52 protein-coding genes (1 of these 52 cut by a window edge) are annotated in these 55540 nt (G+C 72.0%); 27 read left to right on the top strand and 25 right to left on the bottom strand.

Features of this window, described 5'->3' with window-relative positions:
• The 3 genes from atpD to ACWC9R_RS22270 form a co-directional block, all read left to right on the top strand.
• Positions 1-517, top strand: partial view of a F0F1 ATP synthase subunit beta gene (gene atpD, locus ACWC9R_RS22280; RefSeq protein WP_450733914.1) — the 3' portion only. It extends 926 nt beyond the left edge of the window; 517 of the gene's 1443 nt are visible here — the last part of the coding sequence; its start codon lies off the left edge, out of view; the stop codon is at positions 515-517.
• A 108-nt stretch (positions 518-625) separates the two neighbouring features.
• Complete coding sequence (locus ACWC9R_RS22275; RefSeq protein WP_018087383.1) at positions 626-1009, top strand: F0F1 ATP synthase subunit epsilon; 384 nt, start codon at positions 626-628, stop codon at positions 1007-1009.
• A gap of 148 nt (positions 1010-1157) precedes the next feature.
• Positions 1158-1601 (top strand): DUF2550 domain-containing protein, encoded by a 444-nt coding sequence (locus ACWC9R_RS22270; RefSeq protein ID WP_362611566.1) that lies wholly within the window; start codon positions 1158-1160, stop codon positions 1599-1601.
• Positions 1602-1604: 3 nt separating this feature from the next.
• Here ACWC9R_RS22270 and ACWC9R_RS22265 read toward each other — a convergent pair whose 3' ends face one another.
• Positions 1605-2306 carry a response regulator gene (locus tag ACWC9R_RS22265; RefSeq protein ID WP_450733912.1) on the bottom strand — a complete coding sequence of 234 codons (702 nt, stop codon included), beginning with the start codon at positions 2304-2306 and terminating at the stop codon, positions 1605-1607.
• Between the two features lie 344 nt (positions 2307-2650).
• Here ACWC9R_RS22265 and ACWC9R_RS22260 point away from each other — a divergent pair, with 344 nt between their 5' ends.
• Positions 2651-3247 (top strand): hypothetical protein, encoded by a 597-nt coding sequence (locus ACWC9R_RS22260; RefSeq protein WP_450733910.1) that lies wholly within the window; start codon positions 2651-2653, stop codon positions 3245-3247.
• An 18-nt stretch (positions 3248-3265) separates the two neighbouring features.
• On the opposite strand, the gene ACWC9R_RS22255 is transcribed toward ACWC9R_RS22260, so the two are convergent.
• From ACWC9R_RS22255 to ACWC9R_RS22245, 3 genes are read right to left on the bottom strand one after another with little or no spacing between them, the layout of a single operon-like run.
• The gene (locus ACWC9R_RS22255) at positions 3266-3838 is read right to left on the bottom strand and encodes a cob(I)yrinic acid a,c-diamide adenosyltransferase (protein WP_450733908.1); all 573 of its coding nucleotides are present in this window, start codon (positions 3836-3838) and stop codon (positions 3266-3268) included.
• Between the two features lie 10 nt (positions 3839-3848).
• Positions 3849-4604 (bottom strand): ABC transporter permease, encoded by a 756-nt coding sequence (locus ACWC9R_RS22250; protein ID WP_450733906.1) that lies wholly within the window; start codon positions 4602-4604, stop codon positions 3849-3851.
• Between the two features lie 9 nt (positions 4605-4613).
• Positions 4614-5396, bottom strand: coding sequence for an ABC transporter ATP-binding protein (locus ACWC9R_RS22245; protein WP_450733904.1), 783 nt, complete (start codon positions 5394-5396; stop codon positions 4614-4616).
• A gap of 80 nt (positions 5397-5476) precedes the next feature.
• On the opposite strand from ACWC9R_RS22245, the gene ACWC9R_RS22240 reads away from it, so the two are divergent.
• The 4 genes from ACWC9R_RS22240 (at position 5477) to ACWC9R_RS22225 (ending at position 10605) form a co-directional block, all read left to right on the top strand.
• The gene (locus ACWC9R_RS22240) at positions 5477-6118 is read left to right on the top strand and encodes a TetR/AcrR family transcriptional regulator (RefSeq protein WP_450733902.1); all 642 of its coding nucleotides are present in this window, start codon (positions 5477-5479) and stop codon (positions 6116-6118) included.
• A gap of 212 nt (positions 6119-6330) precedes the next feature.
• Positions 6331-7179: a 3-hydroxyacyl-CoA dehydrogenase family protein gene (locus ACWC9R_RS22235; protein WP_450733901.1), complete on the top strand. Its 849-nt coding sequence runs from the start codon at positions 6331-6333 to the stop codon at positions 7177-7179.
• A gap of 147 nt (positions 7180-7326) precedes the next feature.
• The gene (locus ACWC9R_RS22230) at positions 7327-7650 is read left to right on the top strand and encodes an STAS domain-containing protein (RefSeq protein ID WP_362611584.1); all 324 of its coding nucleotides are present in this window, start codon (positions 7327-7329) and stop codon (positions 7648-7650) included.
• A 375-nt stretch (positions 7651-8025) separates the two neighbouring features.
• Positions 8026-10605: an ATP-binding protein gene (locus ACWC9R_RS22225; RefSeq protein ID WP_450733900.1), complete on the top strand. Its 2580-nt coding sequence runs from the start codon at positions 8026-8028 to the stop codon at positions 10603-10605.
• Positions 10606-10699: 94 nt separating this feature from the next.
• Here ACWC9R_RS22225 and nucS read toward each other — a convergent pair whose 3' ends face one another.
• The gene (gene nucS / locus ACWC9R_RS22220) at positions 10700-11362 is read right to left on the bottom strand and encodes an endonuclease NucS (RefSeq protein ID WP_362611589.1); all 663 of its coding nucleotides are present in this window, start codon (positions 11360-11362) and stop codon (positions 10700-10702) included.
• A gap of 249 nt (positions 11363-11611) precedes the next feature.
• On the opposite strand from nucS, the gene ACWC9R_RS22215 reads away from it, so the two are divergent.
• Positions 11612-12004: an SCO5389 family protein gene (locus ACWC9R_RS22215; protein WP_030065560.1), complete on the top strand. Its 393-nt coding sequence runs from the start codon at positions 11612-11614 to the stop codon at positions 12002-12004.
• Positions 12005-12167: 163 nt separating this feature from the next.
• On the opposite strand, the gene ACWC9R_RS22210 is transcribed toward ACWC9R_RS22215, so the two are convergent.
• Positions 12168-13211 carry an LLM class flavin-dependent oxidoreductase gene (locus tag ACWC9R_RS22210; RefSeq protein ID WP_450733898.1) on the bottom strand — a complete coding sequence of 348 codons (1044 nt, stop codon included), beginning with the start codon at positions 13209-13211 and terminating at the stop codon, positions 12168-12170.
• Between the two features lie 186 nt (positions 13212-13397).
• Here ACWC9R_RS22210 and ACWC9R_RS22205 point away from each other — a divergent pair, with 186 nt between their 5' ends.
• Entirely contained in the window at positions 13398-13715 is a 318-nt protein-coding gene (locus ACWC9R_RS22205) for an ATP/GTP-binding protein (RefSeq protein WP_362611593.1), read from the top strand.
• A 14-nt stretch (positions 13716-13729) separates the two neighbouring features.
• Here ACWC9R_RS22205 and ACWC9R_RS22200 read toward each other — a convergent pair whose 3' ends face one another.
• The 7 genes from ACWC9R_RS22200 to mce form a co-directional block, all read right to left on the bottom strand.
• The gene (locus ACWC9R_RS22200; RefSeq protein WP_450733939.1) at positions 13730-14653 is read right to left on the bottom strand and encodes an ABC transporter permease; all 924 of its coding nucleotides are present in this window, start codon (positions 14651-14653) and stop codon (positions 13730-13732) included.
• 488 nt (positions 14654-15141) lie between these two features.
• Entirely contained in the window at positions 15142-16389 is a 1248-nt protein-coding gene (locus tag ACWC9R_RS22195) for an ABC transporter ATP-binding protein (protein WP_450733896.1), read from the bottom strand.
• Between the two features lie 247 nt (positions 16390-16636).
• On the bottom strand, positions 16637-17410 hold the full coding sequence (locus tag ACWC9R_RS22190; RefSeq protein WP_450733894.1) for an ABC transporter permease subunit: 774 nt from the start codon (positions 17408-17410) through the stop codon (positions 16637-16639).
• A gap of 3 nt (positions 17411-17413) precedes the next feature.
• Complete coding sequence (locus ACWC9R_RS22185; protein WP_450733892.1) at positions 17414-18439, bottom strand: ABC transporter ATP-binding protein; 1026 nt, start codon at positions 18437-18439, stop codon at positions 17414-17416.
• A 267-nt stretch (positions 18440-18706) separates the two neighbouring features.
• Positions 18707-19645, bottom strand: coding sequence for a cellulose-binding protein (locus tag ACWC9R_RS22180; protein WP_450733891.1), 939 nt, complete (start codon positions 19643-19645; stop codon positions 18707-18709).
• Between the two features lie 113 nt (positions 19646-19758).
• Entirely contained in the window at positions 19759-24021 is a 4263-nt protein-coding gene (scy, locus tag ACWC9R_RS22175; RefSeq protein WP_450733890.1) for a polarized growth protein Scy, read from the bottom strand.
• Positions 24022-24227: 206 nt separating this feature from the next.
• Positions 24228-24668, bottom strand: coding sequence for a methylmalonyl-CoA epimerase (gene mce, locus ACWC9R_RS22170; RefSeq protein WP_450733888.1), 441 nt, complete (start codon positions 24666-24668; stop codon positions 24228-24230).
• A 173-nt stretch (positions 24669-24841) separates the two neighbouring features.
• Here mce and ACWC9R_RS22165 point away from each other — a divergent pair, with 173 nt between their 5' ends.
• Both ACWC9R_RS22165 and meaB read left to right on the top strand, forming a co-directional pair.
• Positions 24842-26017 carry an acetyl-CoA C-acetyltransferase gene (locus ACWC9R_RS22165; RefSeq protein WP_362611060.1) on the top strand — a complete coding sequence of 392 codons (1176 nt, stop codon included), beginning with the start codon at positions 24842-24844 and terminating at the stop codon, positions 26015-26017.
• A 72-nt stretch (positions 26018-26089) separates the two neighbouring features.
• Positions 26090-27049, top strand: a complete 960-nt coding sequence (gene meaB, locus ACWC9R_RS22160) for a methylmalonyl Co-A mutase-associated GTPase MeaB (protein ID WP_450733886.1) — start codon at positions 26090-26092, stop codon at positions 27047-27049.
• Positions 27050-27738: 689 nt separating this feature from the next.
• Here the strand turns inward: meaB and ACWC9R_RS22155 are convergent.
• A complete protein-coding gene (locus ACWC9R_RS22155; RefSeq protein WP_450733884.1) occupies positions 27739-28434 on the bottom strand; it encodes a PepSY domain-containing protein in 696 nt (231 codons plus the stop codon).
• Between the two features lie 110 nt (positions 28435-28544).
• On the opposite strand from ACWC9R_RS22155, the gene ACWC9R_RS22150 reads away from it, so the two are divergent.
• Positions 28545-29261 (top strand): response regulator transcription factor, encoded by a 717-nt coding sequence (locus ACWC9R_RS22150; protein WP_450733937.1) that lies wholly within the window; start codon positions 28545-28547, stop codon positions 29259-29261.
• 4 nt (positions 29262-29265) lie between these two features.
• Positions 29266-30672, top strand: a complete 1407-nt coding sequence (locus ACWC9R_RS22145) for a sensor histidine kinase (RefSeq protein WP_450733936.1) — start codon at positions 29266-29268, stop codon at positions 30670-30672.
• Positions 30673-30730: 58 nt separating this feature from the next.
• Here the strand turns inward: ACWC9R_RS22145 and ACWC9R_RS22140 are convergent, their stop codons facing one another.
• The 4 genes from ACWC9R_RS22140 to ACWC9R_RS22125 form a co-directional block, all read right to left on the bottom strand.
• A complete protein-coding gene (locus tag ACWC9R_RS22140) occupies positions 30731-31207 on the bottom strand; it encodes a MarR family winged helix-turn-helix transcriptional regulator (RefSeq protein WP_450733883.1) in 477 nt (158 codons plus the stop codon).
• A gap of 119 nt (positions 31208-31326) precedes the next feature.
• Positions 31327-32100, bottom strand: coding sequence for an AIM24 family protein (locus ACWC9R_RS22135; RefSeq protein ID WP_450733881.1), 774 nt, complete (start codon positions 32098-32100; stop codon positions 31327-31329).
• Complete coding sequence (locus ACWC9R_RS22130; protein WP_362611030.1) at positions 32097-32747, bottom strand: AIM24 family protein; 651 nt, start codon at positions 32745-32747, stop codon at positions 32097-32099. Before ACWC9R_RS22130 ends, ACWC9R_RS22135 begins: the two co-directional genes overlap by 4 nt.
• Complete coding sequence (locus tag ACWC9R_RS22125; RefSeq protein WP_393363583.1) at positions 32747-33385, bottom strand: AIM24 family protein; 639 nt, start codon at positions 33383-33385, stop codon at positions 32747-32749. The genes ACWC9R_RS22130 and ACWC9R_RS22125 overlap by 1 nt, the downstream gene beginning before the upstream one ends.
• 253 nt (positions 33386-33638) lie before the next feature.
• Here ACWC9R_RS22125 and ACWC9R_RS22120 point away from each other — a divergent pair, with 253 nt between their 5' ends.
• On the top strand, positions 33639-33989 hold the full coding sequence (locus ACWC9R_RS22120) for a DUF3817 domain-containing protein (RefSeq protein ID WP_450733880.1): 351 nt from the start codon (positions 33639-33641) through the stop codon (positions 33987-33989).
• On the top strand, positions 33986-34297 hold the full coding sequence (locus tag ACWC9R_RS22115; RefSeq protein WP_450733878.1) for an MTH1187 family thiamine-binding protein: 312 nt from the start codon (positions 33986-33988) through the stop codon (positions 34295-34297). Before ACWC9R_RS22120 ends, ACWC9R_RS22115 begins: the two co-directional genes overlap by 4 nt.
• A gap of 29 nt (positions 34298-34326) precedes the next feature.
• Here the strand turns inward: ACWC9R_RS22115 and ACWC9R_RS22110 are convergent, their stop codons facing one another.
• Positions 34327-35313 (bottom strand): DUF5937 family protein, encoded by a 987-nt coding sequence (locus ACWC9R_RS22110; RefSeq protein WP_450733877.1) that lies wholly within the window; start codon positions 35311-35313, stop codon positions 34327-34329.
• An 81-nt stretch (positions 35314-35394) separates the two neighbouring features.
• Here ACWC9R_RS22110 and ACWC9R_RS22105 point away from each other — a divergent pair, with 81 nt between their 5' ends.
• From ACWC9R_RS22105 to ACWC9R_RS22090, 4 genes are all read left to right on the top strand, one after another.
• The gene (locus tag ACWC9R_RS22105) at positions 35395-36741 is read left to right on the top strand and encodes an MFS transporter (RefSeq protein WP_450733876.1); all 1347 of its coding nucleotides are present in this window, start codon (positions 35395-35397) and stop codon (positions 36739-36741) included.
• A gap of 43 nt (positions 36742-36784) precedes the next feature.
• The gene (locus ACWC9R_RS22100; RefSeq protein ID WP_450733874.1) at positions 36785-37294 is read left to right on the top strand and encodes a MarR family winged helix-turn-helix transcriptional regulator; all 510 of its coding nucleotides are present in this window, start codon (positions 36785-36787) and stop codon (positions 37292-37294) included.
• A gap of 60 nt (positions 37295-37354) precedes the next feature.
• Complete coding sequence (locus tag ACWC9R_RS22095) at positions 37355-37687, top strand: DUF3817 domain-containing protein (RefSeq protein ID WP_450733872.1); 333 nt, start codon at positions 37355-37357, stop codon at positions 37685-37687.
• 168 nt (positions 37688-37855) lie between these two features.
• The gene (locus tag ACWC9R_RS22090; protein ID WP_450733871.1) at positions 37856-39556 is read left to right on the top strand and encodes an acyl-CoA mutase large subunit family protein; all 1701 of its coding nucleotides are present in this window, start codon (positions 37856-37858) and stop codon (positions 39554-39556) included.
• Between the two features lie 110 nt (positions 39557-39666).
• Here ACWC9R_RS22090 and ACWC9R_RS22085 read toward each other — a convergent pair whose 3' ends face one another.
• Together ACWC9R_RS22085 and ACWC9R_RS22080 are read right to left on the bottom strand one after the other, a co-directional pair.
• Complete coding sequence (locus tag ACWC9R_RS22085) at positions 39667-41064, bottom strand: sensor histidine kinase (protein ID WP_450733870.1); 1398 nt, start codon at positions 41062-41064, stop codon at positions 39667-39669.
• Complete coding sequence (locus ACWC9R_RS22080; protein ID WP_450733868.1) at positions 41061-41777, bottom strand: response regulator transcription factor; 717 nt, start codon at positions 41775-41777, stop codon at positions 41061-41063. Before ACWC9R_RS22080 ends, ACWC9R_RS22085 begins: the two co-directional genes overlap by 4 nt.
• Positions 41778-41840: 63 nt before the next feature.
• Between ACWC9R_RS22080 and ACWC9R_RS22075 the strand changes: the two genes are divergently transcribed.
• Both ACWC9R_RS22075 and ACWC9R_RS22070 read left to right on the top strand, forming a co-directional pair.
• On the top strand, positions 41841-43001 hold the full coding sequence (locus ACWC9R_RS22075) for a UDP-N-acetylglucosamine--N-acetylmuramyl-(pentapeptide) pyrophosphoryl-undecaprenol N-acetylglucosamine transferase (protein WP_450733867.1): 1161 nt from the start codon (positions 41841-41843) through the stop codon (positions 42999-43001).
• The gene (locus ACWC9R_RS22070; RefSeq protein ID WP_450733865.1) at positions 42998-44002 is read left to right on the top strand and encodes a GDP-mannose 4,6-dehydratase; all 1005 of its coding nucleotides are present in this window, start codon (positions 42998-43000) and stop codon (positions 44000-44002) included. Before ACWC9R_RS22075 ends, ACWC9R_RS22070 begins: the two co-directional genes overlap by 4 nt.
• Before the next feature lie 51 nt (positions 44003-44053).
• Here ACWC9R_RS22070 and ACWC9R_RS22065 read toward each other — a convergent pair whose 3' ends face one another.
• Positions 44054-44698: a TetR/AcrR family transcriptional regulator gene (locus ACWC9R_RS22065; RefSeq protein WP_450733864.1), complete on the bottom strand. Its 645-nt coding sequence runs from the start codon at positions 44696-44698 to the stop codon at positions 44054-44056.
• Between the two features lie 419 nt (positions 44699-45117).
• On the opposite strand from ACWC9R_RS22065, the gene ACWC9R_RS22060 reads away from it, so the two are divergent.
• The 4 genes from ACWC9R_RS22060 (at position 45118) to ACWC9R_RS22045 (ending at position 49232) form a co-directional block, all read left to right on the top strand.
• On the top strand, positions 45118-46086 hold the full coding sequence (locus ACWC9R_RS22060) for a tetratricopeptide repeat protein (protein ID WP_450733862.1): 969 nt from the start codon (positions 45118-45120) through the stop codon (positions 46084-46086).
• Positions 46087-46699: 613 nt separating this feature from the next.
• Positions 46700-47317 (top strand): DUF6230 family protein, encoded by a 618-nt coding sequence (locus ACWC9R_RS22055; protein WP_006603038.1) that lies wholly within the window; start codon positions 46700-46702, stop codon positions 47315-47317.
• A 129-nt stretch (positions 47318-47446) separates the two neighbouring features.
• On the top strand, positions 47447-48010 hold the full coding sequence (locus ACWC9R_RS22050; protein ID WP_450733860.1) for a DUF6114 domain-containing protein: 564 nt from the start codon (positions 47447-47449) through the stop codon (positions 48008-48010).
• Positions 48000-49232: a hypothetical protein gene (locus tag ACWC9R_RS22045; protein ID WP_450733858.1), complete on the top strand. Its 1233-nt coding sequence runs from the start codon at positions 48000-48002 to the stop codon at positions 49230-49232. Before ACWC9R_RS22050 ends, ACWC9R_RS22045 begins: the two co-directional genes overlap by 11 nt.
• Before the next feature lie 98 nt (positions 49233-49330).
• Here the strand turns inward: ACWC9R_RS22045 and pyk are convergent, their stop codons facing one another.
• The 3 genes from pyk to pta form a co-directional block, all read right to left on the bottom strand.
• Positions 49331-50758 carry a pyruvate kinase gene (gene pyk, locus ACWC9R_RS22040; RefSeq protein ID WP_450733856.1) on the bottom strand — a complete coding sequence of 476 codons (1428 nt, stop codon included), beginning with the start codon at positions 50756-50758 and terminating at the stop codon, positions 49331-49333.
• 61 nt (positions 50759-50819) lie between these two features.
• Positions 50820-52031, bottom strand: a complete 1212-nt coding sequence (locus ACWC9R_RS22035) for an acetate kinase (protein WP_450733854.1) — start codon at positions 52029-52031, stop codon at positions 50820-50822.
• Positions 52032-52073: 42 nt separating this feature from the next.
• Positions 52074-54170 (bottom strand): phosphate acetyltransferase, encoded by a 2097-nt coding sequence (pta, locus tag ACWC9R_RS22030; RefSeq protein ID WP_450733852.1) that lies wholly within the window; start codon positions 54168-54170, stop codon positions 52074-52076.
• A gap of 231 nt (positions 54171-54401) precedes the next feature.
• On the opposite strand from pta, the gene ACWC9R_RS22025 reads away from it, so the two are divergent.
• Positions 54402-55427, top strand: a complete 1026-nt coding sequence (locus tag ACWC9R_RS22025; RefSeq protein ID WP_450733850.1) for an ATP-dependent 6-phosphofructokinase — start codon at positions 54402-54404, stop codon at positions 55425-55427.
• Positions 55428-55540: the final 113 nt, after the last annotated feature.

The raw sequence follows: 55540 nt of genomic DNA, 5'->3' as shown, positions 1-55540 counted from the left end.
CTCGATGCAGGCGATCTACGTCCCCGCGGACGACCTGACCGACCCGGCGCCGGCCACCACCTTCGCCCACCTGGACGCGACCACCGTTCTGTCGCGCCCGATCTCGGAGAAGGGCATCTACCCGGCGGTCGACCCGCTGGACTCGACGTCCCGCATCCTGGACCCCCGCTACATCACGCAGGAGCACTACGACTGCGCCTCGCGCGTCAAGACGATCCTGCAGAAGTACAAGGACCTCCAGGACATCATCGCGATTCTGGGTATCGACGAGCTCGGCGAGGAGGACAAGCTCACCGTCCACCGCGCCCGTCGTATCGAGCGGTTCCTGTCGCAGAACACCCACGTGGCGAAGCAGTTCACCGGTGTCGACGGCTCGGACGTCTCGCTCGACGAGTCGATCACCGCGTTCAACGCGATCGCGGACGGCGACTACGACCACTTCCCCGAGCAGGCGTTCTTCATGTGCGGTGGCATCGAGGACCTGAAGGCCAATGCCAAGGAGCTGGGCGTCTCCTGACCCCGGCACCGGTCCCGGGGGCGGCCCTGGCCGCCCCCGGCCCGTACGACCACTAGTATTTGACCCAACATCTGCCGAGCCAGGCAGGTGGAGACCCGAGGAGCCATCGTGGCTGAGCTGCACGTCGAGTTGGTCGCCGCGGACCGTCAGGTCTGGTCCGGCGAGGCCAGCCTGGTCGTCGCGCGCACCTCGTCGGGCGACATCGGCGTCATGCCCGGACACCAGCCGCTGCTCGGCGTGCTGCAGTCGGGCCCGGTGACGATTCGTACGACCGGCGAGAGCGGGGACGGCACCGTCGTCGCCGCGGTGCACGGCGGCTTCATCTCCTTCGCCGACAACAAGCTGTCTCTGCTCGCGGAGATCGCCGAGCTGTCGGACGAGATCGATGTCCAGCGCGCGGAGCGGGCCCTGGAGCGAGCGAAGTCGGACGCTGACGCGGCCGCCGAGCGTCGCGCCGATGTCCGGCTGCGTGCGGTGACGGGCGTTCACTGAGCCCCGCCACCGGCGAGATCGAACCTCAGCCGCGGGCTGCCCGGACGTGTCCGGAGCGGCCCGCGGCTGAGGCAATGCAGGTGCGTTTCCGTCCCTCGCGCTCGACCGGCGTGGGGGGACCCCCATCGAGGCGAGGAGGTCGGTCGAGATGTTCCTCGCTCTGCTTGTGAGCGGCATCGTCGTGCTGCTGGTGCTGCTGGGGTTGTTCGTCTTCGGGCTGCGGCGGCGGCTCATCCAGCGGTCCGGCGGCACCTTCGACTGCAGTCTGCGCTGGAACGTCGCGGAGAGCGAAGCCGGCGGCAAGGGCTGGATCTACGGCGTGTCCCGCTACAACGGAGACCGGATCGAGTGGTTCCGGGTGTTCTCGTACGGGCCCCGGCCCCGCCACATCCTGGAGCGCTCCGCCATCGAGGTCCTGGAGCGCCGCACTCCCCAGGGGGAGGAGGAGCTGGCACTGCTCTCCGACTCCCTCGTACTGGCCTGCCGGCACCGTGGCACCCGCCTGGAACTGGCGATGAGCGAGGACGCGCTGACCGGCTTCCTCGCCTGGCTGGAGGCGGCACCGCCCGGCCAGCGCGTCAATGTCGCGTGAAACCTAGGGCCTGTCCGCGGGCCCGTCCACGCCCAACTCCTGTGCCAGTACGGCCGCCTGCACCCGGCTGCGCAGATCCAGCTTGGCCAGCAGCCGGCTGACATGGGTCTTCACGGTGGCCTCCGCCATCGCCAGCCGTAGCGCGATGTCGGCGTTCGACAGCCCCCGCCCCAGACATCCCAGCACCTCCCGCTCGCGCGGGGTCAGCGGGTCCAGGACCGCCCGGTCCGGTCCAGGACCGTCCCGCCCCGGGCGTTCCGCGGTCCGCGGGCTGGCGAACTCCGCGATCAGCCGCCGGGTCACCGCCGGTGCGATCAGCCCCTCACCGGACGCCACCGTGCGCACCGCGGTGAGCAGGTCGGCCGCGTCGCTGTCCTTGAGCAGAAAGCCGGCGGCGCCCGCCCGCAGCGCCCCGAAGACGTACTCGTCCAGGTCGAAGGTGGTCAGCACCAGCACGTCCGCCAGCCGCTCGGAGACCACCTGGCGGGTGGCGGAGACCCCGTCGAGGCGGGGCATCTGGATGTCCATCAGGACGAGGGCGGGGCGCAGCTCGCGGGCGAGACGGACCGCCTCCGCGCCGTCCTCCGCCTCGCCGACGACCTCGATGTCCGGGGCGGAGCGCAGGATGAGCACCAGACCGGCCCGTACGGAGGACTGGTCCTCGGCGACGAGAACCCGGATCGGCTGAGCGGCGTCGGCTGTCATGGTCCTGCTTCCTCCCCGGCGGCGGGTCACGCCGCCGTGCGGATCGCGGCGGGCTCCGTGCCCCTCCGGACGTCCCCGGGCCCCGTAACGGCCCGCGCGGACGGCGTATTTCGGCCAGACCTTGCCACGCCGTCGGCGGACCGCGGCGGGACGAGGGGGCCGACGGTCATCCCACCATCCAACACGGCGCCGGGGCCCGCCGCCTCCCCGTCCGGGCCCTCCCCGTACAGCGCGCGCTACATCGAAAGATGCAGTCCCGGATCGTCACGGGTGACGAGGTACCGGCCGGGGGCCGCTGGAAGGCTGGAGTGGTCGGTTCGAGGGTGTCTGAAAGGGGGAGAGCCGTGCTCGTCGCGTTGATCGTCGCCTGCGAAGTCGGCTTCTGGGTACTGCTGGCGGTCGGTCTGTCGCTGCGTTACCTGGCGCGGATGCCGCGCGCCGGAGCGGCGGTGCTGCTGATGGAGCCGCTGCTGGAACTGATCCTGCTGATCGTCACGGCGGTCGACCTGAAGAACGGGGCGCCGGCGGACGGGAAACACGGCCTGGCCGCCGTCTACATCGGCTTCACGGTCGGCTACGGCCACTACACGATCCGGTGGGTCGACGGGCATGCCGCGCACCGCCTCGGGGGCGGGCCGCCGCCGGTCAAGCCGCCGCGCCAGGGGCTCGCCCGCGCCCGGCACGAGGGGAAGCTGTGGGTGCGCACGGTGGTGATGGCCGCGGTCGCCGCGGGACTGCTGCAACTCGCGGTCTGGTACGTCGGTGACGGTGGCGACACCCGGTCGCTGTACGAGTGGCAGCTGACCGCCCTGCGGATCGTCGGCCTCCACGGACTGATCGCGCTGAGCTATCTCGTCTGGCAGAAGAAGGACAAGGAGGCCCCGGGCCGGACCGCCGTCAACGGGGAGGCGGCCCGGCCGACGGAGAAGACCCTCGGCTAGCGCCGGCCCGGCCCCCGGTCAGCGCTCCCCGCCCGGTACCCACAGCACGTCCCCGACTTCCTTGTTGGCCGTACGGGCGAGGATGAACAGGAGGTCGGAGAGGCGGTTGAGGTAGGTGGCGGTGAGCGGGTTCATGGTCTCGCCGTGCTCCTCGAAGGCCGCCCAGGTGGCGCGCTCGGCGCGGCGGACGACGGTGCACGCCTGGTGCAGCAGCGCGGCGCCGGCCGTGCCGCCGGGCAGGATGAAGCTGCGCAGCTTCTCCAGCTCCGCCAGGAAGCGGTCGCAGTCCGCCTCCAGCTTGTCGACATAGCCCTGCTCGACGCGCAGCGGCGGGAACTCCGGGTTCTCCACCACCGGTGTCGACAGGTCGGCGCCGACGTCGAACAGGTCGTTCTGCACCCGCAGCAGCACCGCGGCGACGTCCTCGGGCAGGGAGCCGAGCGCCAGGGCCACGCCGATCGCGGCATTGGCCTCATTGGCGTCCGCGTACGCCGCGATCCGCGAATCGGTCTTGGCGGTGCGGCTCATGTCGCCGAGGGCGGTGGTGCCCTTGTCGCCGGTACGGGTGTAGATGCGCGTCAGATTCACCATACGGGCGAGCCTACGCCGCCGACCTGCGGAAGGCCCGGGTGCCGAAGGTCACGGAGAGCGCGGCGAAGGCGACCGCCACCAGCACGCCGTAGAGCATGGCCGAGGACGCGTAGGCGCCGACGAAGCCCGCCCGCACCGCGTCCACGAGATAGCGGAACGGCATGAAGTGCGAGAGCACGTCGAGCCACTTGGGCCCCAGCGCCATCGGCAGCATCAGCCCGGACAGCAGCATCGAGGGCAGGGTGACGGAGTTGATCACCGGCCCGAACTCCTGCGGGGTGCGGACCTTCAGCGCGAGGGCGTACGACAGCGAGGCCAGTGACACGGTCAGCACGGCGGTGAACGCGAAGCCGATGAGCACGCCGGGCAGGGGCGCGCGCAGCCCCATCACCAGCGCGGCCAGCACCAGCAGCACCGCCTGGAAGACGAACAGCGCGGCGTCCCGCAGCACCCGCCCCAGCAGCAGCGCCAGCCGGCTCACCGGGGTCACCCGCATCCGTTCCACGACCCCGTACTGCTTCTCGACGATGATGCCGAAGCCGCAGAACGAGGCGCCGAACAGCGCGAGTTGGAGCAGCAGGCCGGGCACCAGCACCTGCCAGGAGCTGCCGGACGAGGACAGCGGCAGATCGGTCAGCAGCGGACCGAAGAAGAGCAGGTAGAGCAGCGGCATCAGCACGCCGAAGAGCATCTGGAGCCGGGAGCGCAGCGTCTGGCGGGCGTACCGCCCGAAGACCAGCGCGGTGTCGGAGAGCAGCGCGGACAAGGAGAGCTCCTAGAGGGCGACGGGGGCCTGGTCCCGGGATATGGGGCCGGTGCCGGTGATGGCGAGGAAGGTGTCCTGGAGGGAGGCGTCGGGGGACCCGGCGTGGGCGCGCTTGAGCGCCTCAGGGGTGCCCTCCGCGACGACCACGCCCTTGTCGACGATCACCAGCCGGTCGGCCAGCGCATCGGCCTCGTCGAGGTAGTGGGTGGTCAGGAAGACGGTGGTGCCCTGCTCCGCGCGGATGCGGCGCACCAGCTCCCACAGGTCGGCGCGGCTGCCCGGGTCGAGCCCGGTGGTGGGCTCGTCGAGGAACAGCACCTGAGGGCGGTGGGTCAGCCCCATCGCGAGGTCCAGCCGCCGCCGCTGGCCGCCGGAGAGCGTGGCGGTCCGGCGGTCGAGCAGCTCCTCCAGACCCAGGCCGGCGGCCAACTCCTCGGTACGGGCGTGGGCTTCGGCCTTGCCGAGGCGGTAGAGGCGGGCCTGGGTGACCAGCTCCTCCCGTACCGAGACATGCGGGTCGACGCCGCCGGACTGGGCGACGTAGCCGGTGGCGCGGCGTACGCCCACCGGGTCGCGGACGAGGTCGCAGCCGGCCACGGTCGCGGTGCCGCCGGTGGGCGCCAGCAGGGTCGTGAGCATCCGCAGGGTGGTGGTCTTCCCGGCGCCGTTGGGGCCGAGGAAGCCGAGGATCTCACCGCGCTCGGCGACGAGATCGATACCGCGGACCGCCTCGACGGCGCCGCGCTTGGTGGTGAAGGTCCGGGCGAGTCCGGACGCGCTGAGGACTGGCATGGCCACAGAAAAACAGAGGGACTGAAAAATTGCAACGTCCCCAAAATTGCACCGTGCCCATCGAGGGGTAGGGTGAGGGCATGGCAGAGGGGCTCAGGGAGCGGAAGAAGCGGCAGACCCGCCAGCACATCTCGGACGTGGCCACCGGCCTCTTCCTGGCGCGCGGCTTCGACGCGGTGACCGTCGCGGAGATCGCCGAGGCGGCCGAGGTCTCCGTCAACACCGTCTACAACTACTTCCCGGCCAAGGAGGACCTCTTCTTCGACCGGAGCAAGGGCATCGTGGACCGCCTCGCCCGCTTCGTGCGGGGCCGGGCGGTGGGGGAGTCCGCGGCCGCCGCCGTCCTGCGGGAACTGCGCGACGAGGCCGAGGCGGTCTCGCCGCGGGTCGGGCTCATCGAGGGGTACGACCGGTTCATGCGGGTGGTGCACGGGGCGTCGGCCCTCAAGGCGCGCCTCTGGTACATGCAGCAGGAGACCCACGCCAACCTGGAGGAAACCCTCCGGGAGGAGACCGGGGCCGCGGCCGGCGACCCGCTGCCCGGCCTGATGGCGGGCCAGATCGGCTGGGTGCACCAGAGTCTGATGGGCTGGATCGCGCACGAGATGATCGAGGGCCGCAAGCCCGTCGAGGTCTCCCGGGAGGCTCTGGTCCTGCTCGACGAGATGGAAGAGCTGCTGGGCGAGAAGGTCCTCAACTACGCCGTGCGGGCGGCCGGCTGACGGCGGACTGTCCGGTTCGTTCCCCGCGGGCGTGCCCCGTTGGTGTGATGTCCGTCATGGGCTGAAGGCGCCCGGGGCGCGAAGGGCCTCGTTGCGGGGCGTTGGCGGGATGACGGGCGGGCGTGACGCGCATCTCTAACCCTCCAAAGGATCGCTCACGACCGCTAACGTCACCCAAGACCGTCAAATGCACAGGGTGTGAGGGGACAGCAGTGGCAAAGAAGCTCGCCGTCATCGGCGCCGGACTCATGGGGTCCGGCATCGCGCAGGTCTCGGCCCAGGCGGGCTGGGACGTGGTCCTCCGCGATGTGACGGACGAGGCGCTGGCCCGTGGGAAGGGCGGCATCGAGGCCTCGTACGAGAAGTTCGTCGCCAAGGGCAAGCTGGCGGCGTCCGACGCCGAGCAGGCGCTGGCCCGCATCACCACCTCGACCGACCTGGAGGCCGCCGCCGACGCCGACATCGTCGTCGAGGCCGTCTTCGAGCGGATCGACGTCAAGCGGGAGATCTTCCAGACGCTGGACAAGCTGGTCAAGGACGAGGCGGTGCTGGCCTCCAACACCTCCGCCATCCCGATCACCAAGATCGCCGCGGCCACCTCCCGCCCCGAGCGGGTCGTCGGTACGCACTTCTTCTCGCCGGTGCCGATGATGCAGCTCTGCGAGCTGGTCCGCGGTTACAAGACCAGCGACGAAACCCTCGCCACCGCCCGGCAGTTCGCGGAGTCGGTCGGCAAGACCTGCGTCGTCGTCAACCGCGACGTGGCCGGCTTCGTCACCACCCGCCTGATCTCGGCGCTGGTCGTCGAGGCCGCCAAGCTCTACGAATCGGGCGTGGCCAGCGCCGAGGACATCGACACCGCCTGCAAGTTGGGCTTCGGCCACGCGATGGGACCGCTGGCCACCGCCGACCTGACGGGCATCGACATCCTGATGCACGCCACCGACAACATCTACACCGAGTCCCAGGACGAGAAGTTCGCGCCGCCGGAGATCATGCGTCGGATGGTCGATGCGGGCGATATCGGACGCAAGAGTGGGCAGGGCTTCTACGAGCACTGATGCCGCGTCAGGCCCATTGGCCTGATGGCCTCACCCCATGGGGTGAATTCGGTATCGGTTCGCTTACAGGCGGCAACTTCGCCGCGCGAGAGGCAGTCAGATCTGTAGACGTCCAGGCATCACCACCCATGACACCGGGGAGCGCATATGCACATCAGGGGCGACCACGCCGAGCTGGTCGTCGGGGGCCGCCTTGACGTCCGCAGCGCGGCGGACGCCCGGACGGCCCTGCACACCGCCGTCGACTCCGGCCGGGGCGATCTCGTGCTCGACCTGAGCGAACTGGACTCCTGGGACGCCACCGGCCTCGGCGTGATCATGGGCGCGCACCGCCGCGCCGGCCGCGTCAACCGCAGGCTGGTGCTGCGCGGAGTGCCGCCCCAGATGCAGCGCCTGCTGGTCGCCACGCGCCTGCACCGCATCCTCGCGATCGAGGGCGGCATCGAAGCGGAATCGGTTCCCCGGGTGTGAGACACGGGCGGTGCGCCGCCCGGTGCTCTCGCGGACGCCCGGGGAGCGATCCGGCTCGCAGGCAAAGCGTGCCGAAGAAGGCAGAGCCGGACCACGGAAATGTCGTAAACCGCGCGATATCGCGCAATCCCGGAAGTTCCGGTCAGGACCCGCCCCCGGCGGTGCATCGGCCCGCAGTCCAGGTCTAAGGTTCGGTTCCCGCCCGTATGCCATCATCCGCGGCGGGAACCGGACCGGACGCGACGGCTGAGGGTGACCTGCCGGAGCCGGGGGAGTGCGGACGGCCGGAAGCGCAGCCGGCACGCCGCGCTGCCTCCTGGGCCGAGGACGCCGGGCGGGGGCGAAGCGGAACGAAAGTATCTGGGAGCTTGCAGCATGGACCCGACCACTCACCCGGGGCCCGAGGAGTACGGCGAGCAGGGCGGCCCCGCCGCATCGCCGGCCCCCGCGTTCGGCGGCACGCAGAGCGGCTCCCAGCGGCTCGCCCGTGTCGTCCGGCTCGTCTCGGGCCGCTACCTCGTCACCGTCAACCCCGTCGACGGCAGCGAGATAGAGCCCTGCCCGCCCGGTGAGCGCCCCGCGGCGCCCGGCCGACGCGCCGCGGCCGACCGTGCCGCCGTCGACCGCGCCGCGGCACCCCCGCTGCCGCCGGGACCGCCCGGATTCGACGGGCACGAGACCGTACTCGAAGAGCGCACCGAGGACACCGAACGCCTGGTCCGGCTGCTCTCCCGGGGCCGTTCCGTCCGCGTCACCGGCCCCTCCGGCTCCGGCCGCACCCGGCTGCTGGACGCCGTCGCCACCGCCTGCGCCGACCTCGCCCCCGACGGCGTGGTCCGGCTCTCCGGCTACCACCGCACCTCCACCGACCTGCTGTACGCGCTGTTCGACAGCGTCTACCGGGCCCCGCAGCACCGCCCCGACCGGCCCGACATGCTGCGCATGATCGCCGAGATCGGCGCGATCGTCGTCCTGGACGACCTGGAGTTCGGCGGCGCCGCGCTCGACGAGCTGCTCGACGCCACCCCCGAATGCGCCTTCCTGATCGCCGCGACCCCCGACGTCGCCGCCCCCAGCGCCGCCTCGCACCTCGAAGAGGTCTTCCTCGGCGGTATCGGCCGCGGAGCCTGCGGCCGGCTGCTGGAGCGCGCCGTGGACCGACCGCTCACCGACGACGAGGAGGCCTGGGCCGCCGACCTCTGGTTCGAGTCCGAGGGCCTGCCGCTGCGGTTCGTCCAGGCCGCCGCCCTGCTGCGGCAGTACGACCGGCTGCGGGCCGGACCGGGCGCCCTCGACGACGGCTACGGCCTCTTCCCCGAGGACGGGACGGAGCCCGCCGCCCCGGCCGCCGAGTCCGACGGGCTGGCCGAGCCCGCGGACGTGCCGCTGCCGTCCCTCGGTGAGGCCGCCGCGCCCGCCCCGCTGCTCGCCTCACGGCTGACCGAGGCCGCCCGGGAGACCCTGCGCTTCGCGGTCGCGCTCGGCGGCGAGCTGCCGCACCAGGCGCATCTGCCGGCCCTCACCCAGGACACCCACGCCGACGCCGCCCTCGGCGAGCTGCTGGCCTGCGGTCTGATCACCCCGGCCGGCGGCCACTACCGGCTCGCCGCCACGGTCCAGGACCAGCTGACGGCGGCCGGCTACGCGGACGGCGCCGCCGCCCGTGCGCACACCGCCGCCCAGCACTACGCCTGGTGGGCCGGGCACCCCTCGGTGACCCCCGAGCGGGCCGCCGCCGAGGCCGATGTGGCGCTGGCCGCGATGGGCGCCCTGACCGGCAGCAGGGAGAGCGGGCACGCCAGCGCGGCCGTGCTGCTCGCCCGTACGGCCGCCCCGGCCTTCGCCGCGGCCCTGCACTGGAGCGCCTGGGAGCGCACCCTGCGGCACGGCCAGGAGGCCGCCCGGCGCGCCGGTGAGGTCGCCGAGGAGGCGTACTTCCACCACGAGCTGGGCGTGCTGGCCCTGTGCACCGGCAGCCTCGACCGGGCGCGCGCCGAACTGGAGGCGTCCATCGGGCTGCGCGGGGCGCTCTCCGACCGCAACGGTGCGGTGGCCGGCCGGCGCGCCCTGGCGCTCGTCACCGACCGCACACGGGCCGACTCAGCGGCGGCGCCCACCACCGCCCTGCCGACCGCCACACCGCGCCAGGGCGCCGCCAAGGCCACCGCGGCCACGCCGTTCGACAGCCTGGCCGCGAAGCTGCAGAAGCCGGGTGCCGAGCGGACCGCGGCGACGCCGGCCGTCCGTACGGCCGCGGCGGCCACCACCACGGTCACCCCGGCGGTGGCCGGCGGTTCCGAGGCGGGCAAGGGCAGCCGGCGCGGGTTCGGCGGAGCACGGCGCAACGCCGTGGCCGCGGGCGCCGGTGCCCTGCTGGCGGCCGTCCTCGGCACCCTCGTCACCATCGGGGCGACGGGGGGCAGCCACCAGCCCGACGACAAGGTCAGTACGGAACAGACCACGGACGACAGCGACAGCACCGACCTGCCGGCCGAACAGCCCGCCACGGACACCGGCCTGCCGCCCACCGGCTCCGACACGTCCCGCCCCGGCACCGCCGGCCGGCCGGACCGCCCGTCGCCCTCGGCGAGCGAACCCACCGCCAGCGGCTCGCCCAGCGACCCCGCCACCGGGCCGACGGACCCGACGGCCCGCCCGACGGAGCCGACCGAGCGGCCCACCACCCCCACCGGCCGCCCGACCCGGCCCACGCAGCCGCCTACGGACGAGCCGACCGGGACGCCGTCGGAGGAGCCGACCGGCCCCTCGCCGAGTGGTTCGACATCCACCGAGCCGACGGGCAAGCCGTCCACCGAGAGCCCCTCGCAGTCCGCCTCCGGCCCCTCGGCGAGCGGCACCTCCGGGAGCGGCACGTCCGGGACCACCCCCTCCGGCGGCACCCCGTCGGACGGGACGGCCACCTCCTCCGGTACGCAGAGCGCGCCGGCCTCCTGACGGCCCGCGGGACGCACCCGGCACAGAACAGCGCAACGGCCCGGCGATCGACCGGGCCGTTGCGCTGTGTGCCGCCCCTGGAGGGCGGGCGGGGTCAGAAGAGGCGGAGCTTGTCGTCCTCGATGCCGCGCAGGGCGTCGTAGTCCAGCACGACGCAGCCGATGCCGCGGTCGGTGGCCAGTACCCGCGCCTGCGGCTTGATCTCCTGAGCCGCGAAGATGCCCTTCACCGGGGCCAAGTGCGGGTCGCGGTTGAGGAGTTCGAGATAGCGGGTGAGCTGCTCGACCCCGTCGATCTCGCCACGCCGCTTGATCTCCACGGCGACGGTCTGGTTATCCGCGTCCCGGCACAAGATATCCACCGGGCCAATGGCAGTGGGGTATTCACGCCGAATCAGGGAGTATCCCTCGCCAAGGGTTTCGATCCGGTCCGCGAGCAGCTCCTGGAGGTGGGCCTCCACACCGTCCTTGATGAGGCCCGGGTCGACACCCAGCTCGTGCGAGGAGTCGTGCATGACCTCCTCGAGGGTGATGATGAGCTTCTCGCCGCCCTTGTTCTCCACCGTCCACACCGCACCGTCGCCCTCCTTGAGAGTGCAGGGCGGCGACATCCAGTTGAGGGGTTTGTAGGCCCGGTCGTCCGCGTGAATGGAGACGGAGCCGTCCGCCTTCACCAGGATGAGGCGAGGGGCGGAGGGAAGGTGGGCGGTGAGCCGGCCCGCGTAGTCCACGGAGCAGCGGGCGATGACGAGACGCATGGGGCGTCACGCTACTCGACCAGGGGCCCGCTGCGCGATTCGCCCCGGATCACGGTGCCTTTACGGGGGAAACCCCCGCACCCCCGGCGCACGCCAATGGCCGGTTGTATGTGCAATCTCCTGGTGCGGGCCTCTTGCGCGGCATACCGTTGAAGCGGGGGGTTGTGAGGCGAACACGCTCCGTCGCAAAGCCCCTTGTCCCGTCCCTAGGCCCCGTCCGTCCCGGCGGGGCCGCGAGAGGAGAACCTCATGTCGCTCGACGTCTCACCGGCCCTCCTCGAACAGGCCGAGCGAGGCGAGGTCGACGAAGCCGCATTTGTCGACTGCGTCCGGAACTCCCTGCCCTTCGCATGGGAGATGATCAGCTCTCTGGTGGCACAGCTGAAGGTGGACGGCGGACAGTTCGCCGACAATCAGACGCCTCCGCCGGACGAGCAGGCGCGCGGCCAGCTGCTGCGCGCGCTGGCGAGTGACGCCATCCGTGGTTCCCTGGAGCGCCACTTCGGTGTGCGGCTCGCTTTCCAGAACTGCCACCGGGTCGCGGTCTTCCCGCTCGACCCGGCGGTGGACGACCGCCTGGCCAAATTCACCTCGATCCGGGGCCAGCTGCTGAACCAGTCGCCCGAACTCCGCGACTGCTGAACGGCGTTGCTGCCGCTGCGCAAAGGTGGTCAGACGCACCGTGCCGGTGCGCCAGCGGCAGCACCACTCACCGTCCCCCGGTTCCTTCCCCGTACGGCGCCACCACACGACCGGCACGGCCGTCCGCACCCGGCCGCCGCCGCACCGCCGTCCGCCGTACCCGTCACCCCAGCTGGGGCAGGACCTCCGTGCCCAGGCGGCGTACGTTCTCCTCCGTCGCCGCGACATCGCCGGAGCCCTCGACGAGCAGCGCGAAGCGTGTGATGCCCGTACGCTCCGAGGTCGCCGCCAGCCGGTCGGCGCACAGCTGGGGCGTGCCGACGGGATGCAGTCCGCACAACAGCTCCGTATAGGCCAGCGGATCACGCATCGCGCGATAGCGGCCGTCGACCGTCACATGCGCGCCCAGCCCCTGCCGCAGCCAGCCGGGCATCGCCTTCGTGAGGGTCTCCGTCGCGGCCTCGTGGACGTCGGCGATCTGCGCCACGCCCGCCGAGACATGGCCGGCAGCGGCCACCTCGTCGCCGTCCCGGCCGGCCTCCAGGGCGGCCGACCGCCACAGCGCGACCATCTCCGCCTTCTCCTCGTCGCCGCAGTGCATGCCCAGCAGCATCGGAAGCCCGCGCTCCGCGGCCGTCCGCACCGACGCGGGGGAGGTGCAGGCCACCACCACCGGCGGGCCCGGAGGGCCGGACGCGTCCGGATCGGTCAGTGCCTCGGCAGGCCGGGGCACCACCGCCACCTCCCGGAACGCGTAGCGCTCGCCCTGCGCGCCGACCCGGGGCTCCCGCAGCCAGCGCATCAGCAGATCGAGTGACTCCGGGAAACCGTGGTCGAACGCGGCGAGCCCGGCGCCGAAGACCTCCAGATCGACCCAGGGCCCGCCCCGGCCGACACCGAGGGTGAACCGGCCGTCGGAGGTGAGGTGCAGCAGCGCCGCCTGCTCACCCAGCGCCACCGGATGCTGGGTCGGCAGCACGCTCACCGCCGTCCCGACGCCGATCCGGCGGGTCCGCCCCAGCAGCAGCGCGGCCAGCGTCACCGCGTTCGGGCAGACGCCGTACGGTACGAAGTGGTGTTCCGCGAGCCAGACATCGTCGAGTCCGGCCTCCTCCGCGACCTCCGCGGAGCGCACCGCGCGGTGCAGTGCTTCCCCCTGTCCCTGACCGGGGAATTGAGCGGCCAGGATGAAAGCCCCAACGCGCATCGCTCTCTGCCTCCTCGCAGCCGACGCGACTCCCCCTTACAGGCAACAACGTGTGACACGTGCCAAGGGCACGGCCTGACGACAAATTTCCCGATGATCGCAGAATCCTGCCGAGGGGCGTTCGCCCGTGACCGCGCCGCGTACGCTGGTGACAGCCCGTGATCCCGTCACTCTCCGAGGTGCACTGTGTCCCCGCGTCGAAACCGCCAGTACGGCGGCGCGAAGCCCGTCGACCGCATGGGCGGTGACCGCTACGGCCTGGAACGTACCGAGGAGTGGCGCGGCGAGGAGTGGGTCGTCCGGCTGGTCGGGGGCGGCGGCGCGGCCAAGCACTACCGCTGCCCCGGCTGCGACCAGGAGATCCCGCCCGGGGTGCCGCATGTCGTCGCCTGGCCGCAGCACGGCGACGTCGACGACCGCCGGCACTGGCACAAGGCCTGCTGGAACGCACGGGACCGCCGGAGCGCGCGGCTCCAGCGGTCCCGGAATGCTCCCCGCTACTGAGGGCGGGCGCGGCGTCAGACGTCGCGCTGCATGAGGGCGGCGTAGGCGCCGCCCAGCGTCACCGCGGTCACCCCGGCGAGAATCCACACGGGGGTCCAGCCGGTCGGGCCGGTGCTCAGGAACGGGATGTCGTACAGCGTCGCGAGCGCGCTGGGCACCGAGTACTCGATCAGCGCCTGCTGGACGTCCTTGAGGCTCTCGCCCTGCAGGAACAGCGCCAGCAGCATCGGCAGCAGCACCACGCCCATCATCGTGCTGATGGCGCCCGCCGAGTGCCGCAGCAGCGTGCCGACGGACAGCGCCAGCAGACCGAGCAGCGCGACGTACAGACCGGCGCCGAGGGTGGCGCGCACCCACTGGTCACCGGTCGGCGCGGGGCCGTTGAGCATCGCGCTGTTGAGCAGGGCGACCACGGTGGTCGCGACCGTGGTGATCACCAGGGCGAGGGTGAAGAAGACGATCGCCTTGGCGGTCAGCATCCGCACCCGGCTGGGGCAGGCGGTCAGCGTCGTACGGACCATGCCGGTGCCGTACTCGGACGAGATCGACAGCACACCCAGGGTGATCACGCACAGGCTGCCGAGCAGGACGCCGACGAAGCCGAGGCCGAGCACCGGGTCCAGCTCGCGCTCCGATCCCGCCGCGAGGGCGGCCAGCAGGCCGATGCCGACGATCAGCAGCAGCATCACGCCCAGCGTCCAGATCGTGGAGCGCAGCGAGCGGATCTTCGTCCACTCGGAGAGGAGTGCGTGGCCGAGGTGGGTGCGGCGCACCGGGATCGCCGAGACATAGCCGCCCGCCCCGGCGAAGCCCTGCTGGGGGTGCGGCTGGGCCGGGGGCTGCTGGGGCTGATGGTGCGGCTGGTGCTGCTGGGCCGGTGCCGGTGCCGGTGCCGGTGCCGGAGCCTGGGCCTGGGCCGGAGCCTGGGCCTGGAGCATCATCGTGCCCGCTTCCCTGCCGGGGCCGTGCGCCGCGAGCGGCTGCGGCTCGGGGTACTGCTGGGCCTGGAGCATCATCGTCCCGGCCTCCCTGGCCGGGGCGGGCCGCGCGGGGGCCTGACCCTGGACCGGGGGCTGGGCCGGCTGGCCCTGCGGGGCCTGGCCCTGGCCGGGCGCCGGGCCCGAACCCTGGGCCTGAAGCATCATCGTGCCGGCTTCCTGGCCGGGCGCCGGCTGCCCGGGCGCGGTCTGCGCCTGGAGCATCATCGTGCCGGCCTCCTTGGCGGGCGCGGGCTGCTCCGGTGCCGGCTGGACGGGCTGCTGCTGGGCGGGCGGCGTCTGCGGCGGCGTGCCCTGCGGCTGCTGCGGTGCCCCCTGCGGCGCGGCGGGCGGCATCGGCGGCGCGGCCGGCGCCGCCTGCTCCTGCGCGCCGGTGTCGTGGGGGCCGGGCTCAGGCTGCGGCTGGGGCTGCGGCTGCTGAGGGCTGGTCATCGGGCGTCCTCGTGGTGCGGCGTGGGCTGGGCGGCGGGGGCGGCGGGAGCCGTGGGCGGCATCGGCGCGGCGGGCTGTTGCCCGTACGGGTGAGGCGCACCGTACGGCTCGGGTCCCCCGTACGGGTGGCCTTGCGCGGGCGGCGGGTAGCCCGGTGCCTGCTGGGCGTACGGATTCGGCTGCCCCTGACCGGGAACCCCGGCCGGCACCTGACCGGGAACACCCGGCTGACCGCCCGGGTACCCCGGGCCGCCCGCGAAGCCCTGCGGTGCGCCGCCCTGCGGTGCGTACCCGGTGGCGGCCTCCTGGAGACCGGCCCGCGCGTCCGCCGTCGAGCGGTAGTCCACGGCGCCCTGCGTCAGCTGCATATACGCCTCTTCCAGGGACGCCTGGTGCGGCGACAGCTCCCACAGCCGGACGTCGGCCTGGTGCGCGAGCTCACTGATGCGGGGGAGCGGCAGCCCGGTCACCCGCAGCGCGCCGTCCGGCTCGGGCACGGTCTGCCCGCCCGCCTCACCGAGCGCCGCGGTCAGCTTCTCGCGCTGCTCCGGCTCGGTGTCCGGGGTGCGGACCCGGGCGAAATCGGCGGAGTTGGCCGAGATGAAGTCCTTCACGGACATGTCCGCCAGCAGCTGTCCGCGGCCGATCACGATCAAGTGCTCGGCGGTCAGCGCCATCTCGCTCATCAGATGCGAGGAGACGAAGACCGTACGGCCCTCGCTCGCCAGCTGTTTCATCAGGTTGCGCACCCACAGGATGCCTTCGGGGTCGAGTCCGTTGACCGGCTCGTCGAAGAGCAGCACCTGCGGGTCGCCGAGCAGCGCCGCGGCGATTCCGAGCCGCTGGCCCATACCGAGCGAGAAGCCGTTGCTGCGCCGCCCCGCGACCTCCTGCAGACCGACCACGCCGAGCACCTCGTCGACCCGGCGGGCCGGGATGCCGGACACCTGGGCGAGCGACAGCAGATGCTGGCGCGCGCTGCGCCCGCCGTGCACGGCCTTGGCATCGAGCAGCGCGCCGACCTGGCGGGGTGCGTTGGGGAGGCTGCGGAACGGGCGGCCGGCGATGGTGGCGTGCCCCGAGGTCGGTGCGTCCAGACCCAGGATCATGCGCATCGTCGTGGACTTACCGGAGCCGTTCGGCCCCAGGAAGCCGGTCACCGTACCCGGCCGCACCTGGAACGACAGGTTGTACACGGCCGTCTTGGCGCCGTAGCGCTTCGTCAGGCCGACTGCCTCGATCATTCTCCGCCCCTCGCAAGATGGTCGGGGCAGAGGCGCCCTCGTACCCCCGTGAGAGTTAGGAGGCTATCCGCATATTGACGGTTCCCGTCAATCGCCCCGGACGACAGCCACCCCAACCACCCCAACCACCTCAACTTTCCCACCCACGGGAGGTGACGGGCCTCAAAGCCCCGCGCAGCGGACCCCGGCCCGCCGCAGGCGCAACGGCGCCGCACCGAACCACCTACGCCGAAGGCAGAGCGCAGCGCTACGCGTCGCGCTTCTTCAGCAACACGAACCCGCACACCAGCGCCACCACCGTCCAGGCGATCATGATGCCGAGGCCGCCCCACGGTCCGTACGGCACCTCGTCGTTGGCCCGTGGGATCACCTGCATGATCTTCGAGCCCGCCTGGTCCGGCAGATAGCGGCCGACCTTCCGGGTCGCCTCGACGTTGCCGAGGATGTTCGAGATCAGGAAGAAGAACGGCATCAGGATGCCCAGCGAGAGCATCGGGCTGCGCAGCATCGTGGCCACCGCCATCGAGAACAGCGCGATCAGCGTCATGTAGAGCCCGCCGCCGATCACCGCGCGCAGCACGCCCGGGTCGCCGAGGTGCGCCCGGAGGTCACCGAGCACCGACTGCCCCGCGAAGAACGTCACGAAGCTGGTGGCGAGTCCGACGACGAAGACCAGCGCGGTGGCCACCAGCAGCTTGCAGAACAGAAAGGTGCCGCGCTGGGGTACGGCGGCCAGCGAGGCGCGGATCATGCCGGTGCTGTACTCGTTCGAGACCACCAGCACCCCGAAGACGATCATCGCCAGCTGGCCGAGACCCATCCCGGCGAAGCTGATGTTGGTGGCGTCGAAGGCCAGCCGGTCGCGGGCCGGCATCGAGCTGAAGTCGCTGTTGGCCAGGGTGCAGATCAGCACGCCCAGCCCGATGGTGACGACCACGGCGATGCCCAGCGTCCACACCGTGGACCGCACCGACCTGATCTTGGTCCACTCCGACCGAATGACCTGCCCGAGCGCCGCCATCCGTCAGCTCCTCTTCTTCTGCCAGTCCGCGCCCCAGCCGGTCGGCTGCGGCGTGTCCGGCCGTGCCCCGGCCGGCTGCGGTTCTCCCGCGGGCCGGGCTCCGGGCCGGTCCGGCGACGGCTCGCCGTCGTGCGCGTGGTACTCCACCGACTCGGCCGTCAGCTGCATGAACGCCTCCTCCAGGGAGGCCTGCTGGGGGCTCAGCTCGTGCAGCACCAGCTGGTGCCGGGCCGCCAGCTCGCCCAGCCGGTCGGCGGACACCCCGTCGATCTCCAGTGACCCGTTGGCGACGGCCACCGCGTCCATGCCCTCGTCGTGCAGCAGATCCAGCAGCTTCTCCTGCTGCGGGGAGCGCATCCGGACGTACGACCGGGAGTTCTGGTGGATGAAGTCCTTCATCGAGGTGTCGGCCATCAGCCGGCCCTGCCCGATCACGATCAGATGGTCCGCGGTCAGCGCCATCTCGCTCATCAGATGCGAGGAGACGAAAACCGTACGGCCCTGGGCGGCGAGGTTCTTCATCAGGTTGCGAATCCAGTGGATGCCTTCGGGGTCGAGCCCGTTGACCGGCTCGTCGAAGAGCATCACCTGCGGGTCGCCGAGCAGCGCAGCGGCGATACCGAGCCGCTGGCCCATACCGAGCGAGAAGCCCTTCGCGCGCTTCTTGGCGACCGAGCTCAGCCCGACGGTGTCCAGCACCTCGGCGACCCGGCTGCGGGGGATGCCGTTGCTCTGTGCCAGACACAGCAGATGGTTGGCGGCGCTCCGGCCGCCGTGCACCGCCTTCGCCTCCAGCAGCGCCCCGATGTAGGTGAGCGGGTCCTGCAGCTGCCGGTAGTGCTTGCCGTCGATCCGGACCGACCCCGACGTGGGGTTGTCCAGGTCGAGCATCATCCGCATGGTGGTCGACTTGCCCGCGCCGTTCGGTCCGAGGAAGCCGGTGATGATCCCGGGCCGCACCGTGAACGTGAGGTGGTCCACGGCGACCTTGTCGCCGTAATGCTTCGTCAGCCCCTCGAGCTCGATCATGCTGAGCACGCTAGGCGGGCCCCAGGGCCCCTGCCACCGGGGCGGGGCCGCCCGGTGGACCTCCCCCAGCTAACGCTGGGAGGTGCCCCCACCCCAGCCCACGCTGGGAGGTACCCCCACCCCAGCTACCCCAGGTACGCACCGCGCCCCCGCACCACCACGGAGGCGGTACGGGGGCGCGCGACAGCCGGACGGAGGCGAACCTGCCTGGGGTACCTCCCAGCGACAGCTGGGGTGGGGGTACCTCCCAGCGATGGCTGGGGGAGATCAGCGGCTCTGCTGGGCGGGGACACCGCGGGAGACGGTCTCCTCCTCGCCGGGGGCACCGGCCGCGGCCACCGCCGCACCGGTCAGCGTCGCGAGCATCTCGCGGACGTTGGTCAGCTGCGCGTTGATCGAGTCGCGGCGGTTGGTCAGCGCCGCCAGCTCGCGCTCGGACTCGCTGCGGATACGGTCCGCCTTGGCGTTGGCGTCCGCCACGATGTCCTCGGCCTGACGCTGCGCGGTCTCCACCGTCTGGCGGGCCCGGCGCTCCGCGTCCGTACGCAGCTTCTCGGCCTCCAGGCGGAGCTGCTCGGCGCGGTGCTCGATCTCCGCGAGCCGCTTCTCGGCCTTGGCCTGACGCGAGGCCAGATCACGCTCGGACTGCTCACGGCGCTTGGCGAGGTTGGTCTCGAAGTCCGCGGCGGCCTGCGCGGCCTTGGCCCGGGTCTCCTCGAAGAGGGAGTCCGCCTCCTCGCGCTTCGACTGCGCGTCCTTCTGTGCCTCGGCGCGCAGCGACGCGGCCTCGCCCTTGGCCTTCTCGACGATCCGGGCGCCCTCGTCCTCGGCCTTCGCCTTGCGCTCGGCGGCGAACGACTCGGCGTCGTTACGAACCTGCTGGGCGGACGACTCGGCCAGCTCACGGTGCTGCTCGGCGGCCCGCCGGGCCTCCTCGCGCAGATCCTTCGCCTCCTCCTCGGCGAGACGGAGGATCTTCTCCACACGCGCACCGAGGCCCGCGTAGGACGGTTCGGCGTCATTGACCTGCGCCTGGGCGTTCTGCGTTTCGAGGTGCAGCTCCTCGATCCGCTTTTCCAGCGACGTGATGCGGGCCAGCGCGCTGTCGCGGTCGGCGACAAGCTTCGTAATGCGGTCGTCCACCTGACCGCGGTCGTACCCACGCCGCACGAGCTCGAAGCCGAAGGGGGAGGAAGTGTCGCTCATGGGGTTCCTGTCGAAGAGACCGGTGAGGTGATAAGGAGAATCCTAGGGGCCACAACGGCGTGTCATCGAGTCATTGCCGGTTTGATCTGGAGAATGACCCCTCATTTGAGTGGCTACCCTTCAGACTGCTTGCCACTCGAACGAGTTGCACCCGCTCCCGCGGCCGCCTTCACGCCGCCCCCCTTGCCGTCCCCGCCCCCGCCGGGCGACTCGAACGATTCCAGGGCTTCCAGAACGTCCTGAACGCGGGAGATTTCGGCGTTGATGTCCTCCCGGCGGCGCACCAGCACCTCCAGTTCCCGCTTCCCCTCGTCCACGATCCGCTCGGCCTCCGCCTCGGCCTCGGTACGCATCCGCTCCGCGTCGCGCACCGCCGCGGCCTTCTTGTTCTCGGCCTCCTTGATCAGGCCCTCGGCCTTCTTCACCGCCGAGATCCGGACCTTGCTCGCCTCGCTGTTCGCGTCCGCCACCATGCGGTCGGCCTTCTCCTCGGCCTCCACCTGCTGCTCGGTGGCCTGCGCGATGAGCTTGTCGACCCGCTCGCCGGCACTCTTCATCGTCTCCGCCGACTCCCGGCGGGCCCGCTCGTGCAGCTCCTCGACCTCGGACTCGATCCGCTGCCGCAGCTCCTCGGCGCGGTCCCGGATGCCGGTGGCGTCCCGGCGGGCCTCCTCCAGCAGCGTGTTGGCGTCCGTACGGGCCTTCTCCACCCGCGCGTTGCCGTCGGTGGTCGCCTCCGAGACCAGCCGGTCGGCCTCCTTGCGGGCCACCCCGACCATCGTGTCGGCCTGCTCCTCGGCCGCGGTGGCCGCCTTGAGCGCCTCCTCCTGGGCCTTGGCGACGAGCTGGTCCGCCTGCTCGGCCGCGTCCGCGCGGCGCTGGGCGGCGTCCTTGCGCGCCTCGTCGAGCAGCCGGTCCGCCTCCTGCTGGGCCTCGGTCCGGGTCTGCTCGGCCGCCGCCTCGGCGTCCTCCTTGAGCTTCGCGGACTCGTTACGGGTGCGGTTGGCGTGCTCCTGCGCGGCGGTGACCGTCTCGGCGGCTTCCGCCCGCAGCCGGTCCGCCTCCGCGGTGGCCGTCGCCAGCATCCGGTCCGCCTGCTCCCGGGCGTCGGCCCGGGTACGGTCCGCATCCCGCTCGGCGTCCGCGGTCGTCTCCGCCGCCTCCGTGCGCAGCCGCTCGGCCTCGGTCCCGGCCTCCGCCATCAGCTCGTCGGCCTGCTCCGCGGCGTCCGAACGCGTCTTGTTGGCCGCCTTGCGCGCCTCGTCGCCGGTGCGGTCGGCGTCCTTGCGGGCGTTCTCCAGCACCTCGGCGGCCTCGGCCCGCAGCCGCTCCGCCGCCTCGGTCGCCTCCGCGGTCAGCCGCTGCGCCTGCTGCTCGCCCTCGGCCCGCAGCCGGTCGGCGGCCTGCTGGGCCTCCTGGACCGTACGGTCGGCGTCGTCCTGCGCCGAAGACGTCAGCTCGGTGGCCTCGGTGACAATCCGTTCGGCCTCCGTGCGCGCCTCGGTGACCAGCCGGTCCGCCTGCTCCGCGGCGTCCGAGCGCATCCGGTTCGCGTCGTCCCGCGCCTCCGCGCGGGCCCGCGCCGCGTCCTGCTCGCCGGCCGCCAGCGCGTCCGACGCCTCGGTACGCAGCTGCTGCGCCTTGGCCGTGGCGTCCGCCACCAGCTTCTCGGCCTGTGCGGTCGCCTCCGACACCAGCTGGTCGGCCTGCTCCGCGGCCTCGGACCGCGCCGTGTTGGCGTCCCGGCGGGCCTCGTCCACGAGCCCGGCCGCCTCGGCGCGCAGTCCGTCGGCCTCCTCGATGGCCTCGGAAACCGCCCGCTCCGCGAGGGACTTCGCGGCCTCCGTCGCCTCCTGCGCCTCCGCACGGGCCCGCGCCGCGTCCTCCGAGGCGCGCTCCCGCTCCTCGTAGGCGTCCTTGCGGATACGGTCCGCCTCGTCCTGCGCCTCGGTCCTGGTGCGCTCCGCGGCGTGCTCGGCCGCCGAACGCAGCCCGGCGATCTCCTCACCGGCCTGCTCGTGCAGCCCCGCGACCGAGTCCCGCACCTGCTGCGCGGTCTGCTCGGCCGCCGCCACCAGCTCGCCCGAACGCCGGTCCGCCTCCTCGACCAGCCGCTGGGCCTCCTCCTGCGCCTCGCTCACCCGCGTACGGGCGGAGGCCAGCAGCTCCTCGCTCTGCTCGCGCGCCGCGGTGCGCTCCTGGTGGGACTCCTCGCGGGCCTCGCCCAGCAGCTGCTCGGCCTCCCGGCGCCGCCGCGAGGCCTCCTCCTGGGCCGCGGCCAGCGCCTGCGCCGCCTCGGCGCCCGTGCGCTCGGCGGCCGTCGCCGCCTCGGCCCGCACCCGGTCCGCGGTCTCCTGCGCCTCCGACTTGAGCCGCTCCGCCTCGGCCGACGCCTCCGCCTGCAGCCGTCCGGCCACCGTCTCGGCCTCGGCGCGCGCCGCCGCGGCGTCCGAGGCCGCCTCGCCGCGCAGCCGCTCGGCCTCCTCCTCGGCCTGCTGCTGCAGCGTCCGGCGCCGCTCCGCCGACTCGGCCTTGAGCCGGGCCGCGTCCTCCTGCGTCTCCCGGCGCAGCCGCTCCGCCTCCGCGCGGGCGTCGCGCAGCGTCCGCTCGCCGGCGGTGACCTTCTCCTCGGCCTCGGTGCGCAGCCGGTCCAGCTCGTCCTGCGCCTCGGCGCGGCGCTCCTCGGCGGCCTGCTCGGCCTCCGCACGCAGCCGTGCGGCGGACTCCTCCGCCTCGGTGGTGACCATCTCGGCGGCCTGGGCGCCCTCGGTGAGCAGCTCCTCGGACTCCGAACGGGCCCGCTCCAGGGCCTCCTCGGCCTGCCGGCGCAGGGCCGAGGCCCGCTCGATGGCCTCCGTCCGTACCCGCTCGCTCTCCGTGACGGCGCCCGAACGGGTCTCCTCGGCGTCCGACTTGGCCTTCGCCAGCAGCTCCTCGGCGGTCCCGGCCGCCTCCTCGATCTGCTGGACCGCCTCCCGGCGGGCCTCGCTGCGGATGCGCTCGCCCTCGGAGACCGCGTCCGCGCGCAGCTGCTCCGCCTCACCGCGCAGCCGCCGTGCCTCCTCCTGGAGTTCGACGGTCTTGGCGCGGTACTCCTTGGTGTCGTCCTTCGCCGCGCCCTTGAGCTGGGCCACGGTGTCGTGGGCCTCTTCGCGCAGCCGGTCCGCCTCGGACTCGGCCTCCTTGCGCAGCCGTTCGGCCTCCTCCGCGGCGGCCTTGGTGGTGGCCTTGGCGTCCTCCGACGCCTTGTTCAGCACCTCCTCGGCACTGCGCGCGGCCTTCGCCAGCTGCGCCGCGGAGTCCTCCGCCGCCTTGGAACGGGCGGTCTCCTGCGCCTCGGCGACCAGCCGCTCGGCCTCCGTGCGGGCGTCCGACCGCAGTTGCTCGGCCTCCGCCTTGAGCGCCTCGGCCTCCTTGGTGGCCTCGCCGACCAGCCGGGCGATCTCCGCCTTGGCCGTACGGGTGCGCTGCTCGTTGTCCGACTCGGCCGCCGTCAGCCGCTTGGTGGCGCTCTGCTGCGCCTCGTCGACCAGCTTCTCGGCCTCGGCGCGCGCCTCGCGCAGCGCCGTGTCCGCCTCCTGGACGCGGGCCTCGGCGGTGCGGGTCAGCTCCGCGGCCTGCCGGCGGGCCTCCTCCGACTCGGTGCCGACGCTGGTCCGCAGCTGCTCGGCCTGGTCGGTGGCCTCCTGGGCCTGGCTGGAGGCGGCGTTCAGCAGCCGTTCGGCGTCCGTACGTGCCCGGCGCAGGATGCTTTCCGCTTCGGTACGGGCCTCCGCGGCCTCGGTGCCGAGCCGCTCCCTGGCCTGTTCGGCCAGCCGCTGGGCCTCGGTCCGCGCGGTGGCCAGCGCCTGCTCGGCCTCCCTGCGGGACTCCTCCATGAGCCGGCGGGCCTGCGACTCCGTACGGGCGCGCAGCTGTTCGGCCCAGGCGACGTTCTCGTTGACATGCGACTCAACGGTCTGCCGGCGCTCGTTCAGCTCCTCGTCGAGCCGCTGCCGGCGGTTGACCGCCTCGGCGTGCAGCTCGGCCTCCAGCCGGGACTGCCGCTCGGCCTGCTCCTGCAGCAGCCGCTGGGTCTGTGCCCGTGCCTCGCGCAGCTCCCGCTCGGCGTCGGTACGCAGCTGGTCCGCCTGGATCTGCGCGTTGCGCAGCAGCTGTTCGGCCTGATGGCTGACGTTGTCGTAGGCAGGACGGGTCGCGAGGTTGCGGCGCGCCTCGTGCAGCTTGGCGCGCAGCACCTCGACCTGGTAGCCGAGGTCGTCGGCGTGCTGAACGGCCTTGTCCCGCTCGGTCTTCAGCCGCTCCATCTCGGCCTCGAACTGCGAGAGATGGTCGGCCTCAGCCCACTTGCGCTCCTGGCGCTCGTTGCCCCGCACTGCGCGGTCCCATCCGTCCCCTGGTCATGGTGGCGGCCGTCTCCGATACTGCGGCGCTCGTCCCGTACACGTCACGTCGTACGGACTCGCGCCTTTCGGAGCTGACCCTTCCGAAGAAATGGTGTCAGATCATCGGCAGGGTATGGACCGAGCCCCACTCCCTACCCCGGCCGAAGCTGCACTCTACCGGCCGGGGAAGGTGAAGGTCAGTGGTCCGTCGAGGTGGCGGGCGCCGCGGTGACGAGTTCGGTGAGCACTCCGTGACAATCCTTGGGGTGCAGGAAGGTGATCCGGGAGCCCATCGAGCCGGTCCTGGGCTCGTCGTAGAGGACCCGGACGCCCTTGCCCCGGATGGCCTCGGAGTCGCCGTCCACGTCCGCCGTACCGAAGGCGATGTGGTGCACCCCCTCGCCGTTCTTGGCCAGCCACTTGCCCACCGCGGAGTCCTCGCGGGTGGGCTCCAGGAGCTGCAAATACGAGGCACCGCCGTCCGATGTCTCATTGATCTTGAGCATGGCCTCCCGGACCCCCTGCTCCTCGTTGACCTCGGTGTGGAACACCTCGAAGCCATACGTGGCACGGTAGAACTCGACAGTCCTGTCGAGGTCGAAACAGGCGATCCCGATGTGGTCGATTCGCGTCAGCATGGGTCCAGTGCACCGCCCGCACGGCTGGTTACGCAACGTGCGCGCGATCACACCCGCTTGCCGGTGACCCGGCGCGTACCGCTCAGTACATTGACGGGAACCCTCGTTAACTTCCCCGCAACGGAAGGCCGCACCGCATGTCTGCAACGAACGGCACGAACGGCAGCACCTCAGTGATCGTGGCGGGTGCGCGCACCCCCATGGGCCGGCTCCTGGGATCGCTGCGGACCTTCTCCGGCGCCGACCTGGGCGGCGTCGCCATCAAGGCGGCACTGGACCGGGCGGGCATCGGCGGCGACCAGGTGCAGTACGTGATCATGGGCCAGGTGCTCCAGGCCGGGGCGGGGCAGATCCCGGCACGTCAGGCCGCCGTCAAGGCCGGCATCCCCATGAACGTCCCCGCGCTCACCGTCAACAAGGTCTGCCTCTCCGGCCTCGACGCCATCGCGCTGGCCGACCAGCTCATCCGCGCGGGTGAGTTCGACGTCATCGTCGCCGGTGGCCAGGAGTCCATGAGCAACGCCCCGCACCTGCTCCCGAAGTCCCGTGAGGGCTTCAAGTACGGCGCGGTCGAGATGCTCGACTCGATGGCGCACGACGGCCTCACCGACGCCCACGAAGGCATCGCCATGGGTGAGTCGACCGAGAAGCACAACACCCGTCTGGGTATCGCCCGACCGGAGCAGGACGAGGTCGCCGCGCAGTCCCACCAGCGGGCCGCCGCCGCCCAGAAGAACGGGCTCTTCGAGGCCGAGATCACCCCCGTGGAGATCCCGCAGCGCAAGGGCGAGCCGGTCCTCTTCAGCAAGGACGAGGGCATCCGCGGCGAGACCACCACGGAGTCGCTCGGCAAGCTCCGCCCGGCCTTCGCCAAGGACGGCACGATCACCGCCGGCAGCGCCTCGCAGATCTCCGACGGCGCCGCCGCGGTCGTCGTCATGAGCAAGGCCAAGGCCCAGGAACTCGGCCTGGAGTGGATCGCGGAGATCGGCGCGCACGGCAATGTCGCGGGCCCGGACAACTCGCTCCAGTCCCAGCCCTCCAACGCCATCAACCACGCCCTGAAGAAGGACGGCCTCGCCGTCGCCGATCTTGACCTGATCGAGATCAACGAGGCCTTCGCGGCCGTCGCGGTGCAGTCGATGAAGGACCTCGGAGTGTCCCCGGAAAAGGTGAACGTCAATGGCGGCGCCATTGCCCTGGGTCACCCGATCGGGATGTCCGGCGCCCGGATCGTGCTGCATCTCGCGCTGGAGCTGCGCCGGCGGGGCGGTGGCGTGGGTGCCGCCGCGCTGTGCGGCGGCGGCGGTCAGGGCGACGCGCTGATCATCCGCGTACCGGGTAAGTAACCGAGGGCCCGTACGCCGGTGCGTACGGGCGGGCCGAGTCGCGTACGAGCGAGCAGAAGGAGCCGAGCGGCGATGGTGGACGTCCCCCAGCTGGTGGAACAGGCACGGCAGGGCCGGCCGAGGGCCGTGGCACGGCTGATCTCCCTCGTGGAGGGGGCGTCACCGGAGCTGCGCGAGGTGATGGCGGCCCTGGCGCCGCTCACCGGCAACGCCTATGTGGTCGGGCTGACCGGCTCCCCCGGGGTGGGCAAGTCCACCACCACCTCCGCGCTGGTGACGGCCTATCGCAAGACGGGCAAACGGGTCGGCGTGCTCGCCGTCGACCCGTCCTCCCCGTTCTCCGGCGGCGCGCTGCTCGGCGACCGGGTCCGGATGAGCGAACACGCCTCCGATCCCGGCGTCTACATCCGCTCGATGGCCACCCGCGGCCATCTGGGCGGCCTGGCGTGGGCCGCGCCCCAGGCGATCCGCGTCCTGGACGCGGCGGGCTGCGACGTGGTGCTCGTCGAGACGGTCGGCGTCGGCCAGTCCGAGGTGGAGATCGCCTCCCAGGCCGACACGAGCGTGGTGCTGCTGGCGCCCGGCATGGGCGACGGCATCCAGGCGGCCAAGGCCGGAATCCTGGAGATCGGCGACGTCTACGTCGTCAACAAGGCCGACCGGGACGGCGCCGACGCCACCGCCCGCGAGCTCAACCACATGCTGGGGCTCGGCGAATCCCGGTCCCCCGGGGACTGGCGGCCGCCGATCGTCAAGACCGTCGCGGCGCGGGGCGAAGGGGTCGACGAGGTCGTCGAGGCGCTGGAGAAGCACCGCGCCTGGATGGAGGAGCGGGGGGTGCTCGCGCAGCGGCGGCGGTCCCGGGCGGCGCACGAGGTCGAGACGATCGCCGTCACGGCGCTGCGTGAGCGGATCGGCGATCTGCGGGGTGATCGCCGACTGGATGCGTTGGCGGAGCGCATCGTCTCGGGGGAGACCGATCCGTATCGGGCGGCCGACGAGTTGGTTGAGGGGCTGACGAACGGGGGCTGAGGGGGCGTTCGGCTGCGGCTGTTGATCGGCTGCGGGGTGCGGTTGTGGCTGGGCGCGCAGTTCCCCGCGCCCCTTTGGGGCGCGATCTGGTCGCCGTGTCGGGGTTGTGTGCGGGCCCGGCGGGGGCTGGGGTTTTGCGGGGCTTGTGGTTGCCGCGGGGGCCGGAGGGGACGCACCGGGACCCTCCCCCAGCCTTCGGCCGGGAGGTGCCCCCATCGGCGCGGGCGACGCGGGTCCATGGGATTGAGTGCCCCGGTGTTCGCTCCGGTCCTGCGGGCGGGCCCCGGTACATCCCCTCCGACCATCCCCCGTTGCCGACCGCCGGACAGTGACACCGCGCGTCACGACCACGACTCAGCCGCGCCCAAGCTGCGGGTGGGCCGAACCAGCTGCCTGCCAAGGGGATGCCGTACGCGTGCCGTAGACCGGAATCGGTACGGCGGGTCAGCCGCGTACGAACGGCGGTCGGAGGGGATGTCCGGTGAGCCGCCCGCAGGACCCGGAGCGAACAACGGGGCTCCCAACCTCCGGGACCAGGGCCGCCCGCGCCGAGGACGGGTTACCGGGCGTCCCCTCCGACCCACCACCCACCACCCGTAGGCGAACCGGCCCCAGCCCACGGCAAACCCGCACAGCCGGAGGCCCCGCCCACAGAAGACGTGAGCGGGGCCTGGCGGGGCGATCGGGGGTCAGTCGTCGTCGTTGCCGTCGTCGTCCGTGTCCTGGGCCGGAGCGGTGTTCAGGCTGCCGGACTGGGCGTCCACCAGGAGCTTGTGCTCCTTGCCGTCGTTCGTGACGGTCTCGACCTCCCAGGCCTTGGACCGGTGGTCGTCGTCCAGTTCGAGGGAGGTCACGGTGCCGTGGGAGGCGGCGGTGCGGGCGGCGGTCGCGGCGTCCGTGCGGGCGTCGCGGGCGGCGGCGCGCTCGTCGGCGTCGTCATCGTCGTCGTCCTGGTCGACGTGCTGGTTCAGCACGCGCGCGGTACCGGCGTCGAGGGTGACCTCGTGCCACTTGCCGTCCTTGCCGAGGACATCCGCTTCCCAGACCAGGCCGGGACGGTCGGTGTCCAGGTCGAGGCCGGTCACGGTGCCGGGGACGGCCTTCAGGGCGGCGGCCGCGGCGTCCGGTGCGCTGACCTTGGCGGCGCGGGCCTCGCGGGTGTCCTCCTGGCCGTCGTCGTCCTGCATGCGGACGCTGGAGCGGCCGTCCTGGACCTGGGCGGTGCCCGAGGATGCCGCCGCGTCGTGGGCGGCAGGCTGCGCCGAGACCGGGGCGCCGGAGCGGGCGCTGCCGGAGCCGTCGCCGCTGACCGCCATGGCGGTGACCGTTCCGCCGGCGACGAGGGCGGCCGCGGCGGCGGTGGCGATGATCAGTTGGCGCTTCATGTTTCTCTCCCCTTGCGATCGGTTGTGGCACCACACTGGCGAACCGAAGCTGAAGGGGACCTGAAGGCACCTGAAGGGGGCTTCAGGGAGGGAATGGCATGGTGGAGCGCATGCACCCGCCCGTCACGCACCACCGTCCGCCCGGCCCCGCCGGGCACCGTCCGTACCGGCTTCTGCTCGTGGAGGACGAGAAACGGCTGGCCCTCTCCCTGGCCAAGGGACTGATGGCCGAGGGGTACGCGGTCGATGTGGTGCACGACGGTCTGGTGGGGCTCCGCCAGGCGAGTGAGGAGAGCTACGACCTGCTCGTGCTCGACATCATGCTGCCGGGGATGAACGGCTACCGCGTGTGCGGGGCGCTGCGGGCGGCCGGTCACGAGGTGCCGATCCTGATGCTGACCGCCAAGGACGGTGAGTACGACGAGGCCGAGGGGCTGGACACCGGCGCCGACGACTATCTGACCAAGCCGTTCTCGTACGTGGTGCTGGTGGCGCGGGTGAAGGCGCTGCTGCGGCGGCGGGGCCGGACCGCGCCGCCGGTGCTGCGGGTGGGGCCGCTGGCCATCGACCAGGGCGCGCGGCGGGTCGAGCGGGACGGCGCCGAGGTGACGCTGACGACGAAGGAGTTCGCCGTGCTGGAGCAACTGGCGCTGCGGGCGGGCGAGGTGGTCTCCAAGGCGGAGATCCTGGAGCACGTCTGGGACTTCGCCTATGAGGGCGATGTCAACATCATCGAGGTGTACGTGAGCGCACTGCGGCGCAAGCTCGGCGCCGGCCACATCGTGACGGTGCGCGGCGCGGGATACCGGCTGGTGTCCGGTGGGTAGCGTGCTGGGCTCGGTACGGGCCAGGGCGGCGGCCGGAGCGACCGTGGTGGTGGCCCTGGCGCTGATCGCGGCGGGTACGGCGGTGCTGCTGGTGCTGAGCAACAAGCTGCAGGGCCGGGCCGGGCTGCAGGCGGAGGTCGCGGCGCGCGAGGTGGCCGCGCAGATCGCCACGGGGAAGCCGTACGGCAAGCTGGATCTGCCGGACGGCGACGAGCACCCGGTGGTGGTCGCCGCCGACGACGGGCGGGTGCTGGCGGTCGGCGAGGACGTGCAGTCCGTCGACGGGAAGCGGGTGACGGGCGCACCGGGCGGTGCGGGGAGCGTCCCGCCGCAGGCCGGTGACGACGACGAGGACGACGAGGACGACCGCGGGCTCCGGGCGGGGGAGGTCGACGAGGACGTCACCTACCGGGACGGGACCGCGAAGGTCGACGGGTCGGTGGCCGACTACCGGTTCGCGCTGGTCGAGGCCAAGGACACCCGCGGTGAGTCGGCGACGGTGCGCGCGGGGTCGGCGCTGGCGCCGGAGGAGGACGCCGTCGCGTCCGTGCGGAACGCCATGCTGATCGGGCTGCCGCTGCTGCTCGGGGTGGTGGCGGGGGTGACCTGGCTGGTGACCCGGCGGGCGCTGCGGCCGGTGGAGGGGATTCGCGGGGAGATGGCCGCGATCACCGCGAGTACGGATCTGAGCCGGCGGGTGCCGGTGCCGTCGTCGAAGGACGAGATCGGCCGGCTGGCCCGGACGACCAACGAGACGCTGGCGGCGCTGGAGTCGTCGGTGGAGCGGCAGCGGCGGTTCGTCGCGGACGCCTCGCACGAGCTGCGCAGCCCGATCGCGAGCCTGCGGACGCAGCTGGAAGTGGGGGTGGCGCACCCGGAGTTGCTGGATGTGCCGGGTGCCGTGGAGGACACCGTGCGGCTTCAGCGGCTGGCCGCGGACCTGCTGCTGCTGGCCCGGCTGGACGCGGGGGAGCGGCCGTCCGAGGCCCGGGTCGATCTGGCGGCGATGGTGCGCGAGGAGAGCTCGCAGCGGGTCACGGACCGGATTCCGGTGCGGCTCGGCGAGCTGGCGAGCGGGGAAGTGGCGGGGTCCCGCGGGCAGTTGGGGAGGGTGCTGACGAACCTGCTGGACAACGCGCAGCGGCATGCTGAGGCGTCCGTACGGGTGGCCGTGGCGTGCGAGGGGGAGTGGGTGGTGCTGCGGGTCGAGGACGACGGGCCCGGGGTGCCGGAGAGCGAGCGGGAGCGGATCTTCGAGCGGTTCGTCCGGCTCGATGACGCACGGACCCGGGACGACGGCGGGGCCGGGCTGGGGCTGGCCATCGCGCGGGATGTCGCGGTGCGGCACGGCGGTTCGCTGGCCGTGCGCGAGGGCTCGGTCTTCGAGCTGCGGCTGCCGGTGGCCGGCTGAGTCCTTCGTGGGCCGGACGGCGGGGCCTCGGCCCGGGTCAGGGGCCGAGGCCGGGCGGTCAGAGGCCGCCGCGCTCCTTGCGGAGGTGTTCGGCCACCGGGGTGAGCGAGGTGCGCAGCGCCTGGAGGTCCTCGGCGGTGAACAGGTCGATGAAGTGCTTGCGGACCGAGGTGACATGGTGCGGGGCGACCCGGCGCATGGTGTCCCAGCCCTCGTCCGTGAGGACGGCGTAGAGGCCGCGGCGGTCCGACTCGCAGCTCTCGCGGCGCACCAGGCCGGCGTTCTCCATCCGGGTGATCTGGTGGGAGAGACGGCTCTTGGACTGCAGGGTGCTGGCGGCCAGGTCGCTCATCCGGAGGCGCCGGTCCTCGGCCTCGGAGAGGTTGACCAGGATCTCGTAGTCGTTGTTCGTCAGGCCGAACGGCTGCAGATCGCGCTCGAGTTGGTGCATCAGCAGCCTGCTGACGTCGAGGTGGGTGCGCCAGGCACACTGCTCCTGGTCGGTCAGCCAGGGGGTGTCGCTGTCGGTCGTCATGGAGTGAATTCTACCCGTAAAAGTTGAAAAGCGAATTAATCAGGCCGGGGGGTGGTGCCTCGTCCGGCGGGGGCCGGGTGTTGGTCAGACGTTCGAGGTCACCGTCCGCAGAGTACCGCTCACAGCCCGAAGCGGCGTTGGAGGCTCCCGAGGTTGCCGGGCAACTGGGGCAGTTGTGAGCCACTTTGCTGGACGTGTCCGCCCCCGCCCGGAACGCCCGCTTCGGTGGGCACCGCGCCGGTGTCCAGCTCCGGCATCAGCAGCTCCGTCGACTGCAGCAGCACCGTGCCGGCCCCGACGAACTCGAATTGGTGCTCCTCTCCGGACGCCCCGCCGAGGCCGGTGTGCGCGCGCAGGCCGCCGAGGAATCCCCGCAGGTACTGGTGGTCGTAGTGATGGCACGGGGAGGGGCAGTCCGCCCAGCCGACGAGCGCCTGCGGGTCCACCCGGATCGGCGGCTCCATGAAGACCACCGGGCCGTTGGAGGCGGCCACGAACTTGCCCGTCCCGATGAGGGTGAGGAAACCCGGGATGATCGACTGCTTCAGCGACAGAGATGGCTGAAATGCGAGCAAGTTGCCCGAGCGAATCGTCAGGTTGCCGTCCTCCAGATCGAAGGAGTTGACATCGAAGGCACGGTCCGCGAGCAGCATCTTTCCGCGGCCCTCGGCGACGACCCAGTCCGCGGCGTGCAGTGGCGAATGGAAACTTCCGGCGACCAGGCGGTCCAGGCGGCCGTGTCCGATGCCGTGGAAGTCGATCTGCCCGTAGTAGGCGATCATCTTCCCCTTCTGCAGGAACCACTGGCCGTCCAGCTCGACGCTGAAGGCATAGGGGTTGACGTTGTCGTCGGCGGGCAGCGAGGAGACGTCGTGGATGACGGGACCGGTCACAGCTTCTCCTCCGACGCCTGGACGTAGACGGTGCCCTGGCCCGACAGCTCCAGCTGGAAGGCCTCGCCCGAGCCGCGGCCGACCATGTCACGCCAGCCGAGCGCCGTGGACAGTTTGTTGCGGACGTCGCCGCGGTGGGCGACATAGGCCTGCGGGTCGACATGGACCGGGCGCTGGGGCGTGATCGGCAGCTCGATCACCCCGCCGTGCGCCATCACCGCGGCCGAGCCGACGCCCTTGAGGGTCGTGGTGAACAGGCCCTGGCCGGTGACCTGGCCGCGCACCATGCCCATCACGCCGCCCTGGGAGCCCATGAACATCGTGCCCTGCTCCAGGCCGCCGTCGAAGGCCAGCAGCCGGTCGGCCTCGACATAGAGCGTCTCGCCGGTCAGGTCGACGACATGGACGTGATGGCCGCCGTGCCCGAACATGACCGTTCCGGTGCCTTCCACCGTCATCAGGGGGGCGGCCTCGCCGGCGATCCGGCGGCCGATCATCGAGCCGATACCGCCCTGGCCGCCCTGGATGTTGGGGGTGAAGGAGACCTCGCCGCGGTAGGCGAGCATCGCGCCCCGCTGGCTGAACATCCGCTGCCCCGGACCGATCCTGGACTCCACCACGCGCGGGTTGAGCGCCGTGAACGGCATCAGACCTCACCTCCCACGGTGTTGCGCTCGCTGGGCTGGACGTAGACCAGGCCCTCGCCCTCGAAGCGGATCTGGAAGGCCTCGCCGGAGCCCTCCCCGATGAGGGTGCGGAAGTTCACCCCGGACTGGAAGTGCTGCTTGAGGTCGCCGGTATGGGCGACGTAGGCGCCCGGGTCGACCTGGAGGGGGTACTGCTTGGTGACCCGCAGCACCACCGCGGGGCCGTCGGACGTGATCGCCGCCTGGCCGCTGCCCTCGACGGTGGTGGTGAACAGGCCGTTGCCCTGGGAGGCGCCGCGCAGGCCGGTGAAGGTCGTGCCCGTACGGAGCGCGGCGTCCGTGCACAGCAGGTTGCTGGCCTCCACGAACAGCTTCTCGCCCTGCAGCTGCACGAGGTTGATCTCGCTCGCGCGGTCGGCGAAGAAGCAGGTGCCGTGGCCCTTCACCTCCATCACGGCCATCTGTTCGCCCGTGATCCGCCGGGTGACCATGCCGCGCAGGCCCTCGCCGCCGCCGGACATCTTCTTGAACGACATCTGGCCGTCGTACGCGACCATCGCACCGTTTTTCGCCTTGACGGCGTCGCCCGTCATGTCGACGGCGAGCACCTTGCTCCCCTGGAGCCGAAACTGAGCCACGGACCAGACCGTAGCCGTCCGGGGCCGTGCGGGGCAGGTCCTTTGTCCCTGACTTCGCCCTGATTTCTTCCCCCGCGGCCGGGTCGCCGCGGGGCCGCCGCAAGGTTCCCGCCCCCCGGCGCGGTGATCAGGGAGGCGGCTGTAACAATGGGGCGAAGCTTGTGAACTCTTGCACAAGCCGTGCGCCCGCCCTCCACCCCAAGAAGACGGCGCTGCGCGCCGACTGCCCATCTGCCACCCGAACGAGGTTCCCGTGGACATCAAGACCGCTGCCGCCCTGCACCGACTGCGCCTGGCATCCATCCCGGAGGCGCTCTCCTTCCCGGCGCTGCTGATCTTCGGTACCGGCTTCCGCCTGGCCTTCGACTACGACTCCCTGGTGATGCCGCTCGGCATGATCCACGGCCTGCTCTTCATCACCTACGTGGTGCTGCTGCTGGACGTGTGGAACCGCACCAAGTGGCCGTTCAAGCGCGTCGCCCTGTTCTTCGTGCTGGCGATCGTGCCGTTCGGCGGCCTCTACGGGGACCGCATCCTCAAGCGCGAGGAGGAGGCCGGCGTGATCGCCGCCCGCGCCCGCAAGGAAGGCGTCGTGAACGTATGATCGTCGCCTTCTCGGTGAGCCCGCTGGGCGTCGGCGAGGACGTCGGTGAGTACGTCGCCGACGCGGTCCGGGTCGTCCGTGAGTCCGGACTGCCGAACCGTACGGACGCCATGTTCACCTCCATTGAAGGTGAGTGGGACGAGGTCATGGACGTCGTCAAGCGCGCGGTCGCGGCCGTCGAGGCCCGCTGCGGGCGGGTCTCGCTGGTGCTCAAGGCGGACATCCGGCCCGGGGTCACCGACGGGCTGACCTCGAAGGTCGAGACCGTGGAGCGGCATCTCGCCGCGGACGGCACCCGCCGGGCCTGAGCGGTCCCTTCCGGCGCCCCGCCGGGGCGTCAGCCGCCCGCCGCCAGGGTGATCCCCAGGGGGGTGCGCTCGTACCGCACCTGATGTCCGTGCCGGCGCGAGGTCAGCAGACCGGCGTCGCGCAGCACGGACAGATGCCCCGAGACGGAGGACGCCGCCAGGCCGAGGCGGTGGGCCAGGGCCGTCGTGGTCGACGGCACGTCGAGCGCGGCCAGTACGGCGGCGCGGTTCGCCCCCAGCAGCCGGGCCAGCGCCACACCCGTCTCCGGTTCGGTCCACAGCCCGCCGATCCCGCGCGCCGGGTAGATCACCGTGGGCTGCCACGGCGGGTCGAACCCGCTGACCACGTCCGGCCACACGAACACGCTGGGCAGCAGCAGCACCCCGCGGCCGTCCAGGTCCTGCATCTGGGCGAAGTCGGTCCGGGTCCGGACCGTCAGGGTGTCCCCCGACCAGGACAGCCGCGGATGCAGATCGGCGAACAGCCGCTGCAGCCCGCCGTCCGCCAACTGCCGTGACCGGTAGGCGATCTCGGCCTCCAGCAGCGCCCGCAGCCGCGGCCAGTCCGGGGCGAGCAGCGCCCGCCAGGCCCGTTCGGTGACATCGGCCAGCTCCTGCACCGCCCGTGCCGGATCGGCCAGCGCGGCCCGGCCGCGCGCCGATTCCGCCGCCTCCGGCCGGCCCGCCAGCGACTTGGCCATCTCGGCGCGGGCCAGGGCCGGTTCGGTGGCGCGCAGCCGCGTCAGCTCCTCGTCGAAACCGGCCATCGGGCCGTCCGGCGGGCGGCCCAGGAAGTCCGGGGTGTAGCCCGGGGGCGTCGCCGGCATGAAGAGCCACAGCGGCGCCAGGTCCAGCCCGGCCAGCGTCTCGCGCATCCGGCGCAGCCACGGTGTGTGATAGCCGTGCCGGTCGGTGCGGCGCAGGGTCCGTACCGCCTCATGGGTCTCGCACAGCGGGGAGACGGCGAACCGGATGCGGAGCAGGTCGTCGGCGCCGAAATGCAGGTTCACCGGCACGGCCGGGCGCTCCCTCCGACACGGGATTCGGCTGGAGCCGAAAGACTACGGGGCGGCACCGGGCTCCGGCAGGCTGCGGCCATGTCCTCGCCCTCCGGGTCCGCGCCGTCGGGCCGCCTCCCCGCCTGCCCCGGTGCGGGCGCCGCCGATGCCGCACCGGCCGCCGCCCGCGCCCGCCCGGACGGCTATCGCGCCGTCTTCGCCGTCCCCGAGTTCCGGTACGTCTTCGCCGCGCATCTGCTGTCCTCCCTCGGCGTGGTCGTCTGCGAGATCGCGCTGTCCGTCCTCGTCTTCCGGCTCACCGCGTCGCCGCTGCTGAGCGCGCTGACCTTCGCGCTGGGGCTGGCGCCGTACGTCATCGGCGGGACGCTGCTGTCGGCGGTCGCCGACCGGTATCCGGCCCGGCGGGTGCTGGTCGGCTGCGATCTGCTGTGCGCGCTGGCGGCGGCGGGGATGGTGGTGCCGGGCACACCGGTCGGGGTGCTGCTGGTGCTGCGCTGTGTGCTCGCGGCCGTCGCGCCGGTCTTCGCCGGGACCCGGGCCGCGACGCTGGGGGAGATCCTCGGCGAGGGGGAGCTGTTCGTCCTGGGGCGCTCGGTGATCCGCCTGGTGAACCAGAGCGCGCAGCTCGCCGGGTTCGCGGCCGGGGGCCTGCTGCTCGCCGTGGTGTCCCCGGGCGCGGTGCTCGCGCTCACCGCCGGCACCTTCCTCGGGTCGGCGCTGCTGCTGCGGCTGGGGACCCTGGCGCGCCCGGCCCGGGACGGCGCGCGCGGCGCGCTGCTGGGCGCCTCGCTGGGCGGGCTCCGGCGGCTGATGGCCGACCGCCGGGTGCGGGCGCTGCTTCTGCTGACGTGGCTGCCGCCGGCCTTCGTGGTGATCCCCGAGGCGCTGCTGATCCCCTACGCCGGCCTGCTCGGCACCGGGCCGGCCGGGACGGGGCTGCTGCTGTGCGGCATGCCGGTCGGGGCGGTGCTCGCCGAGAGCCTGGTGGGCACGTTCCTCGGACCGCGGGCCCGCACCCGGCTGACCTTCCCCATGGGGCTCTTCGCCGTCCTGCCCTCCCTCGGCTTCGCCGCACAGCCCTCGTTCGGCTGGGCGCTGCCGCTGCTCGTGCTGACCGGCACCGGCATCTCGTACAACTTCGGGGTGGACCGCTGGTTCGTCGCCGCGGTCCCCGAGGAACTCCTGGGCCAGGCGATGACGGTGATGCAGGCCGGGCGGATGACGGTGATGGGCCTGGCGATGGGACTGGCCGGGGTGGCCGCGGAGTACGCGCCGCTGCGACTCGTGATGCCGGCCGCCGGGGTGCTGGGCGCGGTCTGTGTACTGGCGGCGATCTTCGAGGTGCGGCGCACGGCGCCGGGGGGCCGGGCGTCCGCCGGGCCGGTGCGCGGACCGGCCGGACCGCGGCCCCGGACCGGAAAATGAGACGCGGCTGACCGCCATATGGCTGCCCGGTAGTGTCGGGGCCGTGCCGAAGCCGCTCAGCCTTGCTTTCGATCCCATCGCGCGTGCCGATGAACTGTGGCAGCAGCGATGGGGAGCCGTGCCCTCGATGGCCGCGATCACCTCGATCATGCGCGCCCACCAGATCCTGCTGGCCGAGGTGGACGCGGTGGTCAAGCCGTACGGGCTGACCTTCGCGCGCTATGAGGCGCTGGTGCTGCTGACCTTCTCCAAGGCCGGTGAGCTGCCGATGTCGAAGATCGGTGAGCGGCTGATGGTGCACCCCACCTCGGTGACCAACACCGTCGACCGGCTGGTGCGGTCCGGGCTCGTCGCCAAGCGGCCGAACCCGAACGACGGGCGGGGCACGCTCGCCACCATCACGGAGAAGGGCCGCGAGGTGTGTGACGCGGCCACCCGTGAGCTGATGGCGATGGACTTCGGGCTCGGGGCCTACGACGCCGAGGAGTGCGCGGAGATCTTCGCGCTGCTGCGGCCGCTGCGGGTGGCGGCGGCCGACTTCAGGGACGAGTAGGGCGTTCCGTTCCAGGGGGGCGGCGAAGATCGCCCCGGATCGGCTGGTTACGCTCGGGGCATGAAGCGAAGCGTCCTGACCCGCTACCGGGCGATGGCCTATGTCACCGCCGTGATGCTGCTGGTGCTGTGCACCTGCATGGTGTTCAAGTACGGCTTCGGGATGGGCAAGGACCTCACCCTCGTCGTCTCCCAGGTCCACGGCGTGCTCTACATCATCTACCTGGTCTTCGCCTTCGACCTGGGCTCCAAGGCCAAGTGGAAGTTCGGCAAGCTGCTGTGGGTGCTGATCTCGGGCACCATCCCCACCGCCGCGTTCTTCGTGGAACGCAAGGTGGTGCGGGAGGTCGAGCCGCTGATCGCCGGTGACACTCCGGAGCCGGTGCAGGTCTGACGGCCGCCCGGCCACCCGGAAAGCCCGCGGAACGCGCCTGTCCCTTCGAGGGGCGGGCGCCTTTGCGTTACCCGGCGGCGTTACGGACGGTGAACCTCGCGACGCAAAGGGCGACCCATCCGCCTCTCCCGTCGACAAGTACTAGGACGTCCTAGTAAATTCGGGGGTATGGACGCTGACGCGATCGATGAGGGCCGCCGCCGCTGGCAGGCCCGGTACGACTCCGCCCGTAAGCGGGACGCGGACTTCACCACGCTTTCGGGGGATGCTGTCGAGCCGGCGTACGGTCCCCGCCCCGGCGACTCGGTCGAGGGCTTCGAGCGGATCGGGTGGCCGGGCGAGTTCCCCTTCACCCGCGGGCTGTACCCCACCGGCTACCGGGGGCGGACGTGGACCATCCGCCAGTTCGCCGGCTTCGGCAACGCCGAGCAGACGAACGAGCGCTACAAGATGATCCTGAAGGCGGGCGGCGGCGGCCTCTCCGTCGCCTTCGACATGCCGACCCTCATGGGCCGCGACTCCGACGATCCGCGGTCGCTGGGCGAGGTCGGGCACTGCGGCGTGGCCATCGACTCGGCCGCCGACATGGAGGTCCTCTTCAAGGACATCCCGCTGGGCGACGTCACGACCTCCATGACGATCAGCGGTCCCGCCGTCCCCGTCTTCTGCATGTACCTGGTCGCCGCCGAGCGGCAGGGCATCGACCCGGGGGTGCTGAACGGCACGCTCCAGACGGACATCTTCAAGGAGTACATCGCCCAGAAGGAGTGGCTCTTCCAGCCGGAGCCCCATCTGCGGCTGATCGGCGACCTGATGGAGCACTGCGCGCGCGGCATCCCCGCGTACAAGCCGCTCTCGGTCTCCGGCTACCACATCCGTGAGGCGGGCGCGACGGCCGCGCAGGAGCTGGCGTACACCCTCGCCGACGGCTTCGGCTACGTGGAGCTGGGCCTCTCCCGAGGCCTGGACGTCGACACCTTCGCCCCCGGGCTGTCCTTCTTCTTCGACGCGCATCTCGACTTCTTCGAGGAGATCGCGAAGTTCCGGGCCGCGCGCCGGATCTGGGCCCGCTGGATGCGCGACGTCTATGGCGCCACGAGCGAGAAGGCGCAGTGGCTGCGCTTCCACACCCAGACCGCCGGGGTCTCGCTGACCGCCCAGCAGCCGTACAACAACGTGGTCCGCACCGCCGTCGAGGCGCTGGCGGCCGTGCTCGGCGGCACGAACTCGCTGCACACCAACGCCCTGGACGAGACCCTGGCGCTGCCCAGCGAGCAGGCCGCGGAGATCGCGCTGCGCACCCAGCAGGTGCTGATGGAGGAGACCGGCGTCGCCAACGTGGCGGACCCGCTGGGCGGTTCGTGGTTCATCGAGTCGCTGACCGACCGGATCGAGGCGGACGCCGAGAAGATCTTCGACCAGATCAAGGAGCGCGGCAGGCGGGCGGTGCCGAACGGTGAGCACCCGATCGGCCCGATGACCTCCGGCATCCTGCGCGGCATCGAGGACGGCTGGTTCACCGGCGAGATCGCCGAGTCCGCCTTCCGGTACCAGCAGTCGCTGGAGAAGGGCGACAAGAAGGTCGTCGGCGTCAACTGCCACCACGGCTCGGTCACCGGGGACCTGGAGATCCTGCGGGTCAGCCACGAGGTCGAGCGGGAGCAGGTGCGGGCGCTCGGGGCGCGGAAGGCGGCGCGGGACGACGCCCGGGTGCGGGCCTCGCTCAAGACGATGCTGGACGCCGCACGGGCCGGCAGCAACATGATCGAGCCGATGCTGGAGGCCGTACGGGCCGAGGCGACCCTCGGCGAGATCTGCGACGCACTGCGCGACGAGTGGGGCATCTACACCGAGCCCGCCGGGTTCTGACGCCGGCCGGAGGAACGGCCCGGGGCGGGGCGGCGGGTGACCCACCTGCCGCCCCGCCCTTGTGCGCCGGCCCGGCGCCGCACCGGCCGCCCCGCCGCCCGCCGCCCGCGCTACGGCAGCGGAATCCGCAGCCGGAAGAGCGCCCCGCCCCCCGGTGCCTGCTCGGCGGAGAGCTCGGCCCCGTGGGCGCGGGCGATCTGGCGGGCCATCGCCAGGCCCAGACCGGAACCGGGCAGGGCACGGGCCGCCTGCGCCCGGTAGAAGCGGTCGAAGACATGGGGCAGATCGGCGGCCTCGATGCCGGGGCCGTGGTCGCGTACGGTCAGCTCCCACGCGTCCGGTACACCGCGGAGTTCGGTCTCGACCGGGCCGCCCGGCGGGGAGAACTTCGCGGCGTTGTCGAGCAGGTTGGACAGCAGCCGGGAGAGACGGGCCGGCACCCCCGGGACGGTGGCGTCCGCCGCGGCCGGGTCGACGACGGCGGTGAAGGTCAGCTCCGGCCAGTGTTCCCGGGCCGCGCCCACCGCGTGCTCCAGGAGGGCGGCCGGGCGCACCTGCTCGACCAGGGGCTGCGGCTCCTCGTCGCGGGCCAGCTCGATCAGGTCGTTGACGAGCGTGGTGACCTCGCGCAGCTGGCGGCCCAGGGCGCCCGCGGCACGGTCGCGCTGGGCGTCGGTCAACCGGTCGGCGCGGGCGAGGAGTTCGGCGTTGGTGCGGAGCGCGGTCAGCGGGGTGCGCAGCTCGTGGGAGGCGTCGGCGACCAGCCGGCGCTGGGCGGTGACCGACTGCTCCAGTTCGCCGAGCATGGTGTTGAAGCTGGTGGCGAGGCGGGTGACCTCGTCCTCCCGGGCGGGCGGGCCCGCGGGGAGTTCGATGCGGTGGCGGGCGTCGCGGGTGGCGGCGATGCGCTCCGCGGTGGCGGTGAGCCGGGCGACCGGGGCCAGGCCCGTACGGGACACCCAGTAGCCCAGGGCGGCGGCCAGCAGGACGCCCGCGCCGCCGAGCACGGCCAGCGCCCAGGCGGCCTGCTCAACGCCCCGGTCGACGGTGTCGGAGCGCTGCGCGACCTGCACCGCCTCGTCCTTGTCCGCCAGGCGCGTGGTGAGCATCCGGACCGGATGGCCGGCCACCGTCAGCTTCGTGTAGAACGCCGCGCGCCGGCCGTCGGCGACCTGCCGGGTGGCGTCGGAGACGGGCAGCACATACGGCTTGCGCGGGTCCTTGGCGGGGTTGGACGGCACGATCTGGACGCAGGCCGAGGCCGGGTACTGGCAGAGGGTGTCACTCGGCGTCGGGCCCCAGTCGTGGCGGTCCCGGATGGCCTGGGCGGCCGTCTGGGTCAGGTTCAGCTCCAGCTGACGGGTCATCTGGTAGTCGATGATGGTGAACGCGGCCGCACAGACGCCGACCGCCACCACCGCCACCGCGGAGGAGGCCGCCAGCGCCAGCCGGGCGCGCAGCGGGCGGCGGCGCCGCCAGCGGGCCCCCAGGCCGCGGGTGCCGGTCATGCGCCCTCCGCGTGGTCCAGGCGGTAGCCGATGCCGTGCACGGTGTGGACGAGCCGGGGCTCGCCGCCCGCCTCCAGCTTGCGGCGGAGATAACCGATGTACACGGCCAGCGAGTTGGAGTCCGGCCCGAAGTCGCGGCCCCAGACGCGCTCCAGGATCACCTCGCGCGGCAGCACCTGCCGGGGGTGCAGCAGCAACAGCTCCAGCAGCGCCCATTCGGTGCGGCTGAACTCCAGCGGACGGCCCGCCCGGTGGCCGGTACGGGTCACCGGGTCGACGACCAGATCGCCGAAGGAGAGCCGGGGGTCCTCCACGGCCGTGGTCGACGCCCGCCGCAGCAGCGCCCGGACCCGGGCCACCAGCTCGTCCAGGGCGAAGGGTTTGACGAGGTAGTCGTCGGCGCCGGCGTCGAGTCCGTCGACCCGTTCGCTGACCGAGCCCAGCGCGGTCAGCACGAGGATCGGGGTGCGGTCGTCCAGGGCGCGCAGCCGGCGGCAGACGGCCAGGCCGTCCAGGACCGGCATCATCACGTCCAGGACCAGGGCGTCCGGCTGCCAGGCGGCGACCTCCGAGAGGGCGGCCAGGCCGTCGGCGGCGCCGCGTACCGCATAGCCCTCCACGGCGAGGCCGTCCTCGACGGCGGCGCGTACCTCCGGTTCGTCGTCGACGACGAGGATCTTGGGGGCTGAGGTGTTTCCGGGCGTGGGCGGCATGGACACAGGCTGCCAAACACCTCTCTTAGAAGCTTCTTAGGGCACCTGGCGAGCGTGGCGGCCATGCGCACACCACTCTCTGTCGTGATCGGTGCGGGCGGCACCGGCGGCCACATCTATCCCGGGCTCGCGCTCGCCGACGCCCTCCGCCGGGCCGTACCCGAGGCGGTGATCTCCTTCGTCGGGACCGAACGCGGGCTGGAGACGCGGCTGATCCCGCAGGCCGGATACCGGCTGCACACCGTTGACATGATCCCCTTCGATCCCGCACTCGGCGCCCGGCGCTATCTGCTGCCGGCCGCGCTGCTGCGCTCGGGCGGCCAGTGCCGGGCGCTGCTCAAGGAACAGAAAGCCCAGGTCGCGGTCGGTATGGGCGGCTATCCGAGCGCCCCGGTGATCGTCGGGGCGCGGCTGGCCGGGCTGCCGAGCGTGATCCACGAGTCCAACGCGGTGCCCGGCCGGGCCAACAAGTTCGCGGCCCGGCTCACCCCGCATCTCGCCCTTGCCTTCGACCGCAGCCGGGAGCATCTGACCGGCGGCGACCGGGCCGAGACCGTGGGGATGCCGCTGGTCGGCCCGCTGGCCGAACTGGACCGCACCCGGCTGCGCCCCGCGGCCCGCCGGGAGCTGGGGGTGCCGGACGGCGCGCGGCTGCTGCTGGTCAACGGCGGCAGCCTGGGCGCGGCCCGGCTGACCGAGGCGGCGGTGGGGCTGGCCGGCCGCTACCGGTCGCGGCCGGACCTCCGGCTGCTGATCAAGACCGGGCCCGCGGCCCTGGAGGAGACCCGGGCGAAGCTGGCGGCGAACGGCGGGGCGTCGGTCGCCGAGGCCGTGCCCTACCTCGACCGGATGGACCTGGCCTACGCCGCCGCCGATCTCGTGGTGTGCCGGGCCGGTTCGGCCACTGTGGCGGAGCTGGCCACGATCGGGATGCCGGCCGTCCTCGTGCCGTATCCGCACGCACCGGGCGACCACCAGACCCATAACGCACGGGTGCTCTCCGACACCGGGGCCGCGCTGCTGCTGCCCGACCCGGAGACCTCGGCCGAGCGGCTGGACTCCCTGGTCACCCCGCTGCTCGACGACCCCCGCCGGCTCGCCGCGATGGGCGCCGCCGCCGACCCCGGCACCCATGCGCGCGCCGCCGACCTGCTGGCCGCCAAGGTGCTGGCCCTGGCCGGCCACCCCCTCGCCCACCACCTCCAGATGAAGGAGACAGCATGAACAGCAGTACGCAGCAGTGGACCGGCCGCAGGGTCCTGGTCACCGGGGCCGAGGGGTTCATCGGCTCCACCCTGGTCGACCTGTTGGTGGAAGCCGGCGCCGAGGTCCGCGCGTTCGTCCATTACAAGCCGTACGCCGAAAAGGGAAATCTGGCGCGGTATCTCGTGCCGGGCGGCCCGGTCGAGATGATCTCGGGCGACGTCCGGGACGCGGGCCGGGTGATGGACGCCGTCGCGGGCTGCGACACCGTCTTCCATCTCGCCGCCCTGATCGGGATTCCGTACAGCTACGACTCACCGGGCGCCTACGTACAGACGAACGTGGTGGGGACGGAGAACATCGCGGAGGCCTGCCGCCGCCATGACGTGCGCCGGCTGGTGCACACGTCCACCAGTGAGGTCTACGGGACGGCGCTGACCGCGCCGATCACCGAGGACCACCCCCTGCAGCCGCAGTCGCCGTACTCCGCCTCGAAGATCGGCGCGGACATGATGGCGCTGTCCCACCGGCACGCGTTCGGGCTGCCGGTGACCGTGGTGCGGCCGTTCAACACCTACGGGCCGCGCCAGTCCGCCCGTGCGGTGATCCCCACGATCCTGGCCCAACTCCACGCCGGCGCCCGGCAGATCAGGCTCGGCTCGCTCACCCCGACCCGCGACTTCACCTATGTCACGGACACCGCGGCCGGGTTCCTGGCGCTGGCCGACTGCGACCGGGCGCTGGGCGAGGTCGTCAATCTCGGCACCGGCCGGGAGATCGCGATCGGCGCGCTCGCCGAGGCGCTGATCGCGGCGTCCGGCCGGGAGGCAGAGGTCGTGGTGGACACCGCCCGGCTGCGGCCGGCCGGCAGCGAGGTCGAGCGGCTGCTGTCGGACAACTCCCGGGCGCGCGAGTGGGCTTCGTGGCGGCCGGAGGTCTCGCTGGAGCAGGGCCTGAAGCGGACGTCGGAGTGGGTGGCGGAGCACCTGCACCTCTTCGCGGCGGACCGCTACCAGGTCTGACCGGCACCGGGGCCGGGTGTCCGCCGCCGCACCGCGGCGCGGCGCCCGGCCTCAGTCCTGCGTGCCCAGGCCGGCCAGGCCGGTGAGGAAGAGCGCCGTGAAGTCGTGCCCCCACGCGGCGTCCACGGGCTCACCGCTGACCAGGGTGCGGTGCACGATCGCACCGGCGATCACATCGAAGATCAGATCCATGTTGCGGGTGGCCGCCTGCTCGCCGTCTGCGCCGGGCCCGTCGGGGGGCAGTTCGCCGCGGGCCTGGGCGCGCGACCGGCCGAGCAGCACCAGCCGCTTCTGGCGGTCGACGATCGCCGACCGGATGCGCTCGCGCAGCGCCTCGTCGGTGGTGGACTCGGCGACCACGGCCATCAGCGCCGTCTTGGTCTCCGGCCGGGCCAGCAGCGCGCCGAACTGCAGCACCACGCCCTCGATGTCGGCCCGCAGGGAGCCCCGGTCGGGGAGTTCGAGCTCGTCGAAGAGGACCGCCACGGCGTCCACGACGAGCTCGTTCTTGTTGGCCCAGCGGCGGTAGAGCGTCGTTTTGGCCACCCCGGCGCGGGCCGCCACATCGCTCATGGTCAGCCGCCCCCAGCCCAGGTCGACGAGCGCGGCGCGGGTCGCGTCGAGGATCGCCCGGTCGGTCTCGGCGCTGCGGGGGCGGCCCGTGCGGCCCTTGCGCGGGCTGGCGGAGTGGTGCATGCGGGCGACCATACCGGGCAGTACGGGGGCGGCCGGTGTGCGCCGTGAGCGAGATCACTCGGCGCGGGGCCGGAACTGGTGGTTGTGCGGGGGCGGCGGCGAGTTACGCTACGGGTCGTAGCGAAAGAGCGATAACCACGGGCCGTGGGTGGGGACCCACGGCCGCGCAGGACGGTCCTCCTCGGGGCCGCACGACGGCCCTTCCGGGGGCCGCACGGGCTGTGATTCCCGTACGTACACCGGCATGCCGGCGGGGTGTGCGGACGGGACGCGGGCCCGGTGAAAGGCCCGGCGCCCGCGCCGGAGCGGCCTTCCGCGCCGCCGACCGCACGACCGACCGCAGCACCGATCAGTTCGCCGATCGCCCCGCTTTCCGGATCGCTTTTCGGAACGGGCCGCCCAGGGGGGAGGATGGACCCATGCAGCCACGCAATATGTCCATGAGTGGAGTCGTCGACCTCGCAGCGGTGAAGGCGGCCGGGGAAGCGAAGCAGAAGGCGGAGCAGGCACGCGCCGAGGCCGCCCGTACGGGCCGGGCGCCGACGAGCGGTGCCCGCCTGGTGTTCGACGTCGACGAGGCGGGGTTCCAGCAGGACGTCCTGCAGCGCTCGACCGAGGTCCCGGTCGTCATCGACTTCTGGGCCGAGTGGTGTGAGCCGTGCAAGCAGCTCGGTCCGCTGCTGGAGCGGCTCGCGGGGGAGTACGCCGGCAAGTTCGTGCTGGCCAAGATCGACGTCGATACCAACCAGGCGCTGTTCCAGCAGTTCGGGGTGCAGGGCATCCCGGCGGTCTTCGCGGTCGTCGCGGGTCAGCCGATCCCGCTGTTCCAGGGTGCGGCTCCCGAGTCGCAGATCCGCCAGGTGCTCGACGAGCTGGTGCGGGCCGCCGAGCAGCAGTTCGGCATCGTGGGGGCGCCGGCCGAGCCGCAGGCGGACGAGCAGGCGGCGGAGGAGGCCCCGGTGCCGGCCGGTCCGTACGACGCCGTGCTGGAGGCCGCGAACCAGGCGCTGGACTCCGGCGACCTGGGCGGTGCCATCCAGGCCTACAAGAACGTGCTCTCCGACGACCCGGCCAACCCGGAGGCCAAGCTCGGTCTGGCGCAGGCCGAACTCCTGCACCGGGTGCAGGATCTCGACCCGCAGGCGGTGCGCAAGGAGGCCGCGGAGAACCCGGCCGACGCCCAGGCGCAGATCCGGGCCGCGGACCTCGACCTGGTCGGCGGTCATGTCGAGGACGCCTTCGGGCGGCTGGTCGACGCGGTGAAGCGGACCGCGGGCGACGACCGGGAGGCCGCGCGGGTGCGCCTGCTGGAGCTGTTCGAGGTCATCGGCGCGGACGATCCGCGGGTGACGGCGGCCCGTACGGCACTGGCCCGGGTGCTGTTCTGACCCGCTGTCCGCGCACTCGCCCGCTTCTGACCAGTACGGCCACCGCGGGTTGACCAAACAAACGAAGCAGCGGCCACGTTTTACCAAAACTTGGTAAACGTGGCCGCTGTTACTTCAAGTAAGCCCTGGCGACCCCCTTGCGGCAGTGTGTCCGCAATTGCCTCATGTCCCTTCGCTGTTAACAGCGACGTTGCGTGCCCAGTTGATCTCTCCGGGTCGCGGCGTGTTTATCGGGCCGTTACCCGCAAGTAACGAGCCCCTTGTGCGACGGCCGTGAATGGACCACGATCGGCCACGCTCGGTCCATTCCCGCCGCCCGGCATCCGGTCGGTGTCGCGGGGTACTTGGGTCCCCACCGAGTGGTCGGCGGCAGTGGCGCCGGCCATGGACAGGGGGGTCTCTGCCCCACCCGGCAGGGCCTGTCCGAGGAGGTTGCGCGAGAGCGTGGCCAGTGGTTGTCGCTCGGGGGTGATCGCCGGTGTTCGGAACACGATGTGCCTCCGAGATCAGGCGCTCTCCTTCCCGAGGACGTAGCACTTCTCCCATCCCAGGTACCGCTGTCCCAACTCGGGGGGCAGGTACCGGAGATGTACGTCCGAGAAGGAGGAAAGTCATGGAGTCCCTGGCTCGTGGCGGGACCAGATGGAAGCGGTTCGCCGTCGTCATGGTGCCGAGCGTCGCGGCGACCGCCGCGATCGGCGTCGCCCTCTCGCAGGGTGCGCTCGCGGCATCGTTCAGCGTGTCCGGACAGCAGTTCAAGGTCGCTACCGACCGGCTGGACGGCACCGGATTTGTTCAGTACGGAGCCATTGACGCCCAGAAGGGCGGCAAGCAGGTCCCGGTGGCGGTCTCGGGGTTCTCGAACGCCAAGATCAAGAACCTGTGCCAGTCGGTAGTCGTTCCGGTCCCGGTCTTCGGCGATGTGTCGATGAAGCTGTCGGCCGGTGGCGGTGACACGCCCGTCGAGGCGAAGAACCTCTACATCGACCTCGATCAGCTGTCCGCGGACGCGACCTTCAACAACATCGACATCGGTGTTGCTGCGGGCTCGACGACCAAGGGCCCGGGTATGCACAAGGGCGACAAGGCCGACCCCGGCTCGTTCGCCCAGCAGGCCGACTCGGCCACGCTGACCCACGTCAAGCAGACGGCCTGGGCCACGACGGCCGGCACGTTCAAGCTCAGCGGCCTCAAGATGAGCGTCGCCAAGGGCAAGAGCGAGTGCTACTGACGCACTGAGCGTGCGGGCGCGGGGCGGGCTGTCACGGCCGATGCCGTTCCCCGTGCCCGTACGCGGGTAGCGCTAGTAGGACACTCAGCACAGAACCACCGATTTGCCAGTCCCGAGGAGCTGTACGACATGAGCGCCGAAACGCGACCACGGCTGATCGAGACCATCGGCCGGAAGCGGATTTCGTTCCGGGAGTGGCGCGGACACCGCCCGTTCTGGGGCGGATTGCTGACTCTGCTGGCCGGCATCCCGATCATGTACATCCCTTACGCGAATCTCACGATCGGTTCCCTGACCGTCCGCATGGCGACCACCGCCGGCGCCGGCTCGCTGATCATCGGCGTACTGCTGGTCGTGCTCGGTCTGACCATGTGGTTCCAGCCCGCCTCGCGTGTCTTCGCGGGTGTCGCGGCGATTCTGCTCTCCCTGGTCTCCCTGGTCGTCTCGAACTTCGGCGCCTTCCTGATCGGCTTCCTCCTGGGGCTGATCGGCGGTGCGCTCGGTGTCTCCTGGGCGCCGGGCAGGGCCACACAGGGCGGGGACGACACCGAGCCGGACCGCACCACGGTCGCCGGACCGGTGGTCGCCACCCACCCGGCGCCTGCCGCCGGTCCCGGGTTGGGCAATGGACTGGACGATCTGTCAGGAACGAGCCCGACCAACGGAACGAACGGGAGGCACCGTGCCGGGTGACGAGCTGCACGAGGAGAGCGCAGCTGCCGGGGCGAGAAACGGGCCGAGACACGCGGCGCCGAGGAAGCCGCTGCTGACGCGGTTCCACGTGCCCGCGGGCAAGGCGATAGCCATCGCCGCCATGCCGTCCGCCGTTCTCATGGGGATGGGGCTGACGCCCCAGATGGCGATAGCCAAGCCCGCGCCCCCCAAGAGCCCCTTCAAGGACGGCCCGTGCGTCACTGCTCCGGACAAGGTGGAGCAGAAGGACGGCGCTTCCAAGGACGGTGCGAAGGACTCCAAGGACGACACCAAGCCGTCCCAGAAGCCCTCGCCCTCCCCGTCGGCCGGCAAGGACACGGAGCCGACGCCCGAGCCGTCCGGCTCCTCGAAGACCGACGAGCCCGCGGACTCCCCGAGCCCGTCGCCGTCGGAATCCGAGGACAAGAAGGACGACGGGGGCCTGCTGGGCGGCATCGGTGATGCGCTCGGCGGCCTCCTGGGCGGGGACGACGAGGACGAGGAGGAGGCGGCCGCCTCGCCGAGCCCCTCCGCGTCCGGGACGGCCTCCCCGAGCCCGTCGCCGTCCGCGTCGAAGGACGCCGGCTCCGCGGCCGACAAGGCCACGAAGCCGGTCACGGACACCGTCGACGGCCTCAAGGACGGGTCGAAGACGGCCAAGGACACCGTCCACGGCGCGGTGGGCGCGGCGGACAACGCCCTGCCCGGCGGCGGCGTCGACGGCAAGGACGCCGACGGCAAGAAGGCGTTCCCCTGCGTCGTCGAGAACAAGCAGAAGGGCGAGGACGAGCAGACGCCCGTCACCCTGCCCGACGACCCCTGGCACCTGGAGTCCAGCGCGCTCACCCTGCGCGGTCTGAACTACGAGGGCGTCGTCAACGTCAAGACCCAGAACGGCCACACCAAGCAGGCCCTGAAGTTCACCGCCGACAGCGTCGACATCGGTGATCTGCACCAGACCGTCGACGACCGGGCGTCCGGCAAGAAGTACCACGTCCAGGCGTCCCAGGGGTCCACGTCCACGATCCGCGGCGGCAAGGTGACCATGTACACCGAGCGGCTGCAGGGCAACCTCTTCGGGCTGATCCCGATCGTCTTCGACCCCGAGCACCCGCCGCCGCTCAACGTCCCGTTCGCGTACTTCACCAAGGTGAAGATCGACCAGGCGGGCCAGTTCGGCGGCAACCTCCACGTCCCGGGTCTGCACCAGTTCATGACCTGAGGAATGCCCCGGGCCACCGGCCCGTTCGGGAGCCGCGGAAAAGGCGGTGGGCCACCCCCAACAGGGGGCGGCCCACCGCCTTTTCGTGCGCCGGTGCGTCAGCCCTGCGGGCCGCCGAGGTGGTGCACCCGGACCATGTTGGTGGTGCCGGGGACGCCGGGGGGCGAACCGGCGGTGATCAGCATGGTGTCGCCCTTGCTGTAGCGCTGGAGCTTGAGCAGCTCGGCGTCCACCAGGTCGACCATCGCGTCGGTGTTGTCGGCGTGCGGCACGATGAAGGCGTCGACGCCCCAGCTGAGGGTCAGCTGGTTGCGGGTGGACGCCTCGGTGGTGAAGGCCAGGACCGGCTGGGCCGCGCGGTAGCGGGAGAGCCGGCGGGCGGTGTCACCGGACTTGGTGAAGGCCACCAGCGCCTTGCCGTCCAGGAAGTCGGCCATCTCGCAGGCCGCACGGGCCACCGCGCCGCCCTGCGTCCGCGGCTTCTTGCCGGGCACCAGCGGCTGGAGGCCCTTGGAGAGCAGCTCCTCCTCGGCTGCCTCGACGATCTTCGACATCGTCTTGACGGTCTCGATCGGGTACTGGCCCACCGACGACTCCGCGGAGAGCATGACCGCGTCGGCGCCGTCGAGGATGGCGTTGGCGACGTCGGAGGCCTCGGCGCGGGTCGGGCGGGAGTTGGTGATCATCGACTCCATCATCTGGGTCGCGACGATCACCGGCTTGGCGTTCCGGCGGCACAGCTCGATGAGCCGCTTCTGCACCATCGGGACCTTCTCCAGCGGGTACTCCACCGCCAGGTCACCACGGGCCACCATCACCGCGTCGAAGGCCAGCACGACCTCCTCCATGTTGGCGACCGCCTGCGGCTTCTCGACCTTGGCGATGACCGGGACCCGGCGGCCCACCTCGTCCATGACGCGGTGCACGTCCTGGACGTCCTTGGCGTCCCGCACGAAGGACAGCGCGACCATGTCGCAGCCCATCCGCAGGGCGAACTTCAGGTCCTCGATGTCCTTCCCGGACAGCGCGGGGACGTTCACCGCGGCGCCGGGCAGGTTGATGCCCTTGTGGTCGGAGATGACGCCGCCCTCGATGACGATGGTCCGCACGTGCGGGCCGTCGACCTCGACGACCTGGAGCGCGACGTTGCCGTCGTTGATCAGGACCGGGTCGCCCTTGGACACGTCGCCGGGCAGGCCCTTGTACGTCGTCCCGCAGATGGTCTTGTCACCGGCCACGTCCTCGGTGGTGATGACGAACTCGTCGCCCCGCACCAGCTCCACCGGGCCGTCGGCGAAGGTCTCCAGACGGATCTTGGGGCCCTGGAGGTCGGCCAGCACACCGACGGCGCGGCCGGTCTCCTCGGAGGCCTTGCGGAGGCGGTGGTACCGCTCCTCGTGCTCCGGCTGGGTCCCGTGGCTCATGTTGAAACGGGCCACGTTCATACCGGCCTCGATCAGCGTCTTCAGCTGCTCGAAGGAGTCGACGGCGGGGCCCAGGGTGCAGACGATTTTGGAACGGCGCATGGGCGGAATCCTATCGGTTTGTTTAGCGGCGGAATATATGGGTCGGCGGAAACACCGAGTCCTACGCGCTGACCAGGGCGTATGTCTGCTGGGCGATCTCCAGTTCCTCGTCGGTCGGTACGACGGCGACCGCGACCCGGGCGTACTCGGGCGAGATCACCCGCGGCTCGCCGGACCGTACGGCGTTGAGATCGGCGTCCACGGCCAGACCCATCTCCTCCAGGCCGGCGACGGCGGCCGCGCGCACCGGGGCGGCGTTCTCCCCGACGCCCGCGGTGAACGCCACCGCGTCGACCCGGCCGAGCACCGCGGTGTAGGCGCCGATGTACTTCTTCAGCCGGTGGATGTAGATGTCGAACGCGAGCTCGGCGCGCTCGTCGCCCTCGTCGATCCGGCGCCGGATCTCCCGCATGTCGTTGTCGCCGCACAGGCCGATCAAGCCGCTCTTCTTGTTGAGCAGCACATCGACGTCGTCCTCGGACATCCCCGCGACCCGCTTGAGGTGGAAGGTCACCGCCGGGTCGATGTCACCGGAGCGGGTGCCCATGACCAGGCCCTCCAGCGGGGTCAGGCCCATCGAGGTGTCCACACAGCGGCCGCCGGCCACCGCCGAGGCGGAGGCGCCGTTGCCCAGGTGCAGCACGATCACATTGACGTCCTCCGGCGCCCTGCCCAGCAGCTCGGCGGTCTTGCGGGAGACGTAGGCGTGCGAGGTGCCGTGGAAGCCGTAGCGGCGGATGCGGTGGGCGTCGGCGGTCTCCACGTCGATGGCGTAGCGGGCCGCGTGCTCCGGCATCGTGGTGTGGAAGGCGGTGTCGAAGACCGCGACCTGCGGCAGGTCGGGGCGCAGCGCCTGGGCGGTCCGGATGCCGGTGAGGTTGGCCGGGTTGTGCAGCGGGGCGACCGGCACCAGCCGCTCGATCTCCTGGAGCACCGCGTCGTCGATCACGGTCGGTGCGGTGAACTTCAGCCCGCCGTGCACCACCCGGTGCCCGATCGCGGCCAGCTGCGGGGAGTCGAGGCCGAGACCGTCGGCGGACAGCTCCGCGGCGACGGCCTTCAGCGCGGCCTCGTGGTCGGCTATCGGGCCTTCGGTCTCGCGCTTGTCGCCGCCGGTGGCCAGCGGGGTGTGGGCCAGGAGCGAGGTTTCCTCACCGATCCGCTCGACCAGACCGACGGCGAGACGGCTGCCGTCGGTCATGTCGAGCAGCTGGTACTTCACCGAGGAGGAGCCGGAGTTGAGGACGAGGACGCGGGTGGCGGTGGCAGTCATGTAGCGCTTTCCGTGGGGTGGGGGAGACGGGTGGGAGCGGGGTCAGCCGGTGTGGGCCGCGCCGGGCCGGGCGCCCTGGGCCTGGATGGCGGTGATGGCCACGGTGTTGACGATGTCCTGCACCAGGGCGCCGCGTGAGAGGTCGTTGACCGGCTTGCGCAGACCCTGGAGGACCGGGCCGACGGCGACCGCACCGGCCGAGCGCTGCACGGCCTTGTAGGTGTTGTTGCCGGTGTTCAGGTCCGGGAAGATCAGCACGGTGGCCTTGCCGGCCACGTCGGACTCCGGCAGCTTGGTCTGCGCGACCGCCGCGTCCACCGCGGCGTCGTACTGGATAGGGCCCTCGACCAGGAGGTCGGGCCGCAGCTCGCGGACGATCTCGGTGGCCTTGCGGACCTTGTCGACGTCCGCGCCGGAGCCGGAGGTGCCCGTGGAGTACGACAGCATCGCGATCCGCGGCTCGACACCGAACTGGGCGGCGGTGGTGGCCGACTGGATGGCGATGTCCGCCAGCTGCTCGGCGTTCGGGTCCGGGTTGACCGCGCAGTCCCCGTAGACCAGCACCCGGTCGGCCAGGCACATGAAGAACACCGAGGACACGATCTGGGCGCCCGGCTTGGTCTTGATGACCTCGAAGGCGGGGCGGATGGTGGCGGCGGTGGAGTGCACCGCGCCGGAGACCATGCCGTCGGCCAGGCCCTCCTGGACCATCAGCGTGCCGAAGTAGGAGACGTCCGCGACCACGTCGTAGGCCAGCTCGACGCTGACGCCCTTGTGGGCACGCAGCGCGGCGTACCGCTCGGCGAACCGCTCGCGCAGCTCGGAGGTCTGCGGGTCGATGATCTGGGCGCCGGTCAGGTCGATGGCGAGGTCGGCGGCGCGCTTGAGGATCGGCTCCTGGGCGCCCAGCAGCGTCAGGTCGCAGACGTCGCGGCGCAGCAGCACATCGGCGGCGCGCAGCACCCGCTCCTCGTCGCCCTCGGGCAGGACGACCCGGCGGCGGCCGGCCCGGGAGCGCTCGATCAGCTCGTGCTCGAACATCATCGGCGTGACCCGGCCGGAGCGGGCGACGGAGATCCGGTTGGTCAGCTCCACGGTGTCCACATGGCGCTCGAAGAGGCCGAGTGCGGTCTCCGCCTTGCGCGGCGAGGCGGCGTTCAGCTTGCCCTCGATCGCGAACAGCTCGGCCGCGGTCGGGAAGGAGCCGCCGGGTACGGAGACGACCGGGGTGCCGGGGGCGAGCCGGGCGGCCAGCGCCATGATGTCGGGGCCGGGCCGCTCGTCGAGGGTGAGCAGCACCCCGGCGATCGGCGGGGCGCCGGCGCTGTGCGCCGCGAGCGAGCCGATGACCAGGTCCGCCCGGTCCCCGGGGGTCACCACGAGGCAGCCGGGCGTGAGCGCCTTGAGGAAGGTCGGCAGCATGGCGCCGCCGAAGACGAAGTTCCGGGCGTCCCGGGCGAGCCCGGAGTCGTCGCCGAGCAGCACCTCGGCGCCGAGGGTGTGCACGATCTGGCCGACGGTCGGCGCGGAGAGCGAGCCGTCCTCGGGGAGCGCGTAGCAGGGCACCGGGAGCCGGGCGGAGAGCCGGTCGACGACGGCCTCGCGGTGTCCGGCGGCGACCCGGTTGACGACCATGGCCACGACGTCGCAGCCCAGCGAGTGGAAGGCGCGGTAGGCGTTGCGGGCCTCGGCGCGTATCGACTCGGCCTCCTGGCCCTGGCCGCCGACGACGGCGATCAGCGAGGCGCCGAACTCGTTGGCCAGCCGGGCGTTGAGGCTCAGTTCGTCGGGGAGGTTGGTGTCGGCGTAGTCCGAGCCGAGGACCAGGACGTAGTCGTAGTCCCTGGCCACCGCGTGAAAGCGGTCGACGAGCCGGGAGACCAGCTCGTCGGTGCCGCGCTCGGCCTGGAGTGTGGCGGCCTCGTCGTAGCCGATGCCGTACACGGTGTCGGCGGACTGGGTGAGACGGTAACGGGCCCGCAGCAGGTCGAAGAGCCGGTCGGGTCCGTCGTCGTGCATCAGCGGGCGGAACACCCCGACCCGGTCGACATGACGGGTGAGGAGTTCCATCACTCCCAGCTCGACGACCTGACGGCCGTCGCCTCGGTCGATGCCGGTCACGTACACGCTGCGCGTCACGCGTGCTCTCCGATCCATTCCGTTGGTCGCAAGGTCAAATTCAGCCGTTATTGTGGGCTTGCCCCTCTTGACAATACCTGCGGCGCTCGATAAGCCGCTCTCCCAGTTTCCCCTGTGGAGCCGGTGCGGGGACAGTAGGGGGGAGGTCTGTGTGAGGGGAGGGCCGGCCGGCGCGTGAAACAATCGGACCGGCTCACACGAACCAACCGCGAGCACAGGAGACACAGCACGATGCGTATCGGAGTCCTCACCGCAGGCGGCGACTGTCCCGGCCTCAACGCTGTGATCCGGTCTGTTGTCCACCGTGCCCTCACGGGGCACGACGACGAGGTCATAGGTTTCGAGGACGGCTTCAAGGGCCTGCTCGAAGGGCGCTTCCGCAAGCTCGACCTCGACGCGGTCAGCGGCATCCTCGCCCGCGGTGGCACCATCCTCGGCTCGTCCCGGCTGGAGCGCAACCGGCTCCGCGAGGCCTGTGAGAAGTCCAAGGACCTCTCCAAGGACTACGGCATCGACGTCCTGATCCCGATCGGCGGCGAGGGCACCCTCACCGCGGCGCGGATGCTGGCGGACGCCGGGATGCCGGTCGTCGGCGTCCCCAAGACCATCGACAACGACATCTCCTCCACCGACCGCACCTTCGGCTTCGACACCGCCGTGGGCGTCGCGACGGAGGCGATCGACCGCCTCAAGACCACCGCGGAGTCGCACCAGCGGGTCATGGTCGTCGAGGTGATGGGACGGCACGCGGGCTGGATCGCGCTGGAGTCCGGCATGGCCGGCGGCGCCCACGGCATCTGCCTGCCGGAGCGCCCCTTCGACGTCGACGACCTGGTCACGATGGTCGAGGAGCGGTTCGCCCGGGGCAAGAAGTTCGCGGTCGTCTGTGTCGCGGAGGGCGCCCACCCCGCCGCCGAGACCATGGACTACGAGAAGGGCGCGATCGACCAGTTCGGCCACGAGCGGTTCTCCGGTATCGGCAACCACCTCGCCATCGAGCTGGAGAAGCGCCTCGGCAAGGAAGCCCGGCCGGTCATTCTCGGCCATGTTCAGCGCGGCGGTACCCCCACCGCCTACGACCGGGTGCTCGCCACCCGCTTCGGCTGGCACGCCGTCGAGGCCGCCCACCGCGGCGACTTCGGCAGGATGACCGCGCTGCGCGGCACCGACATCACGATGGTCCCGCTGGCCGAGGCGGTCACCGAACTCAAGACGGTGCCGGACTGGCGGATGGACGAGGCCGAGTCGGTCTTCTGAGCCCCGGTCTCCCCCGGAACAACAGCGGCGGCGCGCCTGCGAAGGAGCCCTCCAGGACGGTGAAGCCGTGCGGGCTCTCGTAGCCTCTCGCGGAGGTCAACTTCGCCTTCGAC

This window comes from Streptomyces sp. NPDC001219, from assembly GCF_053597915.1.
The sequence above is the reverse complement of the archived record's forward strand: the minus strand, read 5'-3'. Positions and strand labels throughout refer to the sequence as shown.

Excerpts from the sequence above, each read along its gene's own strand:
- ACWC9R_RS22190 (WP_450733894.1), bottom strand. The coding sequence starts at position 17,410 with ATGGCGGCGCTCGGGCAGGTCATTCGGTCGGAGTGGACCAAGATCAGG.
- ACWC9R_RS22210 (WP_450733898.1), bottom strand. The coding sequence starts at position 13,211 with ATGCGCGTTGGGGCTTTCATCCTGGCCGCTCAATTCCCCGGTCAGGGA.
- ACWC9R_RS22065 (WP_450733864.1), bottom strand. The coding sequence starts at position 44,698 with ATGCACCACTCCGCCAGCCCGCGCAAGGGCCGCACGGGCCGCCCCCGC.
- ACWC9R_RS22150 (WP_450733937.1), top strand. The coding sequence starts at position 28,545 with ATGCACCCGCCCGTCACGCACCACCGTCCGCCCGGCCCCGCCGGGCAC.
- ACWC9R_RS22140 (WP_450733883.1), bottom strand. The coding sequence starts at position 31,207 with ATGACGACCGACAGCGACACCCCCTGGCTGACCGACCAGGAGCAGTGT.
- ACWC9R_RS22070 (WP_450733865.1), top strand. The coding sequence starts at position 42,998 with ATGAACAGCAGTACGCAGCAGTGGACCGGCCGCAGGGTCCTGGTCACC.
- mce (WP_450733888.1), bottom strand. The coding sequence starts at position 24,668 with ATGCTGACGCGAATCGACCACATCGGGATCGCCTGTTTCGACCTCGAC.
- ACWC9R_RS22200 (WP_450733939.1), bottom strand. The coding sequence starts at position 14,653 with ATGCTCCAGGCCCAGGCTCCGGCCCAGGCCCAGGCTCCGGCACCGGCA.
- ACWC9R_RS22180 (WP_450733891.1), bottom strand. The coding sequence starts at position 19,645 with ATGAGCGACACTTCCTCCCCCTTCGGCTTCGAGCTCGTGCGGCGTGGG.
- ACWC9R_RS22215 (WP_030065560.1), top strand. The coding sequence starts at position 11,612 with ATGTCGCTCGACGTCTCACCGGCCCTCCTCGAACAGGCCGAGCGAGGC.
- ACWC9R_RS22115 (WP_450733878.1), top strand. The coding sequence starts at position 33,986 with ATGATCGTCGCCTTCTCGGTGAGCCCGCTGGGCGTCGGCGAGGACGTC.
- ACWC9R_RS22035 (WP_450733854.1), bottom strand. The coding sequence starts at position 52,031 with ATGACTGCCACCGCCACCCGCGTCCTCGTCCTCAACTCCGGCTCCTCC.
- ACWC9R_RS22255 (WP_450733908.1), bottom strand. The coding sequence starts at position 3,838 with ATGGTGAATCTGACGCGCATCTACACCCGTACCGGCGACAAGGGCACC.
- ACWC9R_RS22245 (WP_450733904.1), bottom strand. The coding sequence starts at position 5,396 with ATGCCAGTCCTCAGCGCGTCCGGACTCGCCCGGACCTTCACCACCAAG.
- ACWC9R_RS22055 (WP_006603038.1), top strand. The coding sequence starts at position 46,700 with ATGGAGTCCCTGGCTCGTGGCGGGACCAGATGGAAGCGGTTCGCCGTC.
- ACWC9R_RS22090 (WP_450733871.1), top strand. The coding sequence starts at position 37,856 with ATGGACGCTGACGCGATCGATGAGGGCCGCCGCCGCTGGCAGGCCCGG.
- ACWC9R_RS22075 (WP_450733867.1), top strand. The coding sequence starts at position 41,841 with ATGCGCACACCACTCTCTGTCGTGATCGGTGCGGGCGGCACCGGCGGC.
- ACWC9R_RS22185 (WP_450733892.1), bottom strand. The coding sequence starts at position 18,439 with ATGATCGAGCTCGAGGGGCTGACGAAGCATTACGGCGACAAGGTCGCC.
- nucS (WP_362611589.1), bottom strand. The coding sequence starts at position 11,362 with ATGCGTCTCGTCATCGCCCGCTGCTCCGTGGACTACGCGGGCCGGCTC.
- ACWC9R_RS22095 (WP_450733872.1), top strand. The coding sequence starts at position 37,355 with ATGAAGCGAAGCGTCCTGACCCGCTACCGGGCGATGGCCTATGTCACC.
- pyk (WP_450733856.1), bottom strand. The coding sequence starts at position 50,758 with ATGCGCCGTTCCAAAATCGTCTGCACCCTGGGCCCCGCCGTCGACTCC.
- ACWC9R_RS22060 (WP_450733862.1), top strand. The coding sequence starts at position 45,118 with ATGCAGCCACGCAATATGTCCATGAGTGGAGTCGTCGACCTCGCAGCG.
- ACWC9R_RS22225 (WP_450733900.1), top strand. The coding sequence starts at position 8,026 with ATGGACCCGACCACTCACCCGGGGCCCGAGGAGTACGGCGAGCAGGGC.
- ACWC9R_RS22195 (WP_450733896.1), bottom strand. The coding sequence starts at position 16,389 with ATGATCGAGGCAGTCGGCCTGACGAAGCGCTACGGCGCCAAGACGGCC.
- ACWC9R_RS22130 (WP_362611030.1), bottom strand. The coding sequence starts at position 32,747 with ATGCCGTTCACGGCGCTCAACCCGCGCGTGGTGGAGTCCAGGATCGGT.
- ACWC9R_RS22080 (WP_450733868.1), bottom strand. The coding sequence starts at position 41,777 with ATGCCGCCCACGCCCGGAAACACCTCAGCCCCCAAGATCCTCGTCGTC.
- ACWC9R_RS22050 (WP_450733860.1), top strand. The coding sequence starts at position 47,447 with ATGAGCGCCGAAACGCGACCACGGCTGATCGAGACCATCGGCCGGAAG.
- ACWC9R_RS22240 (WP_450733902.1), top strand. The coding sequence starts at position 5,477 with ATGGCAGAGGGGCTCAGGGAGCGGAAGAAGCGGCAGACCCGCCAGCAC.
- ACWC9R_RS22025 (WP_450733850.1), top strand. The coding sequence starts at position 54,402 with ATGCGTATCGGAGTCCTCACCGCAGGCGGCGACTGTCCCGGCCTCAAC.
- ACWC9R_RS22155 (WP_450733884.1), bottom strand. The coding sequence starts at position 28,434 with ATGAAGCGCCAACTGATCATCGCCACCGCCGCCGCGGCCGCCCTCGTC.
- ACWC9R_RS22270 (WP_362611566.1), top strand. The coding sequence starts at position 1,158 with ATGTTCCTCGCTCTGCTTGTGAGCGGCATCGTCGTGCTGCTGGTGCTG.
- ACWC9R_RS22105 (WP_450733876.1), top strand. The coding sequence starts at position 35,395 with ATGTCCTCGCCCTCCGGGTCCGCGCCGTCGGGCCGCCTCCCCGCCTGC.
- meaB (WP_450733886.1), top strand. The coding sequence starts at position 26,090 with ATGGTGGACGTCCCCCAGCTGGTGGAACAGGCACGGCAGGGCCGGCCG.
- ACWC9R_RS22085 (WP_450733870.1), bottom strand. The coding sequence starts at position 41,064 with ATGACCGGCACCCGCGGCCTGGGGGCCCGCTGGCGGCGCCGCCGCCCG.
- ACWC9R_RS22230 (WP_362611584.1), top strand. The coding sequence starts at position 7,327 with ATGCACATCAGGGGCGACCACGCCGAGCTGGTCGTCGGGGGCCGCCTT.
- ACWC9R_RS22265 (WP_450733912.1), bottom strand. The coding sequence starts at position 2,306 with ATGACAGCCGACGCCGCTCAGCCGATCCGGGTTCTCGTCGCCGAGGAC.